The organism is Eubacterium sp. AB3007, from assembly GCF_000688015.1.
GTDB lineage: Bacteria > Bacillota > Clostridia > Peptostreptococcales > Anaerovoracaceae > Aminicella.
This window is the reverse complement of the sequence record NZ_JIAD01000001.1, coordinates 1,094,580-1,152,250: the sequence shown is the minus strand read 5'-3', so window position 1 is coordinate 1,152,250 and position 57,671 is coordinate 1,094,580. Positions and strand designations below refer to the sequence as shown.

Sequence of the window (57,671 nt, the reverse complement as noted above, 5' to 3'; positions counted from 1 at the left end):
ATGAGATCGGGTTCGGTAACATAAGGATTCTGCAGGATCCTTGTGGATTCTGCTACGGTGCGGATGCGGTGATGGTTGCATGGTTTGCGGCAGAGATTCTGGGAAGAACCAGAAATTGGCCGCGAAGGCTTTGCGATTTGGGCACGGGGAACGGGATCATCCCACTGATCCTCTCGCACAAAACCGGGATCGCAGAGTTCACAGGGCTGGATGTACAGGCACGGAGCATTGAACTCGCCAGGCGGAGCACCGAAATGAACGGGCTGGAGGACAAGCTGCGATTCCTGGAAGGGAATGTGGCGGAACTTACGAAAGACTCTCCGTTACTGGAAGCCATGGGAGGGGAGCACAGTTACGATGTGGTGATATCCAACCCACCGTACACCGAGAACCATGGGGGCATGAAGTGTGAGGACGATGCTCGCATGATCGCAAGGCATGAAGTACTTGGGAGTCTGGAGGATTTCTTGCGGGGAGCATCCTTGCTTTTGGCAGACAAGGGGGATCTTTTCCTGGTTCACCGTCCTTCCCGTATGGTGGATGTGATGTACACATGCAGAGCATTTCAGTTGGAGCCGAAAACATTGCAGCTGGTGAGCGGGAAACCGAAGGATGTTCCGAATATCATGCTTCTCCACTGTGTACGAAACGGAGGAAGGGAATTGCGAGTACTGCCTCAGCAGTATACCAGAGAAGAAGACACAGGGGAGTATTCTCCTTGGATGAAAAAAGTTTACGGAATTTTTTGAAAATTTCGTTTTAGAGGTTGCTATTTTTTGGAAATAATAATATAATGTACCAAAGGAGGTCCGTATGATTACGATTAGTGTGAAATATACTTTGATTTGTCTTGTTTTGCTTGCATTGCTTGTGCTGCTTGTTGTTCTTTGTATTGTTGCGGTGAATCTGATCAAGACAGTAAAGGAACTGAATAAGGTACTGGATGATGCCTCTGTTGTATCGGAGGTAGCTGCCAACACAGCGAATCAGGTGGATGGGATCGTTGCAGATGTGAGCGCAACGGCAGGACAGTTACGGTCCGGAACCTCTGATGTGGGCGTATTTGGTGCAGTCAGCAATGTGGCTAAGGCAGTGTCTTCAGTCGCAGGCGTAAGCCGTGGCAGCAAGAATAAGGAAGAAGGGCATAAGCAGAGAAGGAAAGAAAGGAAATAGGAGGTAGGTCATGAAGGCAACTGGGATAGTTAGACCCGTAGATGCCCTGGGAAGAGTGGTGATTCCGGTGGAACTCAGGAGAAATCTGTCGATCAATACAGATGACTCCTTGGAGATCTTTGTGGATGGTCAGTACATCATGCTGAAAAAGTATGAGCCTTCCTGCATATTCTGCGGAGAGATGGATGATATCAGACAGATTCACGGGAAGAACGTGTGTGGGAAATGCATTGAGGAAATGAAGAAACTATAGGTGAAGGGCATCAAGTCCAAATCTTAAGAATTATTAACCTGTCTTTGGGGCAGGTTTTTTTGTGTGGAACTTGCACGAACAGCAGATTACAGGTATAATACTATCAAGCGTAGAGCGCAATTTTTTGTTGTGCCCGTTTTTGAAGGGCATGGCCCTGGATACGAAGTCGAGATACTTTGCAGAGCGCGAAGCAGAAGATAGATGGAGGATATTGTGGCAAGATTTCTGGTACAGAAAAGCGAGCCGTTGAACGGTGAGGTGAAGATAAGCGGCGCCAAGAACGCTGTGCTTCCCCTGATGGCAGCGGCACTCCTGAGTGAGGGGACCTGTAGGATCATGGAGGTCCCTCAGCTGAAGGACGTGGAGGTCATGAAGGATATTCTGATCTCCCTGGGAGCAACGATCGAGGAAGTGGAAGAAGATATTCTGGATATCAGTTTTCCGGATGTGATAGAGAACGAGGCGGATTACGACCTGGTCAGCAAGATGCGGGCCTCCTTCCTGGTGATGGGACCTCTCCTGTCCCGCACGGGAAGAGCCAAGGTTCATATGCCGGGAGGATGCACCATCGGCGCCAGGCCTATCGACCTGCATCTGAAGGGCTTTCGAGCTCTGGGGGCGGAGATCATACAGAAGGATAACTATGTAGAGGCTATCGCTCCGGAAGGCGGTTTGGTAGGGGAGAGTGTCTACCTGGATTTCCCAAGTGTCGGAGCCACGGAGAACATCATGATGTGTGCGGCACTGGCGCAGGGCACGACCTACATCGTCAATGCAGCAGAGGAACCTGAGATCGTTGACCTGGCCAACTTCCTGAACAAGATGGGGGCCAGGATCAAGGGCGCAGGTACCGATACCATCAAGATCGAGGGAGTCACGTCCATGAAGGGCGCTTACCATACGGTGATTCCGGACAGGATCGAGGCCGGTACGTTTATGCTGGCAGGCGCGATCACACGAGGGCAGATTCTGATCCATAACATCGTGCCAGATCACGTCAAGCCCATCACCGCCAAGCTTCGGGAGTGTGGCGTAATCGTAGAGATGGGAGATGAAGGTATGTACGTGGTGGCCGACCAGAAGCCACTGCGGGCTACCGATATCAAGACGCTTCCCTATCCGGGATTCCCCACGGACATCCAGTCCCCGTTTATGGCTTTTCTGACCACCGTGGAAGGATCCAGCACTGTCATCGAGACCGTGTTCGAGAACCGGTTCATGCACGTAGCAGAACTGAACCGTATGGGTGCAAACATCAAGACATCCGGCAACAAGGCCATCATCCACGGCGGCAGGCATCTGGAGGGTGCTCAGGTCATCGCGACAGACCTGCGCGCAGGCGCGGCACTTGTGTTGGCCGGCCTGGTGGCAGATGGCACCACCGAGATCTCAGAGATCTACCACGTGGAGCGCGGATACGAGAAGTTTATCAACAAATTCAAAGCGCTGGGCGCAAGCATACTTAGAATCGACGATTGATCACAGTTAATGACGATTAATGGAGGGGAACTATGGCCGATATCAAGTATCTGGAGCTTCTTTCCAAGGAGTTTCCAAACATCGAGGCAGCATCTGCAGAGATCATCAACCTGAACGCGATCCTGAACCTGCCCAAGGGAACAGAGTACTTTCTAAGCGATCTGCACGGCGAGCACAAAGCATTCATCCACATGCTGAAGAGTGCTTCCGGCACCATCAAGAGTAAGATCGATGAACACTACGGGGGAGTGCTCAGTGAACAGGACAGGGATGATCTGGCCGCGCTGATCTACGACGCCAAGAACGAGATCAAGCGGCGCAAGAGGTCTGAGGCAGACTTTGACCAGTGGTGCACGACGGTGATCTATCGGCTGATCACCATCTGCCGGTCCGTATCCACCAAGTACACCAGATCCAAGGTCAGGAAACGCCTGCCCAAGTACCTGGCTTACGCCATGGACGAGCTACTGCACGCAGACGATGAGGCCAACAAGAACCACTACTACGAATCTATCATACGGTCGGTTGTGGACTGCGGCATCGCAGAGGAATTCATCATCAAGATGGCGGACACCATCGGTGCGCTGGCAGTGGATCAACTGCATATCATCGGAGATATCTTTGACAGAGGGGCACACCCGGATGACATTCTTGATTTTCTCCTCGATTACCCCAACAAGGTCGACTTCCAGTGGGGGAACCATGACATTGTGTGGATGGGAGCTGCCACCGGAAACTGGGCTTGTATTACCAATATCCTCCGACTGAACATGGGGTACAACAACTTCGACATGCTGGAAGTGGGCTATGGGATCAACCTGCGTCCGCTGGCAGTGTTTGCAGCGGACGTTTACGGTGATGATCCCTGCACTAAGTTCGTCCCCAAGGTATACGATGTGAACAAGGACGATCCCATCGAGCTGGAACTGGCAGCCAAGATGCACAAGGCTATCGCGATCATGCAGTTCAAGTGCGAGGGACAGAGGATCATGGCACATCCGGAATACGAGATGGAGCACCGTCTGCTGCTGGACAAGATCAACTGGGAGAAGGGGACGGTCACTATCGAAGGGACGGAATACGAGATGGCAGACATGAATCTGCCTACCGTAGATCCGGAGCATCCTTATGAACTGACTCCAGAGGAGGAGGCCGTGCTGGAGGCACTGGAGGCCTCGGTAGTCAAGTCAGACAAGCTCCAGAAGCATATCCGCTTCCTGCTCGACAACGGCGCGATGTATGCGAAGATCAACGGGAACCTGCTCTATCATGGCGCAGTTCCCATGGAACCGGACGGTTCCTTTACAGAGGTCAATCTGGACGGGAAGAGCTATAGCGGCAAGGCTTTGTTTGACTATCTGGACGAGCAGGTGCGCGCCGCCTACTTCTACCCCGATGAGGCGAAGGAGTCCGGCCGGTCGGGAGATCTGATGTGGTATCTCTGGGAAGGGAAGAAATCTCCCTTCTTCCTGAAAGACAAGATGACGACTTTTGAGCGTCTCTTTATCGCGGACAAGGCTGCCCACAAGGAGCATACAGGAGCCTACTATACGCTGATCAAGGAGAAGTGGCCCTGCGAGAAGATCCTGGTGGAATTCGGTCTGGATCCTCACCGCGGGAAGATCCTGAACGGTCACGTCCCCGTGAAGATCAAGGACGGTGAGAGTCCCATCAAGGGCGGAGGCCTGCTGTACGTCATTGACGGAGGCATCTCCAAGGCCTATCAGAAGCAGACGGGCATTGCCGGGTATACCTTCATCTTCAATTCCCGTTTCATGGCTCTGGCGGAGCATAAGCCGTATTCCCCACTGCAGCCGGACGGCACCCAGGAGTTCCATTCTCCGGTGATCAAGGTGGTGGAGACGCTGCCAGAACGAATGATGATCATCGATACCGATCAGGGTGCGGAACTGGTGGATCAGGTGGAACAGCTGAAGGATCTGGTGGCTGCCTACAGGCGCGGCCTCATCAAGGAAAGATACTAAGGAGCACGGGCGTCCTGAAGGCGCCCGTGAATTATTGAGGAGAACCATGTTACCGAGACTGATCAGAGAAATGACGATACGTGAGAAGACCGCCAGAGCACTGGAACTTCTCTCTGGAGAGGAGGCGACCTCAGGACAGGCCGCCCAGGTGGAGAGCCTGCTGGCCCGACTGGATGATGCGGATATGAACGTGACCGTGATTGGACAGTTCAAGCGCGGGAAGAGTGCTTTGTCTAACAGGATTCTGGGAGCCGACGTGCTGCCGGTGGGAATCGTGCCTATCACTTCTGCGGTGACCAAGGTGAAATACGGTGCTCCCATGGCGGAGGTTCACTTTCGCAATGGTGTGGTCACTGAGATCCCTTTTCAGGAACTCTCCGGATACATCAGTGAGCAGGAGAATCAAAACAATGCCAAGGGCGTTGCAGAAGTGGTGCTCCACACACCCTCCGAGTTCCTGGAAAGAGGATTGACCTTTGTCGATACACCGGGTGTAGGATCTTTCCACAAGAATAACACCGAGGTGGCGTATGACCACATGAAGGAGAGCGACGCAGTGATCTTCCTTCTGTCGGTGGACAGCCCCATCAACCAGATTGAGATCGATTTTCTGCGGAGCACAAAGGATTTTGCCGCCCGGTTCTATTTTGCGGTGAATAAGGTCGATACCGTCAGTGAGGAAGAATTGAAGGTATATATGGACTACTGCAGGATGCTCCTGCAGAAACTGATGGGTATGGAGGAGATCAGACTCTTTCCCGTTAGTGCCAGAACTGGCGCCGGCGTGGAGGTGTTGAAACAGCAGATCCTGGCTGACTGCAGTGCACACGCCAGGGAGATCATGGAGGACTCCTGTGCCAAGAAACTTGGGGATTTGATCCACAGCGCGGTCACCCAGCTGGATTTCTATTGGAAGGCAATGAATCTGGAATACAAGGAACTGGACGAACGGTTTGCTCAGGTGGATGAGAAGCTCTCCGAGGTGCGCCAGCGGGCGAGGGAGTGCGAGGGGGATTACATGCTCCACCTGAACGAATACAAGATGGAACTCTCAGATTGCGTGCGGGAGCAGTTTGGGATGGAGTACCACTACGATATCGATATGCTCAGGATCGGCCTGACGGAAATGGAGCAGGAGGATTTCCTGGCACAGGCAGAGTCTCTGTGCGGTGATCTGAAATCGACGTTAGACCGGATCCTTCTCTACCGGGAGGAGAACGCCTACAAGGTCTGCCACCGGATCAACGCCATCAATCGGTTGGCCAGAGAGCTCAGGCGGATCGCAGATACTCTCTAAAAACGGGACTGTCGTACACAACGGTGTATGACAGTCCCTGTTTTCTACGAGGTGAACTTGTGAGTTCTGTAGGTCAGTCCTCGATTCCAAGCAGAAGCTTGTCCAGTATGGTGACGGCATCCTCGATACAGCCATCGCAGCTGCGGAGCACCTTGCCTGTATCCACGCCCTTGATTTCCCGGCAGATGACAGAGCCGTTCATGGACAGAAACTCGTCGTGTGCCTGACGCATCAGCGCATAGCACTCCCGCTTGGTGCCGGGCTTGTCCATGTTGCCATCGGAGGTTTTCATGCCGATGACGGCAGCCATACCGGTGACGGCACCACAGGTATCCATACATCCCATCCCAAAACCAAAGGCTTCCATCATTCGAAAGACGGTCTCCGGATCGAATCCCAGAACATTGCAGTAGGAACAGGCGACCGCCTGTGCGCAATTAAACCCCTGGTGATGAAGTTTGTAAGCAAGTTCTTTTCTGTTCATAATTCCCTCCCGTAAGTTATTTGGACTATTATACCACTTTTTTTACTGGAAAGGTATAGATATTCCAAATTATCAATTGACAAAAAAGTACCTATTTGTTAGAATGATTCATGTGTATTAAAAAATATACAAAATGGTTGAGTTTTTTCTAACGATACGTCTGAATGTACTTGTTGACGGGAGAGTAGAGAAATGAAGAAATTACAGTTAGAATTGCTCGGGAACTGTACGATCCGCTACGGCGATCACGTAATTGGGGACGCCCCCAGAAAGGTATGGATCCTTTTTGAGTGCCTCTATGTGAATAGAGACAGATACGTGAGCATGGACGAGATCACACGAGTTCTTTGGAGCGGGAAGACGATGGCGAACCCAGCCAATTCCATCAAGGTCTTGGTGTTTGAGCTTCGCAACAGGCTGGATGAGTTTGAGAAGGATTTCGGGAAGGCGATCATCCAGAACATCAACGGTGCTTACCGATTGAGCGATGCCTTCCAATTCGAGTCGGACGCAGAGAATTTTGAAAAGGCTGCGTTGCGCGCTACCGGAAAACTGGATGAGGAGAGTCAGCGGGAGGACCTGCTGGACGAGGCAATTGACCTCTACAAGGGAAATGTAATCCTGATGGACGAAGATTGCTACTGGCAGAAGGTGATCCGGCAGCATTATGCAGAGCTGTTTGAGAGAGTCGTTCTCCTGAAGATGGACATTCTCAGTCAGAGTGGCAGGGAGAAGGAAGCGAAGGCTTTGTGCGAGAAAGCATACATTACTAATCCGTTGAGCGATGTGCTCAGGGAACGAGTAGAGAAGTTATCTGAAGCGGAGTAAGGGTGTATAGTTATTCTTGTGAGGGGGGGATACTCCCCCCTTTTTCTTTGCATGGAAACATGTTATAATCATAAGCGGGAGTGATGATTATGGAATGTAAGATCTATCGCAGTGAAGATCAGAAGACATCCCGCTGGACCGGGGGGAAAACCACACAGCTTGCGATCTACCCGCAGGACGGGGACTATCTGGAGCGTCGGTTCGTGTGGCGGCTCAGCTCCGCGACTTGTGAACTTGATGAGTCAGCGTTCTCCAAACTTCCGGATTTTGATCGGACGCTGATCGTTCTCAAGGGGAGCGTTGTACTCGCCCACGAGGGAGTCCGGGTTGCCAGGCTGGCAGAACTGGAGCAGGATTCTTTCGATGGTGGTTACAGGACCAAGAGTTTCGGCAAGATCACAGATTACAACCTGATGGTTCGCAAGGGGAACAAGGGGAGTGCCAGGGTGATCCCTCTTGTTTCGGAGAGTACCAAGTTAGAATATGACGATTGCGGCAGATACCAGATGGGGACCCAGGCGATCTTTGTGCGGGAAGGATTTGCCACCGTGAGCATCGACAAGGAAACCCTCATGGTACAGGCCGGGGAACAGCTGGTGATCAATTACGATCGCAGAGAGCGTCCCTATATCCGCATTATGGGAGAGGGAACTGCGGTACACTGCAGCATTTACTACAACTATGAACAGGGGCAGATGGGTCCGACAGTGATCGAGTCCAAGCCGGCTACGCTGGCGGATTTCCGGGAGTGCGTGTTCATAGCGAACACCCAGTATCGGTTCTCCAAGTATACCAACAAGAAGCTTAAGAGGCTGTGGTATGATGAGGAACTGCAGGATGGGATCAGGAAGATCAATCGATTCTATCTGGCGGATTTGGCCTACTGTCTGGAGGTGTTGCTCCTCATCGCACTGTGCGCCGCTGTGCACCTGCGAGGTGTTGAGTGGGTCATTGCCCTTTGTCTGGTGACCTTGTTGCATCTTCTGTTGATCAGCCCGCTGATGTATTTCCTGGTGGTGCCCAAGCCGGTAGCCGCCCACATGAAAGACATCGACAAGCTGACCCCTTATGAGCAGGAACGCCGGGCTTATGAACTGGGACGCAATGAGCGAGTGGAGAAGATTCTGGGGAGATATAAGTTCTCCGGAACGGACACCTATGACGAGGATGGAAACCGTACCGATGATTACCGTGCGAAGAAATGGTAACTACAGAGGTAATTGTTGGATGAAAAAAGAGGCTGTGAAAGCCTCTTTTTTGACAGAATTGATTACGCCTCGGCAACCTCCGGCTGCTCGGATGTGCAGTGTGGGCATCTGGTAGCCTCGATGTCGATCTCGCTCTTGCAGAAGGGGCAGACCTTGGTGGTAGGAGCTTCCTCTTCCTCCTGCTTCTTGACGTTGTTCATGGCCTTGTTGATTGCCTTCAGCATCAGGAACAGGACGAAAGCTACAATCAGGAAATCGATGACTGCCTGGATGAATGCACCGTAGCCGATCTTGGCTTCACCGATGGTGATGGCCAGCTTGGCGAAGTTCTGACCGCCGCAGATGGCGCCGATGATCGGTGTGATGATTTTGTCTACCAATGCAGTGATGATGGCTCCGAACGCTCCTCCGATGATGACACCGATGGCCATGTCCATCACGTTGCCGCGCATTGCAAATTCCTTGAATTCATTGATAAAACTCTTCATAATTAACGCCTCCATATAATAAATATTTAATCATTGCTGCCCTCTATTATATATGGAAATCTCACTTGTAGCAAGGGGAGGATCGGAAAAAGGTAGCAAAAAATAGAGAAAGAGAGTAGAATAATTAAAAACTGAAAGGACGATGGTATGAAAAGGGAATTGATGGCGACAGCGACATTTGGTCTGGAGGCCTGCGTCAAGCGGGAGATCCAGGCATTGGGGTATGAGATCATCGGCACGGAGAACGGACACGTGGCCTTCCTGGGGGACGAGCGGGCGATTGCTCGTTGCAATCTGTGGCTTCGGTGTGCGGACCGGGTGCTGCTGGTGATGGGACAATTCCCGGCGGAGACGTTCGAGGATCTGTTCCAGCAGACCAAGGGGATCGCATGGGAGGAACTGATCCCACCGGATGGAAAGTTTACGGTGATCGGCTCCTCGGTGAAATCCCGGCTCCATAGCGTCCCTGCCTGCCAGAGCATCGTGAAAAAGGCGGTGGCGGAACGCCTGGGCGAATGCTATGGCATGGACGTGCTCCCGGAAACAGGCGCGGAGCACCGCATCAAGGTATCCCTTCTGAAGGACAAAGCCTTGCTCACCGTGGATACAAGTGGTACCGCGCTGCACAAGCGAGGATACCGGGAAGCTGACGTGGCCGCCCCTATCAAGGAAACCATGGCGGCCGCCCTAATCCAGTTGTCTTTCTGGAAACCGGGCCGTGTCCTTTTGGACCCCTGCTGCGGCAGCGGCACGATTCCGATCGAGGCAGCACTGATAGGGCGTAACATCGCTCCGGGATTGTCTCGGCATTTTGCGGCAGAGGACTGGGACTTGATGGATTCGTCCATCTGGAAGGAGGAGAGGCGAGCAGCCTACGCCGCCATCCAAACGGAAACGCCGCTGGAGATCTACGCCTCCGACATCGACCCAAGGGCGGCGGCGGCCACACGCACCAATGCCGCCGCCGCTGGTGTGGAGGACTGCATCCGCTTCTCCCGTGCTGACCTGTCTCTCAGGGAGAATCTGCCGGAAGAGGGCGGGATTATGATCAGCAACCTGCCCTATGGAAAGCGCATCGGGTCAGAAACGGGGATCCAGAAAGTCTACAAGATCCTGAGCAGACTGATGAAGGAATCGCCGCGATGGTCTTTCTTCCTCCTAACCTCGGACAAGGGGCTGGAGAAGGCCCTCCGCCGAAAGGCAGACCGGCGCCGCAAGCTCTTCAACGGCAACATCGAGACCACCTATTACCAGTACCATGGAAAGAGGTAGTGTGTCTGAGTGTGTCAAAGGGGACGGTTCTTATTGACACACCTTCACACCCCATTGGCCTGCTCGTTGAGATCTCGGACAAAAAGCGTCAGGCTGTCCCGTAGATCCTTTCCCTCTGTCTTCAATACGATGATCTCCAGGCGAGAGCCTTTTCGCAGGTAGAGGTACTGCTCGGCATCCTCATATTCCTGATAGTAGCCGGCGTAGTCGACTCCGGCACATGGGATGCGGATAGAATCTGGGTCTGTGGTCTCATTCAGCCAGTCGTTTTGCCTGATCTCCTCTTCCATATACTTACGGGCGATGGTCTTCGAGCGAGCTTCGTAGTATTGAGCGGCATAGTAGTATTTGGTGGATAACCTTGTATCGTCGAAGGGGAGGTGTTCGACCGATCTGCCCGCATAATAAATGCGGCGAGCATCGTGAAACAAGATCGACCGGCGCGTATCGCCCCAATAATCAGTAAACTGGGTGTAGACAGCGTCATCCTTGCGCTTGCGATATTCCTCGTGCAGGGGTTTGTTGAACTCTGCAAGGGTCACCGGGTGGGGGGATTGCCAGTTAAGAGGATCTTTGTGCCACAGGCTGGAGTTGTCCAGTGCCACGACTGCCAGCGACAGCAACAGCATCAGTACCAGAGAAATCATGAGAACATTGCCGGCGTGCAGTGTTTTCCTGTAGGGCACATCGTGACGATAGTGTCTTCGCCGAAGCAGGTACAAAGCCCTGATTATCTGATAACTGGTAAACAGCCAGAAAACCGCCACGATGACCAGTGACAGAAGAAACAGTGGGAATAAAGGCTCATTCAACAGGTGAAGAGGGCCGGTGGTTATATCTTTGCCGATTCCATAAATGAAAGTGTTCCAGAGGTAGGAAAGATAAAGGACCAGCCAGAATACCAGGTTGAGAAAGAATCCTCGCGAGCGCTTTCGAAAACTGACATCGTCGGAGAAAAACTCCGGAGCGTTCGAATCATCGCTACAAAACATGTTGACGCCATTCCAATGGCTGACGAAATGCCAGCCGCACTCTTCGTAAATACTCTTCTCTTCCTCTTCTATCTCCCCGTCAAACTGAAGGGCAGCACGATAACGGCGTGCTGGTATGGGTTGCTCCGTGGGCTCAGCGCGTCGAAACCTGGCTCTGAAGGGACCAAAGTCCTCCAGATACCAGCCCTTGGAGGCCATATCGGTGAACCAGGACTCCAGCCGATCGAAGCTCCAGGAACCCAGCAGTTTCAGCTTCCATAGTGTGTTGCTGTCTCGTTTTCTCATTCCATATCCTTTCTGACCTAAGTGTGTCAAAGGGGACGGTTCTTTTCGACACATTCGGGTGTGTCAAAAAGAACCGTCCCCTTTGACACACCTTGCATCCCGGAGGCACTGCTCCAGACGAAAGATCTCATTCAGATAGATCTGTCTGCCTTTCTCTGTTATCGCATAGGTGATCCGCCGGCCCGTTCGTCCGGTCTCATGGATCAGATCGTTCTTCTGAAAACTGCCCAGAAGGGTGTAGAGTGTACCAGGTCCGATGCGGACGCGGCCCGCGGTCAGTTCTGTGACGCGAGCCGCGATCTCCGCTCCGCACATGTCCTGCTGGTAGAAACAGAGAAGCACATAGAACATAGGCTCCGTCAGATTGTCAAAAGTCTTCTTGGGCATGATGGTATCCCCTTATAATATCGATGGTCGATATTTTCTGCTATCATTATAATATCGATGGTCGATATTGTCAAGTGGAACAAGAAAGGATGGTTTTGTGTTTAGGAAATGTGTCAAAAAGAACCGTCCCCTTTGACACACTTTGACACTTTGGGGCTGGGAAGTGGTATAATAACGATATGAGGATCAAGATTGACAGAAAAAGCAGACAGCCGATGTACTGGCAGATCGCGGACGCTATCAAGCGGGCGATCCTGAACGGAGAACTGGCAGACGGTGTAGTGCTCCCATCGGAGCGAGGACTGGCAGGGCAGCTTGAGGTGCATCGAAACACAGTGATCAGGGCGTACCACTGCCTGGAGGAGATGGAATTGGTCGTGGCCCGGCAGGGGGTCGGTTACATGGTGGCGCGAGGGACGGAGCATCACTGGGGAGACGCCGCCCACCAGGCGGTAGCACCGCGGAGGGGATGGAAGCAGGTACATTTCTCGGGAGAGGAGCCCGCAGAAGAGCACGATCGATCTAGCGAAGAAGTGAGCCGCAGCAATGTGCGTGCAGCAGGAAGCGGGAGACATAGGTCACGTCCCCGTCCAGTGAACTGGCGCCACATGATCAAGGATGACTACCTGGACATGAAGGAAGAATTTGATGCCATCTTCAGCAAGTTCTATGAAGGAGAGGGGATCTCCTTCTCTGCAGGGATGCCGCCTTTTGTGTACACCGAGGAGGAACTGGCTACGGATATTGCGGACCTGCTGAAGGAGAGTGAGATGCTCCCTGCGTACGCAGCGCCGTATCAGGGAGATCCGGACCTCCGTAAGCAGTGCAGAGAATTTCTTCGCACCAAGGGGATACGTTGCAAGGCCTCCGAGATCCAGGTGCTGTCGGAGACCAACCAGGTACTGGATTTCATCGTGACAACGCTGCTGGAACCAGGCGACTGCGTGATCATCGAGGAGCCGTGCTCCCCGGATGTGTACCGGGGGATCGAGCTTGCCGGGTGCTTCCCCATCACCATGCCGGTAGACGGGGACGGCATGATGACAGAGGGACTGGCGGATATCGTAGAGAAGAGGCGTCCCAAGTTTATCTACGTCAACTCCAGTTATCAGGATCCCACCGGGAATGTCATGACGGTGGAGCGGCGTCGAAACCTGCTGGATGTTTCCGCGCGTTTTGGGGTGCCCATCATCGAGGAGGATGGGGCATCCGAGCTCTACTACGAAGACAGCGAGTTTCCCACGCTCAAGTCCATGGATGAACATAATAACGTGGTCTATATTTATTCTTTCGCGCTCACGTTTGTGCCGGGGATATCTGTGGCGGTGGTGGTGGGAGACCCGGTGCTCATACATGCCATGCAGTATCTGGTGTCCGTTCGGGTCATCTCCATCGGCTGGCTCACCCAGCGACTGGTGGCCAGATATCTGAAGAATGGGAAGTACCGGGCGAAGATCGATGAGATGGTGGTCCACAACCGGCAGAACAGGGATATCATGTGCGCGGCACTGGACGAGCTTAGGGATATCGGTGTAGAGTATACCAAACCTCGTGGTGGTGTTTATATCTGGGTGAAACTCCCGGACGGATTGGATGCGGAGCAGGTCGTACGCCGAGCGGCGAAGGAAAAGCTTGCGGTGGTCCCAGGGAATGTATTCTATCCCCTTCGCAATGCGGGACGGGATCATGTCCGCCTCAACTACTCCTATGAGTCCACGGAGTGGCTCCTCGAGGGAGTGCACCGATTCACAAAGCTCCTTCGGACGATGTATATGGAATCGGTGAATCTTTTTGAATATATCTGATAAATCGAGTACTGGTACCTTGAATTAATAGAGTACTGGTACTTTTTATTTCTGCCTAAATGATATAGAATAAAAGTGTCAATAACGATAGCAATACAGGTACGTTACAACCATTCTGTAATGAGAAAAGGAGAGATTCATTATGGCAGTTAATCTGAAGGGTAGACATTTTCTGACACTCATGGACTTTACACCGGCTGAGATCCGCTACATGCTGGACCTGGCTCACGACCTGAAGGCAAAGAAAAGAGCCGGTATCGTGAACCACGTGCTGAAGGGCAAGAACATCGTTCTGCTGTTTGAGAAGACTTCCACCAGAACCAGATGCGCGTTCGAGGTAGCCGCTATGGATGAGGGTGCCGGTGTCACCTTCCTGGACAGCAAGAGCTCCCAGATGGGCAAGAAGGAAACCATCGCAGATACCGCCAAGGTTCTGGGTAGATTCTACGATGGAATCGAGTACAGAGGCTTCAAGCAGAGCGTTGTTGAAGAGCTGGCTGAGAACGCTGGTGTTCCTGTCTGGAACGGCCTGACCGACGTTGACCACCCGACCCAGATCCTGGCTGACATGCTCACCATCGAGGAGCACTGCGCGAAGCCGCTGAACAAGGTGAAGATCGTCTTCTCCGGAGACGTCAGAAACAACATGTCCTATGCATGGATGTACGGTGCTGCCAAGATGGGCATGCACTACGTGGCTTATGGTCCGAAGGAACTGGCTGCAGAGATCGACATGGAGAAGGTGGAGGCTGCTCGTGCCATCGCTGAGGAGAACGGCGGATGCATCGAGATTAGCAGCGATCCTGAGTGCCTGAAGGGCGCAGATGCTATCTACGCAGACGTTTGGGCTTCCATGGGCGAAGAGGCTGAGATTCCTGAGAGAGTCAGACTGCTGACCCCGTTCAAGGTCACCAGAGAGATGATCGAGGCGACCGGCAACCCGGATTGCCTGTTCCTGCACTGCCTGCCTTCCTTCCATGATTTCGACACCACCATGGCATCAGAGCAGAAAGAGCAGGGCTATGACATCCGCGAGGTCACCGATGAGGTATTCCTGAGCAGAAACAGTGTGGTATTCGACGAGGCTGAGAACAGAATGCACACCATCAAGGCTGTGATCGTAGCCACCATCGGCTAATCGAATCGAAACGCAAGTTGCGCAGAAGGTTTTCTGCAGGCAAGCAAGGAGGATTATTATGTATCCCGGAATCCATAACTATTCAGAAATCGGCAAACTGAACAAGGTTTTGCTGCATCGCATTGGCAAGGAAGTGGAAGGTCTGGTACCTGACAACTTCGAGAGACTTCTGTTCGACGACATCCCGTTCCTGGAGGTTGCGCAGAAGGAGCACGACCGCTTCGCGGAAGTGCTGAGAGAGAATGGCGTAGAGGTCGTCTACTATGTAGAAGAGACCGCAAAGGCCATCGCAGACCCGCAGGTCAAGAAAGCATTCCTGAACGACATTCTGGATGAGAGCAATCTGAACTCCCAGGCGGTCAGAGAGGCCATCTTTAACTATCTGTTCGAGATGCCGGCCGAGGAAATGGTCGCCAAGATCATCGCCGGTGTCCGCAAGACAGATATTGAGAACGTGGCTTCCACCAACCTGGCAGACATGATCTCTTCGGCATATCCGTTCTACATGGATCCTATGCCGAACCTGTACTTCACCAGAGATCCCGGTGCCTGTGTAGGCAACGGTCTGAATGTACACCATATGAGCACCGCTACCAGGAGACGCGAGTGCCTGCTGCTTCAGTACATGCTGAAATACAACAAGGACTTCGCTCCAGAAGGAACCCAGCAGTGGTACGACTACAACGATCCCGCTTCCATCGAGGGCGGAGACGTTCTGGTCCTGAACGCTGAGACCGTGGCCATCGGCCTGTCCCAGAGAACCACCGCCATCGGCATCGAGAAGCTGGCGGAGAACCTGCTGCACAAGTCCACCTTCAAGAGAGTGCTGGTGTTCGATATTCCCAAGAGCAGAGCATTCATGCACCTGGATACCGTATTTACCATGGTTGACTTTGACAAGTTCACCATCCACCCGGAGATCGAAGGACCGCTTCAGCTGTTCGAGATCACACTGGGACCGGACGGGAAACCGAGATTTGAGTCTGTTACTGACCAGCTTGATCGTCTGCTGGCAAGGGTATTGAACGTACCTGCTGTAGATCTGATCCGCTGCGGAGGCGATGACTTTATGGCTGCACAGAGAGAGCAGTGGAACGATGGTTCCAACACCCTTTGCATCGCACCAGCCACTGTCATCACCTACGAGCGTAACTACGTGACCAACGATCTGCTGGACAAGAAGGGCATCAAGGTCCTGACCATCCCCAGCGCAGAACTCTCCAGAGGAAGAGGCGGCCCGCGCTGCATGAGCTGTCCGGTCAACAGAGACGACCTGTAATACGTGCACAAAGCCTTCCCCTCGCTGTCTTTTGCAGCGAGGGATACTTACGGAAATCCCTACTATTAGATGAGAAATGGAGAAGAAACAATGGCAGAGAAAATCGTAATCGCACTGGGCGGAAATGCGCTGCAGTCCGGTAAGGGCGAGGCTACCGCAGAAGCCCAGCTTAACGTAGTAAAGAAAACCTGTGAACATCTGGCTGACATCAGCGAGAAGGGCTATGAGATCGGTATCGTTCACGGCAACGGTCCTCAGGTTGGCCGCATCCTGCTGGCTTCCGAGACCGCCAAGGACGTGACTCCGGCGATGCCTTTCGACGTCTGCGGTGCTATGTCTCAGGGCTACATCGGCTATCACATTCAGGAGGCCCTGAAATACGCCCTGTCCAAGCGCAACAGAAACGTCCCGGTGGCCACCATCGTGACCCAGGTCGTGGTCGAGAAGCAGGACCCTGCTTTCCAGAACCCCACCAAGCCCATCGGTCCTTTCTATACCGAGGAAGAAGCTAAGGTTCTGCAGGAGGAGAAGGGCTACACCATGAAGGAAGATGCCGGAAGAGGCTGGAGAAGAGTGGTTCCTTCCCCCATGCCGCGTAAGATCGTTGAAATCGATGCGATCCGCAAGCTGTGGCCTTCCACCATCACCGTTTCCGTCGGCGGAGGCGGCATCCCGGTCGTTGAGAACCCGGATGGTACCCTGGAGGGCATCGCAGCCGTGATCGACAAGGACTTCGGTGCTGAGCTGCTGGCCGAGAAGGTCGAAGCAGATGTTCTCATGATCCTCACTGAGGTGGAGAAGGTCGCCATCAACTTCAACAAGCCCAACCAGGAGAACCTGTCCAACCTGACACTGGAGGACGCTGCCCGCTACATCGAGGAGGGACAGTTCGCCCCGGGAAGCATGCTGCCGAAGGTAGAGGCTGCCATGAAGTTCGTCAGAAAGTACCCGAACAAGAAGGCGATCATCACCTCTCTTGACAAAGCTGTAGAAGCTCTGGAAGGGAAGACCGGTACTACGATCACCTTCGCATAACTGAATACTCTTATAATGACAACGGCGGCAACAAGGCATACAGTGTTGCCGCCATTTCTTTACTGCGAAGAGGGGTTGGTGATGATGCTTTTTTCGTGTTTCCTTATAGATATTCCCTTGACGGGCTTTTAAATATATTATATATTATATACAAATATTAGTGAAAAATGACCGGTTCACCGGCAAGCACATAACGAGGATACAAGGAGGTATCGAGCATGTTTACAAGAGCGATTACCAGAAAACCCTGCAGGGCTTTGATCGATGGGATTTCTACTGCCATGTTTGGTGAGGGTAAGCCGGATTACGAGGCAGCCATCGCCCAGCACGCAGCGTACGTGGAGACGCTGAAGGGTCTGGGCCTGGATGTGACCGTACTGGAAGGGGACGAACGTTTTCCGGATTCCTGCTTTGTGGAGGATCCTGCGGTCGTTATGGAAGAGTGTGCCATCGTTACCAACCCTGCCACCGACTCCAGAAGAGATGAAAAGATCGAGATGGAGGAGGTCCTGAAGAGATTCTATGAGGAGGACAGAGTTTTCCACATCGAGGCACCGGGCACCATGGAGGGTGGCGATGTTATGCTGGTGGACAGGCACTTCTACGTCGGGATGTCCGACAGGACCAACGAAGAGGCTTTCCGTCAGTTCGCAGAGATCGTTGGCCAGTTCGGATACGAAGCTACAGCGGTTCCTGTGACCGAGGGACTGCATCTGAAGGATTTTGTGATTTACCTGGACAATGGACAGATGCTGGTTTCCGCCGCCATGAACGAGCAGCCGGCCTTTGCGGAGTATGAGCGCTACGTCATCGATCAGGATGAGCTGTACGCTATCAACAGCATGAACATCAATGGTACGGTGCTGGTTCCCAAAGGGTTCCCCAAGACCGCAGCCCTGATCGAGAAACTGGGCTATCCCATCAAACTGATGGATACCAATGAATTTCGTCTGATCGACGGCAGTCTCACCTGCCTGTCTCTTAGATTCTAATGCAACTAGGGAGGTTTTTATCATGAAAAAATTCAACAATGTCATCGTCAGAAGACCGTGCAAGGCAGTTTGTGACGGGATCACTTCCGCACCGGAGCTGGGACAGCCTATCTATGAGAAGGCTCTGGAGCAGCACGACGCGTACATCGAGGCTCTGAAGAAGTGCGGTGTGGACGTCACCGTCCTTCCGGCTGACGAGAGATATCCGGACTCTTGCTTTGTGGAGGATCCTGCGCTGATCACCAGAGCTTGCGCCATCATCACCAACCCGGGCGCAGAGTCCAGAAACGGTGAGAAGAACGAGATCATCGATGCCGTGAAGAAGTTCTTCCCGGAAGACAAGATCGAGTACATCAAGGACCCCGGCACCCTGGAGGGCGGCGATGTCATGATGGTAGATGACACTTTCTATGTAGGTCTGTCCGCAAGAACCAACAAGGAAGGTATCCGCCAGCTGACAGAGATCCTGAACAAGTACGGCATGGAATGCGTTGAGGTTCCTCTGGAGAAGGTGCTGCACCTGAAGACCGGTGTAAACTATCTGGAGCACAACAACATGCTGGTTGCCGGCGAGTTCGTCACCAAGCCGGTGTTCGAGAAATACAACAGAGTCGAGGTTCCGGAAGAGGAAGCTTACGGCGCCAACTGCATCTGGGTCAACGAGACTGTCATCGTTCCGGAAGGCTATCCTTCTGTACTGAAGGCTGTACAGGATCTGGGTTATGAGACTCTGATCGTTGACACATCTGAATTCAGAAAGATCGATGGAGGACTTTCCTGCCTGTCCCTGCGTTTTTGGGCTGAGTAACGTATGTCCCATGTCTGCGCCGGTGGCCCTGGCTGCCGGCCGGACTGATCTTGATCGAAATTATTTGAGAGGTTGTAAAAAGAATGGAAAATAATACAAACGAAGCAAACCTGAATCAGGAACGTTCACTTGGCCTGATTCCGATGGTGGCCTTCTCGGTAGGCTGCTGTCTTGCCTCCGGTGTGTTCGCCATCCCTGGCGATTTTGCCAATTCCGGAGCGTACACCCTGGCATCCTTGCTGGGCTGGCTGGTAGCTGGCGTGGGTATGCTCTCTCTGATGATGAGCTACTTCAATCTGAGTATCGCCAAGCCGGAACTGACTTCCGGTCTGTATACTTACTCCAAAGCCGGATTCGGTGAGTATGTGGGATTCAATGCGGCATGGGGCTACTGGCTTTCTGCGATCCTGGCGTACGTTACCTTCCAGGTGGGTCTGTTTGGCTCCCTGAGCGAAGTTATTCCCTGGCTGGAGAGCGGTTCTTCTATCAAGTCCCTGATCCTGGGCTCCATCATCCTATGGTTGCTGGTGCTGCTGGTACTTCGGGGCGTCAACCAGGCGGTCGTCCTGAACGTGATCATCGTCATTGCCAAGGCGCTGCCGATCCTGTTCATGGTCATCGCCGCCATCGTTGGAAACGCGTTCAGCTTTGAGACCTTCATGGCGAACTGGAATGATCCCAGCGGCACACCGGTGCTGAAGCAGGTCGTATCTACCTGTTTCGTGACCGTATGGTGCTTCATCGGAATTGAGGGTGCTGTGGTTATCTCCCACCGCGCCAAAACCACAAGAACTGCCGGTGCCGGCGCAACGATCTCTTTCCTGTGCCTGCTTGGTCTGTACTTCCTGATCTCCTTCCTGTCTATGGGAGTGGCAGATCACGATACCCTGGCCTCCTACACAGAGAACTACACCTTCTCCATGGCAGGTGTCATGGAGCAGATCGTCGGCCACTGGGGTGCTGTCCTGGTCAACGTGGCAGCCATCATCTCCATCGGTCTGGCCCTGTTCACCTATGTCATCCTCTGCGTTGACTCACTGGCAGGTCCGGCGGAGAACGACTGCTTCCCGGCGAAGTTCAACGAGCGTAACAAGAACAATGCACCGACCATGTCCATCATCGGAAGTGCAGTGGTCATTCAGGTGTTCATCGTCATCGCAACCTTCGCGAACTCTTCGTTCCAGAACTGCTACTACCTGTCCACCGTGGCTATCGTTATCCCGTACATGCTGTCCATGTTCTTCGCAGTGAAGACAGCTGTCAGGGGAGAACTGACCGTTGGACAGAGCGGGATCACCAAGGTCTTCACCTGGGCCTTTGCCCTCCTGGGCGGCGCTTATGGCTGCTGGATGTTCTACGCAACCTGTATTTCTGATCCGTATGTACTGATCGCGGCACTGCTGTTCTTCCCTGGTATCATCGTGTATGTCATCAAGCGGAAGGGAGCGGGCGAGAAGATCTTCCCCAAGACCTACGATGCGGTCATTGCAGCGGCTATGGCTGTCCTGTTCGTCGTCGCGATCTATCTGGTCGCCAGTGGCAACGAGATGGTCACAGGTATCCTGGCATAAGCACAAAGCAATATTTACCGAGTATACTGGCGCGGCCGCAATGGCCGCGCCTTGGCTGTAGTAAGGAGGAGGCATGAGTAACTATCCGAGACTGACCATTGACCTGAGAAAACTGAGGGAAAATGCATATCAGCTCCGGCAACTCTGCGACACCCGCGGTATTCAACTGGCTGGCGTGATCAAGGGGGCGAACGGACTTGTTCCCTGCGCCCGGGCGATGGCGGAAGCGGGCGTACGGTTTCTGGCGAGTTCCCGGTTGGAGCAGCTTGCCCATGTATGGGACGCGGGTATCGAAACGGAGAGGATGATGCTCCGGGTGCCCATGCTGTCGGAGGTCGATGAGGTCGTGCGACTCTGCTCCATCAGCCTTCAAAGCGATCCAGTGGTACTGGAGGCGATGGAGCAGGCAGCGGCGGCGGCCAATGTGGAGCATTCTGTGATCCTGATGGCGGATCTGGGGGACCTGCGAGAAGGCTGGTGGGACAAGGAGAGCTTTGTACAGGCGGCTTTGTGGGTGGAGAAGGACCTTCCGCATCTGCATCTGGCGGGCATCGGAACCAACCTTGGCTGCTACGGATCCATCGTGGCAACGCCGAAAAAACTGGAGGAACTTGTGGTGTTGGCGGAGCAGATCGAAGCACAGATTGGCCGACCGTTGGAGTGGATTTCCGGTGGGGCGACGACCTCTCTGCCACGGGTGGTGGAGGGGAATATGCCTGCACGCGTCAATCTGCTTCGGGTCGGCGAGGGGATCCTGCTTGCGGAGTACATGCTGGATATGGAAGGGTATGGACCTGCCTTGGAAGAACTTGGAGTACACCTTCACCGGGATGTGTTCAGTCTGGAGGCTGAGGTGATTGAGGTGAGGGACAAGCCCACCTTTCCAGTAGGGGAGATCGGCTCGGTGGATGCGTTTGGGCATACCGTGCAGTATGAGGACCGGGGGATCAGACACCGGGCGTTACTGGCCTTGGGCAAGGTGGATTACGGCGATCCTGCGGACCTGCTTCCGCGAGTATCTGGTGTAGAAGTGTTGGGGGCGTCCAGCGACCACACCATTGCAGATGTGCAGGAGGCGATGGAAGCCGGCAGCGAGATTCACACCGGTGATGTGATCTCCTTCGATCTGACCTATTCCACACTGGTGTATGCTGCCAGTTCCGAGAACGTGAAGATCGTGTTTGAATAACGCTGTTTTTGTTTCCCGGTCCAAAGGTTTGGGGAAGTCCAATCCCTGCCGTTTATCTAAAAGCTTAACGAGAAAACCCCCACTTCTGCAAGTGGAGGGATGAATCGTTCGGGATGGGCCAAAGGATGCTATACGGCTATACCCTCGAGTGTCGCTCTGCAGGAGAGCCATTTCTGAGTAAAATGCCAGGAACTTCCTGTTTCGATATTGCATAAACGGATGACATGTGATACGATAAGAACATACGTTCGGAGGTGTATCATGAAGCGTATCAGAGGATACCGGTATCGCGCATATCCAGACCGGAAACAGCAGGCGTTCTTCGCACGGACCTTTGGGGCCTGTCGTTTTGTATATAACTACTATCTTGAACAGAAGAAAACGTTTTGGGAGGAGTGTCATGACACGCTGAAATACACAGAAGAAAGCAGAGATCTGTCCCATCACCTGAAAAAGGAGGCACCATGGCTGAAAGAAGCTGACAGCATCGCGCTGCAGCAAGCCCTGAGACACCTGGAACAAGCATATGAGAACTTTTTTCAGAAGCGAGGAGGGTATCCGAAGTTCAAAAGCAAACGGCATGCTCAGAGTTACCGAACGATGAATGTAAATGGCAGCATCCGGATCGGAGGAGACCGGATCCGGGTACCGAAAGCAGGAGAAGTTAAGATCCGAAATACAAGAGTCTTTGACGGAAGGATCCTGTCGGCCACGGTATCCATGACAGCCAGCGGGAGGTATTACATCACGCTGCAGGTAGAGGAGGAGGCAGAAGTGCTTCCGAACAAAGGAGGAGAAACGGGGCTGGATGCTGGGCTGACGGTCCTGTATACTGATTCATCCGGGAAGAGCGTTCCGAACCCAAGGACACAGAAGAAGCACGAGAAGAAGATCGCAAGACTTGCGAAGAAGCTGTCGAGAAAGAAGAGAGGATCGAAGAACCGGGAGAAGGCAAGGAAGAAACTTGCGAGAGAACAGGAGAAGGTAGCAGACATCAGAAGAGACTATTTGCATAAGGAGACCTGTCGGCTGGCGAACGAGAACCAAGTCGTCTGCGTAGAGGATCTGAATGTAAAAGGGATGATGAAAAACCACAGGCTCGCCAGGTCCATCGGAGACGCGTCGTGGGGGGAGTTCTACCGGATGCTGGAATACAAGCTGGCAGATCATGGCGGGGTACTGGTGAAGGTACCGCGGACATTCCCGTCAAGCCAGCAATGTTCGTGCTGTGGAAAGAGAAACACGGGGGTCAAGGATCTTTCGGTCAGGAGATGGAAGTGCCCGGTGTGTGGAGCGCTGCATGACAGAGATGTGAATGCAGCGATCAATATACTGAAGAAAGGGAAGGAGATCCTGGCGGCATAGAGCCTCTGGGACGAAATATCGTACCGTGGGTCGCACGGGAAGTAAAGCCTGTGGAGAGAGTGTAAGACGGAGTTTCCAAGGGAACCTGCAGTTCTCGATGAAGCAGGAATCCCCCACTTCAAATACGCGTCAGTGTATTAAGTGGTGGGAGCGTTCAAGGTATAATAAGGGCAAAAGACAATTGCAGGAAAGAGGGTGTTGTTATGAGTCGTTGGATCGATCGGGGTAAGCGAGCACTTGAGATCTACCGGGAAAACAATGTTTCGGTGTATGCAGGGAATGCGACTTTGTTCATGGTGACGGCGGCGGCACCTTTTCTCATGTTGATCATCGCCATCGTCAATCTGCTCCCGGGGTATTCCCCGAAGGATGTGACGGCGGTGTTTTTTCAGTTGCTGCCGAACCTGGACTCTATTCGGGGCCTGGTTGAGTCCATGGTCGCAAACCTGAAGAGTCAGTCCGGGGGTCTGCTGGCCTCTGTTTCCGCCCTGACCACTCTCTGGTCAGCCAGCAAGGGGGTTTCTGCGATCCAGAAGGGACTGAATCAGCTGAACCAGGTGGAGGAGACGAGCAAGATACGGGGCCTCCTGAAACAGTTGGTATTTACTTTGACCCTGGTCGTGCTGTTTCCGGCACTGCTGGTGTTCGAGATGTTGGGGGATTCTATCGAAGGAATCCTGTTTGGCGCACTGGAGAAACTGGATCCAAAGGGACTGGAAGCGATGGAAGAAGGCATCAGATCCTTCTTTCACATCAGTGCTCTGGTTGTTGCGCTGCTGGCGTTTCTGGTGATCCTGCAGATCTACGCAAAGCTGCCTGCTTCCCAAAAGTCTCTGAAAAGTCAAATCCCAGGTGCGTTGTTAACAGGTGTCGGCTGGTATGCTTTTACCAGGTTATTCGCCTTCTTCATCCCGCGTTTTTACCATGCTTCCAGTCTGTACGGGTCGCTGGCTTCGCTGTTTCTGGTGCTCTTGTGGTTGCGATTCGTGATCATGATCCTCTTCGCCGGCGAAGCGCTGAATCTGGCGGTGGAAGAGGACAAAGCAAATCAATGATGAAAAAACTTGCATCCTGTGAGGAATGGACGTATAATAGATGTGTATTTTTTTGCATACGTTATAGTCTTCCGGGGTATACTCGGAGGAGAAGTTAATGGAGGATATAGCAATGAGCGACAATGAGAGAAGAGTAGGCACTGTTTCCAGAGGAATCCGTTGCCCTATCATCAGAGAGGGCGATGACCTGGTGGAGATCGTAACAGACAGCGTGTTGGGAGCAGCGGAGGCCGAGGGATTTTCACTTCGGGACAGAGATGTCATCTCCATCACAGAATCCATTGTCGCAAGATCTCAGGGGAATTATTGCAGTGTGGACGACATCGCAGAGGATGTACGCGCCAAGTTGGGGGGAGATACCATCGGTGTTATCTTCCCGATCCTGTCCAGAAACCGTTTTGCCATCTGCCTGAGAGGCATTGCCAAGGGTGCCAGAAAGGTCGTCCTGATGCTGAGTTATCCTTCGGATGAGGTGGGGAACGAGCTGGTCAGCCTGGACAAAATCGATGCTGCAGGGATCAATCCCTACAGTGATGTGCTGACCCTGGAGAAATACAGAGAACTTTTCGGAGAGAATAAGCATGAGTTCACGGGCGTTGACTATGTGGACTACTATAAGAAACTGATCGAGGATTGCGGAGCGGAGGCGGAGATCATCTTTGCCAACCATGCTCAGTCGGTACTGCCTTATGCTGATCATGTGCTGACCTGTGATATCCATACCCGCAAGCGGACCAAGCGCATCCTGAAGGATGCAGGCGCCGCCGTGGTGATGGGACTGGATGACATCATGACTGCACCGGTAGGCGGCAGCGGCTGCAATGAACGTTACGGTTTGCTGGGCTCCAACAAGTCCACGGAAGACAAGGTCAAGCTTTTCCCGCGGGAGTGCAAGGATCTGGTGTTGGATATCCAGGCGAAGATCCTGGAGAAGACTGGCAAGCATGTCGAGGTGATGGTCTATGGTGACGGCGCCTTCAAGGATCCTCAGGGAAAGATCTGGGAACTGGCTGATCCCGTGGTATCCCCGGCCTTTACAGATGGTCTGATCGGAACACCCAACGAGTTGAAACTGAAGTATCTGGCCGATAACGACTTCAGTGAGCTGTCCGGTGAGGCTCTGAAACAGGCGATCTCCGACAGCATCCGCCAGAAGGACGACAACCTGGTAGGCAACATGGCCTCTGAAGGGACTACCCCCCGTCAGCTCACCGACCTGATCGGTTCGCTCTGCGACCTGACCTCTGGTTCCGGCGACAAGGGAACACCGGTGGTATTGGTACAGGGATACTTCGATAACTACACCAACTGATTTTGAAAATGCGAAGGCTGTCTGAAGAAGACAGCCTTTTTCATATGGTAGAGACCTTAAATTTCGGGGTTCCCCTAAAACAATTCGTCTGGTATACTATATATTAGGGATTTGTGACGAGCTTACAAGCACGTCAGGAGCTTTGCTCCATTTAAATCAAAAGGGGGATACATCGTGGCACATATGATAGAGATGCGCAAGGTGTCGAAGTTTTATTCACAGAATAATACTGTCAGCACCGGATTTTCCAGGGTGAGCCTCGATCTTGACGTGGGAGATTTTGTGGTGATCACCGGAGAGAGCGGCGGGGGGAAGTCTACCCTGCTGAACGTGATCTCCGGACTGGATACCTATGAAGAGGGTGAGATGTTCGTAAACGGCGAGGACATCAGCGCCTTCACTACAGAAGAATACGAGGACTACCGGAAGACCTATATCGGGAACATCTTCCAGGACTTCAACCTGATCAACAGCTACACGGTCTATCAGAACGTGGAGCTTGTTTTGCTTCTGAACGGACATAAGGGTGGGAATCTGAAAGGTGGGATCATGAAGATCCTGGACTGGGTAGGTCTGAAGAAATACGCCAGAACCAAAGTCTCCAAGCTGTCCGGCGGGCAGAAACAGCGAGTGGCCATCGCAAGAGCGTTTGCCAAGAACTCACCGATCATCGTCGCGGACGAACCGACGGGGAATCTCGACAGTGAATCTGCGGTGAAAGTGATGGAGATCCTGGCTGCTATGGCCAGGGATAGACTGGTGATCGTGGTTACCCATAATTATGAGCAGGCAGAGCCATATGCCACCCGCAAGATCATGATGCGGGATGGAAGGATTATCGAAGACAATCGGATCCGGCCACCTTTTGTCGAGCAGGAAGGCTCCGATGACCGAGAACAAGAAAAGTCTGAGGACGCGGAAGAGAAATCGACGGCAGAAGCCATCATCGCCGCTGACAAAGCCGAGAAAGAACGCCTCCGGGAGGAGGCGCGCCTGGAACGGGAGCGTCGGGAGGAACGGCGCAGGCGGAAGAGACTGACCAGGCTTCGGAAACGTTCTCAGCTCAGACTGGGGATACGCAATGCCTTCAATCTTCCGACCAAGTTCCTGCTCCTTCTGTTCATCTATCTGTTCGTCACAGCGGCCGTGGTAGGGGTGTTTACCTCTATGCAGACGGCGCAGCACGAGCAGAACAATGTGGGCGAGGCAGAGTACTTTTTCGACTCTTCTCCGGAGCGGATCGTGCTGCGGAAGGCGGACAGGAGTGTCATCACCGATGAAGACGTGGCCTCGATCCGCAGGATGGAGCAGGTAGATCATGTGGTGCTGAACGACCTGGCGCTAGATCGGATCGCCTCTCTGGAATCTGAGAAGGTCTATGTGGAAGGGCCTGTATACAGTGTGGATATGTTGGAGGAGAAGGACCTGGCCTATGGATCGTTGCCCAGGACAGACCGGGAGATTGTCATCGGTGTGGATGACACCTCGGATTCCTACGAGACACTGAAGGACATGGGGCAGAAGATCATCGGCAAGAAGTATTACGTTACTTCTTATGATAATCAGCAGGGTGAAAGCGGCAGGATCAGTGAGAAGAAATGCATCATATCCGGCATCACCTTCAAGAAGGCAGAAGCGCAGAAGATCAGAGATTATGGATACTCCAGGTTCTACGTCAGGGAGAATCTGGCCAACAAGATGCTGATCGCCAGTGTGGCGATCTCTTCCAAGACGGAACTGAAATTCGGAGACAAGATCATCTCTGCAGGCACCGGGCAGAAGGTCTACGTGACAGATAAGCTGAAGGCCGGACAGGCGATCATACTGGATGAGGACGCCCAGTCCTATTTTGTGGAAGGAAAGGCGGTGGGGAAACCCATGCAGATCCGGGTGACCAACCACTATTTCAAGTCCAGAGGCAAGTTCACCATCGCCAAGGTCGTCACTCCCAAGACCATCAAGGAAGACCTGGGCTACAAGAGAGATGCCTACGATACCTATGTGGGCTGTGTGTTCATCAGTGCTGCCGATTATGCCAAACTCTATGACCAGGGAAATTACCAGGTCAGTGCCTTTGTGAAGGACGACAGGGACGCGCAGGACGTGGCAGGCGCCCTGAGGAAGAGCGGATATGAGGCTTTGGCCATGAAGGATATACTGGAGAATGAGACAGGTGACCTGCAGTTTGCCAGCAGAATGATCAGTGCGTGTGTGCTGATCCTGATGTTCCTGGTACTGTTCTTCATTGCTTACACGGTGATCCGGTTGATCATGCGATCCCGTAACGAGTACTTCTCCATACTGAGGATCCTGGGAGCGACCCAGAGGAACACCCGTAACATCCTGCGGATCGAGCTGCTGGTGATCATGACCATCGCGGTAGGAATCAGTTCCGGCTTCCTGGTGTTGGTGGAGAGGGGAATGATCGATCTGCCGATGTTGAAGACATATCTGAACTACGTGGAGCCGGTCCATTACGCGGTCTTGTTCCTGGTGATGCTGTTCATGTCGCTTTTGATCGCCTCGCGCTACTCCAAGCGGATCTTTTCACAGAGCGCCATGCGCGTCTACAGAGGAGGTGAGCAGGCATGATCAGACTGGAGAAGGTTGACAAGTATTTCAACAAGGGAAAGGCCAACGAGATCCATGTGATCAACAACACCACCCTGGAGCTTCCGGAATCGGGAATTGTGACGCTTCTGGGGCCATCCGGGTCCGGTAAGACCACATTGCTGAACGTGGTGGGCGGGCTGGATCGGTTCAATCGGGGCAAGATGACCATCGAGGGAAAGAGAATCGGACGGCATCGCAGCGGACGGTTCGACCGTCTCCGCAACGCCAAGATCGGATATATATTCCAGAACTTCAACTTGCTGGACGACCGTACGGTGTTTGATAACGTGGCCCTGGCGCTGCGGATGATCGGCATCCGCAACAAGAGAGTGGTACAGGAGCGCGTCAACTACTGCCTGAAGGCAGTGGGGATCTATGCTTACCGAAACAGATTGGCGGGGAGCATCTCCGGTGGACAGCGTCAGCGGGTGGCCATCGCCAGAGCGATCGTGAAGAACCCCAGAATCATCATCGCCGATGAACCTACCGGGAATCTGGATTCTGCCAATACTCTGGAGGTCATGAACATCATCAAGAGGATCTCTGAGGAAAGGCTGGTTCTCCTGGTCACCCACGAGGAGGAACTGGCAGAGTTCTACTCTGACAGGACGATCCGGATAATGGACGGCAAGGTGGTCAGCGATGTGACCAACGATACGGAAGGAAAACTGGATTATCAGTTAGAGAACAAGATTTACCTGAAGGACATGCCTTATGCGGACTATCTGGGCGCAGGCGACGTGATCGTCGATCTTTATGCGGACAGACCACGAGAGGCAGACATCAAGTTGGTTCTGCGGGGAGGCAACCTGTTCATCGATACCGGCGGAAAGTACACGGTGGTGGACGAGAACAGCGATATAGAACTGGTGGATGAGCACTACACCGCCTATGACAAGAGCTTTTTTGAGGAAAACAAGTTCGACTATAACGCTTTTTTGCCACGGCGTTACAGGGTGCGGTACAAGTCCATCTACGGACTGATCGGATCCATAGTGCGGGGATTTGGACGGATTCGGAGTTTCCGGATGCTGAAGAAACTCCTGCTGCTGGGCTTTGTGCTGGCGGCGGCCTTCATGTTCTTTGCGGTCAGCCATATCGCGGGGGTGAGGGATATCCAACGGACGGATTTCATGCAGACCAACGATCACTACATTACGGTGCCGGATCCCGGAAAGAGTGAGAAACTCCTGAAGGACATCAGCAAGATGGAAGGGGTGGAGTATGTGATCCCCGGAACCTCGGAAGTGAATTTTGTGCTTCCGCTGGATGACTACTACCAGACCACGACGCTGAATGCAGACCTGCCCGGATCGCTGGTCTCAGCAGAGACTCTGAACGAGGCCAACATCTATATGGGCAAATTGCCGGAGAAGTCCGACGAAGTTGCGGTGGATCTCAGCATCCTCACGAGGTTTCTGAGGAACAAAGCCGGGGGCGCTGTGAATCTGCACTCCTACAGACAGTTCCTGGGGAGGAGCATACGGGTGCCGAACCTGGATCCTTATGTGATCACAGCGATCGTGGACACGCAGTCGCCGTCCATCTTTGCTCAACCGGATCAGTTCACCAACATTATCGCCAACGCACCGGAGGTGCTGGAGTCGGATCAGGCGATGGGAAACAACGTGTCAGAGGTTGGGGAGGAGCTTGCGCAGGCAGTAAGGCCCTGGTCTTTGGCACCTAAGTCCGTGAAACTCAAGCAGGGCAGACTCCCCAAGGATGATTACGAGACCATCGTGAACATCGAGTTCAAGGACGACATGCCTCTGAACAAGAAGGTGGAGAAGACCATGAACGGAAAGAAGCTTACGGTAGTGGGCTACTATACCACCAACCGTTACGGGGCAGACACTTATTATGTCACAGATCACATGATCGAGCTGGACAATCTGAGTCGAAACCGCAAACTTTCCGTCTACGCAGCCGATGTGGACATGACCAAGACGGACCTGGAGATGGCGGACATCGCTTCCACTATCAACTTCGACCGGGAGCGGGCGGCCTATGTGGAGTCCATCAAAGGAAAACTGCGCACCTCGCTGGTGCTTGCAGCGGTGATCCTCCTGATCTCTCTGATCGAGATCTATCTGATGCTGCGTTCCTCCTTCCTGTCCCGGATCCGGGAGATTGGTATCCTGCGGGCAATCGGTGTCAAGAAGGGGGACATCTACCGGATGTTCGCCGGGGAGATCGTGGCGATCACACTGGTTACCTCTGTGATCGGCATCGGAGTAATGTATTACATCATGTCCAACGTGGTGAAGCTCAGTTACTATTATCAGGATATGTACATGGTGAATCCGGCCATCGCCGGCATCACGCTGGGGGCAGAGCTCCTGTTCAACCTTGTGATCGGTCTGATTCCGGTGTTCCGCACCATGCGGAAGACACCGGCGGAGATATTGAGCAGAACAGATATATGAGAAAGGGAAAGTGAAAGATGAGCAACCTGTTGAAAAGAAAGGCGGCTTCGCTGATCCTGATCATCGCAGTGGCAGCAGCCATGCTTGCAATGACGGAGACGCCATCCAGTGCCGCTTCCGGCAAGTATTGGATCAAGGTCAACAAACAGAAGTGTGTTGCCACCGTCTACAAGCATTCCGGGGGGAAGTGGAAACCGTACCGCGCCATGCTTTGTTCCGTGGGGAAGCGGAGCACACCGACACCATCGGGGACCTTCCGCCTGGGTGGAAAGTTCCGCTGGATCCGCATGGTTACCGAGGGCGTGACGACCTATGAGCAGTATACCACCCGCTTCCACGGAGAGTATTACCTGCACTCTCCCTGCTACGCCAAGCCGAAGAAGAACCGCCAGAAAGCGCATACTTACTATACCATCGGCAAGCATGTCACCCACGGATGCATCCGTTTTGCGGTGATGGATGCCAAGTGGATCTATGAGAACTGTGCCCGCGGGACCAGAGTCACCATCTACAGCAGCAGCCACGCAGGGCCGCTTGGGAAACCGGCCCCGGTGAAGTACGTGAAGAAGCACGGCCGCGCCTGGGATCCTACCGACCCTGACAAGAAGAACCCGGTCTTCCGTATGCGCAAGCCTAAGTTCACCATCAACAAGGCAACCAACGTGCTTTACGGAAAGAACTACGCTCTGCGGGCAGGGGTCAAAGTGATGAACACCAACGCCATCCAGAACCTGACCGGAAACATGAAGATCACCAAACTGACCAGGAACGGCGCCTCCATGTCCATCAAAAAATTCTCTACCAGAAGCCTGGGAGAATACAGGGTCACTTACTACATCAAGGATAAGTACTGCATCAAGAAAGGCGGCAAAGGAACGAGCCAGACCTTCACCTTCCGGGTCATCGATCAGAGCACTATCAGCGGTGTGACGAACAAAGCTCTGAACCAGGATGATAGGGCGAACCTTCTGGCTGGTGTCAGCGCCAAGGCCCTGAGCCGCGACCTGACCAGTACCATCAAGGTGACGATCACAAAACCAGATGGGTCACAGAGAATCCTGTCTGCCACAGAGGCGAAGAATTTCCTGTTTGACCAGGCGGATGCCTACAAGGTGACGTATGCTGTCACCAATCCGTACCCGAAGAAGGTGGTCAGCAAGGTGGCGACCTATACGGTGAAGGCGAAGGAAGTGGCACCGGAACCGCAGCAGCCGGAACAGCCAGAGCAGAAAGCACAGCAGCCCTCAACACAGAAGGCTCTGAAGGCGGCACCGGAAGAAACAGCACAACCTGCGACCGACCAGGGTGCGGACCAGGTGCCTGCCGCTGCGGAATCTGAGGAAACAGAATAGATATGTGCGCAAGGGTCAGGCTGGCCTGCGCACACCCAGAGAAAAAGAGGTCGCTGCATTTGCAGCGACCTCTTGCTTTGTTGATGTCGGAAAACCTTACAGATCCTCTCTGTTCACTGGGCAGACCATGCAGCGTGTGCCGCCTCTTCCGCGGGATAGTTCGGATCCCGGGATGGTGATGACCTCTACTCCCACCTTGTCCAGAATATCATTGGTGATGGTGTTCCGTCTGTATGCAATGACCTTGCCCGGAGCGATGGCCAGCAGGTTGGCGGCATCGCCCCACTGTTCTCTCTGTGCGGCGAGGAAGTCGTCTCCTCCGCAGCGCAACAGCTGGATAGCAGGCAGATCCAGAGCTTTCCTGAGCATATCAGACAGAGAATCGGTAACGGTAGTGAGTTTCGGTTCACCGCCCTTGCCTCTGGTGACGATGAACTTGTTAGGAATGTCCTCTACATCGTGGTGGATAGCGAACTTGTCCTTATCGACCATGGTCATGATGGTATCCAGATGCATGTAAGCACGGGTCTTGGGGATATCGAAAATCAGGATCTTCTCGAAATCTGTCTTGTCCAGGATGTTCTTGGCCAAAGTCTCAACACCCTTGGCGCTGGTTCTTTGAGAAAGGCCGATGGCGATGACCTTGTCGCTGAGGACGTGGATGTCGCCACCCTCTACGGAATAAGGACCGTCATAATCGTACAAAAGCTCAGCGGTGTCCTTGTAGAGATACTTGAACATCAAGGCTTCTCTTCTTCTGGTCTCTGTGCTCATATGGTGGATGGAGAGTTTGTCACCGATGAACGCCAGTGGGTCTCTGGTGAAGTACATGTTGGGCAGAGGATCCAGATAGAACGGATAGGTAGAAGTGATGATGTCGGCCAGTGTCTTGGCAGGGATTTCCTTCACATCTTCCTTCTTCAGTCCGCCGATGAGGGTGTCGACCATAGTCTTGGCGTCCAGAGACATGAGGTGCTCGGTGATCGCCTCTTTCACTCCCTCGGAATAAATATTGCTCTCACTCAAATAGTCGGCTACGAACTGTTTCCTGACGGCGTTATCAGTCAGTGCCTCTGCCATCTGGTCAGCGAAGTAGATCACGTCTACACCATTCTCGCCGAGGATCTCCACGAAACGATCGTGCTCCTCCTGTGCCACCTTCAGATACGGGATATCGTCAAAGAGCAGACGCTCGAAATTTTCCGGAACGAGTCCCTCAACCTCATGCCCGATACGGTGCATGATGACGGTATTCAGCTTTCCGATTTCGGAAAAATTATGAGCTGCTAATTTCATCTTCCATTACCTTCCTTTCCAATTGATAACAGTGTCTATTACACTCTCATTATAATCCGAATAGGACGGATTGTCCACTTGTTTTGGATGTGCACCAAAGGGTGTCAAATGTGTCAAAGGTGTGTCAAAGGGGACGGTTCTTTTTGACACACCGAAAAGTGTGTCAAAAAGAACCGTCCCCTTTGACACACCTTTGACACACCTTTACACACCCATTGACATATATGGTAAGATAGACGGGAAGAAAGGAAGTGACTATGTTACATATTGAAGATGATACGATCAAGAAACTACTACTGAAGGGAAAGTTCGGATTTGAACTGGAGTCCCACAGGATCACCATGGATGGGCATCTGGCACATACCGCCCATCCTTTCCCTGGAGATCCTCATATTTCCAGAGATTTCAGTGAAGATCAGATAGAGATCAACACCTCTCCCTACGACACGGCAGAGGAAGCAATCGATGCGATGGAAGGGTATATGGCGCAGGTGCAGGAGGCTTTGTGCCGGAAAGACCGGCAGGAGTGTCTGTGGCCGTTTTCTAATCCACCGTACATCAAGAATGAGAGGGACATCCGCATCGCCCAGTACTATGGAGAGGAGCGAGAGAATACCACTTACCGGGAATTTCTCAGCGATCGGTACGGGCGGTATCTGATGACCTACTCGGGGATCCACGTCAACTATTCTTTTGCGGATGAGTTGCTGGCCCGAAACGCTGAGATCGATGGAGTCCCTTACGATCGTGCTTATAAGGACAGGTTCTATGTGGATCTTGCGGAAAAAGCGGCTGCCTATGGATGGGTGCTGGTGGCGCTGATGGCGGCCAGTCCGGTGATGGACAGTTCTTTCTTCCAGCAGGGCGTCTACGATGGAACAGACTTCTGCGGGATGGCCTCTCCACGCTGCAGCGAGCTTGGGTATTGGAATCAGTTTTCGCCCATGTTTGACTATACAGATCTGGATGCTTATGTGGACAAGATCCAATCCTACGTTGATGAGGAGATGCTGGTGGCAGCCAGAGAACTCTATTATCCGATCCGCATCAAGCCTGCCGGGAAATACAGCCTGGAGGCATTGCGGGAACAGGGAGTGGACCACATCGAGTTCCGGATGTATGACCTGCATCCCTTCTCGCCCCTTGGGTTGAATCTGCGGGATGTGAAGTTCGCCCAACTGTTTCTGGTATGGCTTGCTTCCTTCCGGATCGAGCGCATGAGCGGTGGCATGCAGGTTCAGGCGGTCCAGAATTTCAAAAACGCGGCGCATTATGATCTGGATGCGGCCAAGGTGACGGTACCGGGATGTATCTGTGAGAACGAGATCTGTGGCATGCCCAAGCGCTTCTCAGGATCTGTGCGGGAGACCGCCATCTGTATCCTGGAGAGCATGCGCGCGTTTTTTGGAGAGTTTTCCATAGAAGTGCGGGACAACGTGGAGTACCAGATGGACAAGATGACCGATGAGAGCAAGCGCTATGCGGTGCAGGTGCGGCGCGAGTACGGCGAAGGCTTTGTGCGGCGGGGACTCAGCCTCGCCCAGAAGCGGCAGAGGCAGCTCCTTCAGAAAGCCTCCAGGGAGGCAGAAGGGAAGGAGAGAGGATGAACCGAGGCGTCGCTTATCTGCTGACTGCGATGACAGCCCTTTTCTGGGGGCTGTCGTTTGTTGTGCTGAACAAAGCCCTGGATTATGTGGATGAGTTTCAGGTACTGGCCTTGCGCTGGACACTGGCGTCTCTGCTCTTTGGCGGACTGATTGTTTTTCGGGTGATTCGGATCGACCTCCGCCAGCCGGAGTGGAAGTACCTGCTCCTCACAGGAATCCTGGAGCCTGGGATCTACTCTGTGTTTGAGATCTTTGGACTGAGCCATACGTCCCCGTCTGTGAGTTCGATCTTCATTGCGACGATCCCTACCATGACGCTGCTGATGGAGGCGGTGATCTGGCGTGCCAGGTTGAGCAGGCGGAGTGTGGGGAGCATTCTTCTGGCTTTTTTTGGCGTGATGGTGTTTACCGTGTTTTCGCCGGCGTTTCAACTGGGCGGGAGTATGAGAGGCTATGCTTATATGATGGGGGCAGTGGTAGCCGGTGCTGTCTACACGTTTGCCAGCAAGGCGGCCAGCCGAGCCTATGGCCCGCTGGAGATCACAGCGGTGATGGCGTTCGTAGGGACGATCGTGTTCAACCTGGTGTGTTTGCTGCGGGGCCACGGCATGGATACCTATACCATCTGCCTGAGCAATGGGAAGCTGCTGGCGGCGATCCTTTTTCTGGGGATCTGTTGCTCCAGTCTGTGCTACATCGCTTTCAACAAGATCATTGCCCACATCGACGCTGCAATGGCCAACAACCTGGTAGGGAATCTGACCACTGCAGTGGGGGTGGCAGGGGGAATCCTGTTCAACCGGGATCCGGCCGGCTGGTTCACCGTGGTGGGCATGCTTCTGACGCTGGTAGGCGTGTGGATGTCCTCCCGTGAGGTAGAAGACTGACAATTACCATATATGGAAAATATACCCAATTATTTGTGTGCTCTCGGTTGCCACGGAGAGGGCTTTGTGGTACAATGATGTGGAGTTATCTTTACAGGAATTGAGGCGAAACGAGTGAAGGAAATATTTGTAAATGAACTGGAAACCGGGCTGGAGTTCATGAGTTTTTTCATGGTGAAGAGCATCGCTGTCCGCATGGGGGCGAACCACAAGCTATACCTGGATCTGACTCTGGGCGACAGGACCGGAGAGGTTAACGGAAAGAAATGGGACGTGTCTGAGGCGGAAGCGGAGAGCCTGAAGAAGATCAAGGAAGGCGATGTGATCAAGGTAAAGGCACAGGTTACGGAGTGGCAGAACCAGAAGCAGCTGCGCATCAGCCGGATCCGCCTGTCTGCTCCCTCGGATGGCATCGTCATCGGGGAATATATCAAGGCGGCGCCTGAGAAGCCGAAGGATATGTACGATTACATCCACGGTGTCGCAGAGAACATGGAGGATCAGGATCTGCGGGCGATCTGTCTGCGGGTGCTGGAGGATAACAGAGAGAAACTCATGTACTACCCGGCTGCATCCAAGAACCACCATGCCGAGTATGCCGGTCTTCTCTATCACATGAAGAGAATGCTCATGGCCGGGCTGGCTCTGTGCGAGGTCTATACGGATCTGAAGAGGGATCTGGTCTGTGCCGGTGTTATCGTCCATGATATGCAGAAGATCTTTGAGATCCAGTCGGATGAGAACGGGATCTCCCCGGGCTACTCCTTCGAGGGGCAACTGCTTGGGCATATCGTTATGGGAGTGAAATACATGGACAGACTCAGCGAGGAACTTGGATTCCCTCGGGAGAAGGCGATCATGCTGGAGCATATGATCCTTTCCCATCACTATGAGCCAGAGTTCGGCAGCCCCAAGAAGCCACTGTTTCCTGAGGCGGAAGTGTTGCACTATCTGGACATCCTGGATGCTCGGATGTATGATATGTTCAGCGCGTTGGAGACGACCGATCCGGGGATGTTCTCCGATCGGATCTGGACACTGGATAACCGCAGACTATATAGACCCATGGAGGATGAGTAATTGATCAAGTTTGAGAAGGACGTACTTGCGATGCTCCAGGCGTTGGAGCAAGAGGGGTTTGAGACATACGCTACAGGGGAATGCATCATGGACTATGCGGCTGGGATCACACCAGAGGCGTGGACGCTTGTAACGAAGGCTGCACGGGAGGATGTGCTGCGAATCTTACCTGAGGTAGAAGCTGCAGAGGGTGAGGAAGGCGCTTTGCGGGTGGACCGCACCTATGAGGAAGAGGACGATAAGGGCGTCCTGCACACCAAAGGTTACATCTGTGATATCTATCACCTTGGAGGTACCATCGAGGAGGAAATCTCCCAGTACGGTTACACCGCTTGCGCCGTCGCAGACAACCCCGCCAGACAACTGGTGGATCCCTATGATGGCATGGAAGCCAACAAGAAGAAACTACTGAAGACCATCGGCGATGCGGACGAGTTGTTCGAGAAGGAGCCTATCCGGATGATGCAGGCCATGCGATATGTGTCCGCTTACGGTATGGATCTGTCTGTCAACCTGCACGATGCTATCCTGAGAAACTGGCGAAGACTCCTGGATCACGATATCGCGCCGATTCGTGCGGATCTGGAGGATATCCTCACTGGACCCAACGCCGGAAAGGCACTGAACATGATGTTCGACACTGGTTTGATGGCGGTTATCTTTGGAGAAGAGGTGGCTCGGAAGATCTCTGCGCAGGAGGGGAAACAGTTCGTAGAACTGTGCGAGGGAATCGACAAGGTCAAGCCCTTCCGGCTGCGGAGACTTGGTCTGCTTTACACAGTGTTGAATGAGAAGCGTGGACTGGCGGCCATCGATCGCATGCAGTTCGACGAGAAGACTGCGATGCATCTCCACGATGCCATGACAGAGATGATCAAGATCCAGTTCATCCGGAATGCCCCGGAACTGAAGCAATACGTGTTCTCCATGGGCATGGATCGCTATAACTATGTCCACAACCTGAGCAAGGCCCAGAGGATCGTCTATGACCAGCCGGAACTGCGAATCGAGGCCAGGAATCACATGATGCGTGAAATCCGAAGGAACGGAGAGCCGCTGTTCGTCGAAGATCTGGTGATCGACGCCAATGACATTATGGAGGCAGGGATCACAGATGATCCCGCCAGAGCGGAGGAACTTCTCACTTACGTGATCGCCAAGGTTCATCAGGATCCACGCAACAATGACAGGAAATATCTCCTGAAGATGGCAAAGAAATTCAACAAGAGTAAGTTCAAGGTCAGAACGAGATATGTGCACTGGCTCAGATAGTGTCGGCGGGGTTACATCAGAGGGGGACAGATGGAAACAAAGACCGGGATTTTGACCGAGATCATATTTTATAACGAGGAAAACGGGTACACCATCGCAGATATGGAAACCGACGAAGAATTGCTCACGGTAGTGGGCAATCTTCCATCTGCGAACAAGGGGGCCTGTTTTCAGTTAACGGGGAATTTCAGAAATCACCCAAAGTACGGAGAGCAGTTCGTCTTCACAGAGGCTGAGGAAAAACTACCGGAAACAACGGCAGGGATCGAGGGATTTCTGGCCTCCGGCGCCATCAAGGGGATTGGGCCCAAGATGGCCGGCGTCATTGTCCGGACCTTTGGGGAGGATACATTCCGCATCTTTGAGGAAGAACCGGCGCGGCTACTTGAGGTACCCGGCATCGGCGAGAAGAAGATGCAGACGATCGTAGAGGCATATAAGGCGCATCGGGAGTTTGCGGATGTGTCCGTGTACTTTCAAAAATACGGCGTGTCGGCTGCGCAGGCACTCAGACTATACAAAGCCTATGGGCGTGATGCCGTGAATCTGATGACGGAAAATCCGTACAGGCTGGTGGATGAGTTGTACGGATTCGGGTTCCGCCGGGCGGACGAAATCGCCATGAAACTGGGGCTGGCAGCGGACAGTCCCTACCGCATCGACAGCGGGATCCGCTATGCGCTGTCCTATATTGCATCGGACGGGAGTACCTACCTGCCGGAGCAGGAACTGCTGGAGCAGGTCTGTGAACTGCTCGATCTGACCCGGGAGCAGGTGGCTGAACGGATCACAGAACTGGCACTTTCCGGGGATCTGCAGATCGATCGTATCGAAGGTGAGGTGGTGGTCTACGATTATCTCTACTTCTATGCCGAGCAGAAGGTCTGCGCCGGGCTGGCGGCTCTCCGGAACGCGGAGATCAAGGCTTTGTCCGTGGACATCGACCGCACGATCCGGTTTACCGAGGAGAGCGCGGGGATCCCCTTCTCTGAGAAACAGAAACTGGCGATCCGAAGCTGCCTGACCCATGGTGTGTCGGTGATCACGGGAGGACCGGGCACCGGCAAGACCACCATCATCAATGCGGTGATCAATATTCTGGAGGAAAGCGATCTGTCGGTGGCTATTGCAGCCCCCACGGGCCGGGCGTCCAAGCGGATCACGGAGACCTCCGGGCACTATGCCCAGACAATCCACCGGCTGCTGGAGTATTACTATTCCGAGGATACCAAGGAGATGATCTTCGGGAAGAACCGGGAGGAACCGTTGGATTACGACGCGGTCATCATCGACGAGGCGTCCATGATCGATCTTCTGCTGATGAAGGCGCTGACGGATGCTCTCAGGCCGGGTACCAGATTGATCCTGGTGGGCGACAGCGACCAGCTGCCCTCTGTGGGGGCAGGGAATGTGCTCCGGGATCTGATCGAAAGCGACTACGTGCCGGTGGCGCGTCTCACGGAGATCTACCGGCAGGGGCAGGAGAGCATGATCGTGATGAATGCGCATCGGATCAACCATGGGGAGTATCCATCGGTCAACGGAAAGGAGACGGATTTCTTTTTCATGGATCGGAGCAATGAGGAGGATATGCAGGCGCTGATCGTGGATTTGGTGACCAGGCGATTACCGGCGTATTACAGGGATCTGGATCCGCTTGCAGAGATCCAGGTGCTCTCGCCAACCAAGAAAGGAAAGACCGGGACCAGAGAGCTGAACGCTGTGCTGCAGGCAAAGATCAACCCGAAGATGCCTGGGACACCGGAAAAGGCGCATCGAGGGCGGGTTTTCCGGGCCGGAGACAAGGTCATGCAGGTCCGGAACAACTACCAGCTCGAGTGGAGGATCCCCGGAAATCCGGAACCGGGGCAGGGAGTGTTCAACGGCGATGTGGGCTTCATCCAGGATATCTCGCCGGAGGATGGTACCATGACGGTGTTGTTCGACGAAGAGAAGTTCGTCCAGTATGATTTCGGTATGCTGGATGAGCTGGAACTGGCCTATGCGGTCACGGTTCACAAGAGCCAGGGCTCTGAGTTTCCGGTGATGGTGATGCCCATCTCCTGGCTGCCACCAATGCTGGCCACGAGGAACCTGCTCTATACGGCGGTCACGAGGGGAAAACAGGCTGTGGTCCTGGTGGGCGTTCGCGAACGCATGCACGCCATGATCGACAACGACCGCATCCGCCTGCGGTACTCCGGTCTTCGGTATCGCCTGGAGAAACTGTTGGAGTTCGAATAAAGAGTGTGTCAAAGGGTGTGTCAAAGGGGACGGTTCTTTTTGACACATTGTAATAGTTTGGAGGTTATTCTATAAACTGGGAGAATGGATCGGGGCCTTTTTCTGATAGGGGTGTCAGGGAAAGGAGCGTGAAATGCCAAGAACTGCGAGAGAACACAGCCAATTTGGGTATATTCATGTGATATGCCGTGGGATCAACAAACAGGTTTTGTTTGAAGAGGACAGGGATTATTCGTTTTATCTTTACCTCTTGGAGAAGTATAGCCGGGAAACGGGTGTGGCGGTCAACGCCTATTGCCTGATGGACAATCATATCCACCTGCTGCTCTGCGACCTGAATCGGTGCGTTGCAACGATGATGAAAAAGATAGGGGTCGCTTACGCCGGATATTTCAACAGGAAGTACGAGCGAACGGGACACTTGTTTCAGGGGAGGTTTCACAGTGTCCCGATCGAGAACGAAATTGCTCTCAAAACCGTGTTCAGGTACATCCTCCAGAATCCAAAGAAAGCAGGGATCTGCAATGTGGACGAGTATCGCTGGAGCAGCTATGATCAATATGGCGACGATTCATCTTTTGTCGACACCTCTGCGCTGGTCCACATGATTGGCGACAAAGCAGTATATAGGGAGTTGGTCGGAGCGGAGGTGGAGGATGAACCTCGCGCTCTCGAAATGAAGAAGAGGGATGACGAATGGGCAAAGGCTGTCCTTATGAGATGTTTGCATGTTTCAAATGGTATGGTCCTTCAAACGTATGACAAGACATCCCGGGACAAAGCCCTTCATGAACTAAAAAAGATCGGTTTGACGATCCGGCAGATCGAACGATTGACAGGAATCAATCGAGGGGTGGTGCAAAGGGCATGAAACGTAAGAATATGGCAAAGGGTGTGTCAAATGTGTCAAAGGGGACGGTTCTTTTTGACACATTGAAAAGTGTGTCAAAAAGAACCGTCCCCTTTGACACATTCGACACATTCATGGATCTGCTCTTCCCGCCATCGCTTTACTGCCATTGCTGCGGCAACCTGATCGACCAGACCCGCACTTATGGGCTGTGCGATCACTGCATCCGGCACATCCGTTGGGACAGGGGAGCGCCGCTGGTCAGGGACGGCATGGTGATGGTGCGGTGCGCCGAGTACGGAATCTATGAGAGAAGTCTGATCTTTGCCCTAAAGTACAACGGGCATCGTTACATCGCCCGGAGCATCGCGGAGATGATGGCGGATCGTCTGGCGCTGACAAGCCTGGAGTTCGATGTGATCGTTCCCATCCCTATGCACAAAACAAAACAGCGAAAGCGTGGTTTCAACCACGCTGCGCTGATCGGGAAGTACCTGGCGGACCGCACAGGCACGGTATGCCTGCCGGAGGCACTGGTCAGGACGCAGGATACAAGACCGATGAGAGGACTTTCTCCGACCGAACGAGAAAACAACATACGCGGGCATATTTCGCTTGGGCCCCAGGCCAGGGAACTTGTGGGGAAACGTGTTCTCCTTTTGGACGATTTCTTCACCACCGGCGCCACCGCCAGAGAGTGCCGGAGGGCATTGGACCAGGCGGAACCAAGTGACGTGATGCTTCTGGCGTTTGCGGCGAAATACTGAAATCAATTGATTTCAGTATTTCGAATCAGACAATTATCTAAAACAAGTATGTAATGAGGTGCCCCCCAAAAGTTAGACTTTTGCTCCAGCGAGAGATCGCTGGAGTTTTTCTATGCAGCTAATATCTCTTCCCAGTACTCAACTGGACTCCGGTATCCAAGAGATGCTTTGCTGCGCTTTTGGTTGTAGTAACGTATGTATTTGTCTATCGCATCTTTGAGTTCATCGAAGCTTCTGTATTGCTTTTAAAAGCGCAGTGATTGCTTTGGCAATAATCATAGTATTATGTACATGAGCAACAACTTCGTTTGCTGGAACCTATAGCAAAACCGTGAAGGGAAAGTTCTCAAAGCAATGGCCGAAACCGAAATCAGCTGGAAAGTATGTCACGGATAAAGGAACAAAGCATTATGTCAAAATAATATACAACTACAACACAACACTAATCAATGAAGATACTGTACAAGCTTATGATGACGGAGCCAAACACCAAGCGAGAATAAAAAACGGAAATGGTCTCCATAAAGGAAAGACAGTTGGAGCAAATGCCTATTCACTGGTACAGTTTCTTCCCTAAAGGTCTGATTACGATGGTTTCAGATGATAAAGGTGATGTAAATAATGGAGAACAGAAAAAAGTTATAAAGGTCATCGGACTGGGGGCATTGATAGTAACTTTGTTTATGGTAGGGGTCTCGCATTTTTCTTCTATGCTTGAGGGACCCCCAGATGGGAAAAGGATAATCACGGAGGCAGATCTTAGGATGGTAGTTGATTTACCTGGAGTTGACAGCACCCCTTCAAGAGCGATAACAGAGACGTATTATGAAAAGAGTACAATTCATTAACGAATCAAAAAAGAACAAGCTGAGGATGAGAACCAGTGGTAGCGTAGAGGGAGACATCCCTTGTGTCTATACAGACAGCAGGGAAAGATCAATAATTGAGATCGTATTTCAGGAGTAAGGGGAATGCGTACAAGCACCCTGCGGACGGGTGTGGAACCGGTACTAACACGAAACTAACGAAATTAATAAAACAAAAAGCGTGCAAAGATATGTTTTGCACGCTTTTTGTTAGTATAACGTTAGTGTTGAAAGTATATAATCATGTATATTTTGGGGGCGTGTACAAACTCCCTCCTTAGTTTGTTATGTCATGAGCAAAAGGAGAATGAGTCCATGCAAGAAAAAGGATGTCAAGGAAGGTTTTTGTGATCATGGTCAGCGTTCTTCTGTGTTGGTCTCTTCTGATAGGTAATCAGGCAGTGTTCGCTGAAGAAGGGGATGCGGGCCAGGATGCAGCACAGAAAGAAGAGATCACAAAGGAAGTACAGAAGACAGACGATAATACTGCGGCTGCTGCCGCCAAAGAGTCGAAGGACGAGGACACGGTAGCCGAAGTATCAGACACATCTGATACAATAGAACCGAAAACTGAAAAGGAAGAATCCGCACCTGCCGCTTCTGAAGAACAGGCCGCCGAAGAGCCGGCTGCCGTACAGGAATCAAACGAGCAACCGAAGAAAAGCGCAAAGCGAGCGGTGCAGAATGATGTCATCACCAAGATCGAGGCACTGCTGAGTGACGGAAGCGGCCCTGTGGGGGACATCAGCCAGTGGCAGGTGTTCCGGCTGAACGCCAAGTTCGCCTTGCCCAACGGACAGGTGCACGCGGGGGATACCACAACGATCACCCTTCCTGAGAAATTGAGATTCGATCAGACGGCGGGGTTTGACATCACCGACGAAGATGGAAACGTAGTGGCGAGAGCCACCATCAACGGGCCGAACAAAACCATCAACATCGTCTATACGGACTTCGTAGAGAATCACTCTGACATCACCGGGAAGTTCCATGTGTACGTGAAGGTCGATAGAGATAAGGTGGACGAAGCAGAGGATATCCCTCTGAATATCGACGTGAACGGGAATGTCGTATATGGGGGAGATGTTCATTTCATCGGCATCCCGACGCCTACTGCGCATATGATCACCAAGGGCGGCTGGCAGCTGGCCTCGGATGACCACAGGACCATCACATTCAACATCAACGTCAACACGAGCGGGAACGAGATCAAGGACGCTAAGATTGAAGATTTTATGAAGAACGAGGGTGTCAGCATCGTTCCGAGTTCTCTACAGATCCTGAAGGGCACCTGGGCAGCGGTGCACGGCGACTGGGAAATCACGAATTCGACAGATATCACGAGCCAGTGTGAAGTGACCTGGGGAGAGGGGAACAAGTCTTACGTCATTTCGTTGGGAGATATCGCTGCCGATGAGGGCATCCGGATCCGATATAACGCTGTCACAGAGTACGATATGGTGGACGGAGAAGTCATCCGCAACGATGCAACCCTGACCGGCACCGAAATCAGGAATTACAACGCATCTGCAAACGCTACCTTCTACGAAGCAGGTGGTTCAGCGGAGGGCTATGTGTATTCCATCCGGCTGCACAAGGAAGACGAGGATGGGAACTCCCTTGCAGGCGCAGTGTTCGAAGTGACCCGTCAGGCCAGTGGCCAGGTTGTGGGAAGGATCACCACCGGAAGCGACGGATACGCAGAAGTGAAGGGTCTGCTGAAAGACACCTACGAGATCCGGGAGATCACAGCCCCAACAGGCTTTGTGCCTCTGCAGGAACCGTTGGTGGTGGGGCCGAGCGATTTCGGTTCGGATCGAGTGGCACCGGTCACTGCGGTCAATAAGATGGACAAAATCTCTATCCCGGTGGAGAAGACCTGGGTGGGAACACCTGCAGACAGTGTGAAGATCACGTTGACGGCCGATGGAAATAAGAAGGAGGAAGTTGAGCTTACCGCAAACGGCGACTGGAAGCACACCTTCCGTGATCTCCCCAAGTACGATCCTGCTGACGGACACGAGATCACCTACGATGTCCAGGAGGAGGATTTAGAAGGTTATACTTCCGGACGGAGTGGAACCGCAGAGGATGGCTTTACCTTCACCAATACCATCTCCGGCAAGGTGTCTGTCCCGGTGACCAAGGTGTGGGAAGGTCCCAGCCAGAGCAGTGTCACCATCGATCTTCTCGCGGACGGGAACAAAGTCGACAGTGTCGAGCTCAGCAGTGACAACAACTGGCAGCACACCTTCCGGGATCTCGAGAAATACGATAACGGCAAAGAGATCGAATACACGATCAGCGAGCCGGAAGTGAATAACTATAAGACAGAAATCACAGGAAATGCCCAAGACGGATATACGGTCACGAATGTGAATACAGAGACGACATCTGTAGATGTCACAAAGAAATGGGTCGGTAACCAGGCAGATGCGATCGTGGTCAGGCTCTTTGCAGATGGCGAGGAAGTCGACAGTGCGACGATCACAGATGGAACTGACTGGAAGCACTCATTCAGGGATCTGCCGGTCTACAACAAGGACGGAAGCAAGATCGAATATACAATAACAGAGGACGGTCTTGACGGATACGATACCGAGATCACAGGAGATGCGGAAAAGGGTTACGTGGTAACGAATACAGAGCAGACAACGCCTGAAGAACCAACTCCCCCCGAGGAGTCTTTGAACAAGAAGACATCGAAGACATCCAAAGCATCCAAGAACTCTTCCAACCCGGACACAGGAGACACTAACAATCTCCTCGCCTCCATGGCAGCATTGCTGGTTTCGGTGGGATTGCTCACAGCACTTCTTCTTCACAGAAGGAAGATGAGCAAGACTGAATGAGTTAAACAGAAGATGGATTAAATAAGTGTGGGCATTTTGCATTGGATGCAGAATGCCCTTTTGTTTTCTTCCCTTGCGAATGAACCTCGTGGATGCTACAATAAAAGGTAAAGTATCTGGCTTTTGATTCTGCGACAGGGGAGGATGTGCTGACTTGGATAAGGGTATTTACATGGATTATGAACTGATCGCAAAGGCTTTGTTTGAAAGTTTTGAGACAATCTATGATATCGATCTTGAGACCTCAGCATACAAATGCTTTCATGAGAGCGAAGACTACAAGAAGCTTAAGTTAGAGAAATCCGGAGACAACTTTTTCGAAGCTCTTCCATCGGGAGTTGAAGAAATCATAGCAGAGGACGATCGAGAGTACGTCCTGGAGATGCTTTCCCGCGATAATCTTGTCAGGGGTCTGCAGGATGACAAGTACTACACTTTCATATACCGCATCAAGAGAAACGGGAAAGAGGTCTATCATCAGATCACAGCGACGCTGCAGCCCACTGAAGAGGGGACACACGTCTACATGGGGGTCAAGAACATCGATAACCTGATGCAGCGGGAGATCAGGCACAGGGCGGAGCTTTCTTCCCTACAGCAGAAAGAAGCGAATCACATGAAAGCCGTGCTGGCCAGCTCTGCGGCGTATATGGAGATCAATCTCAGCAAAGATCTGGTTCTTGAGAAATCGGATGACATCACGGCGGTGGAGAAGCGTTTCATCAAGAGAATTCCCTCCCTGGAGGAGATCCCCCGGTATAGCGATCTTCACGATTGGATCTGTGAAAACCTCGTCGTAGAGAATGAGAAGCAATACAGAGAGGTCGGCTCTCCGGAGGCTCTGCTGAATCACTTTTACGGTGGAACCCTCAGGGCTTCTGTGCTGTTTTCCATCAGCACAAAAGAAGGCGGGATCCTGCCCTGCCGTGAAGTGTTTTACCTATATAAAGATCAGGAGACAGACGATGTTCACATGTTTTGTGTGATCTACGACCTGACCGAGCAGCAGAAAAGAGAGCAGGAGAAGAAGCAGCTCGAACAGGCACTCCGCATGAGCAGGATCCGGAATTTCACAAGCCAGATGCAACCGCATTTCCTGTATAATGCCCTGGGATCCATACAGGAGGTGATTCTGATGGATCCGGAATACGCCTCGGAATTGCTGGGGTATTTCACGGTCCACCTCAGAAGCTGCATCAGGGCCATGACAAAGGACGAACCGCTTGCCTTCTCGCAGGAACTGGAGAATGTGAAAGCGTATGTCAGTATAGAGAAGATGCGGTTTGGAAACAAACTTCGCATGGAATACGATACGAGGGTCACCCGGTTCTCGATCCTGCCGTTGACCATTCAGCCCCTCGTAGAGAATGCCATCCGCCACGGCATCTATGGAAGAGGACCGGAAGGCGGCGTTGTATACGTTCGGACTAGAGAAAGGGCGGACAGGTGGATCGTTGAGATCGAGGACACAGGGGTAGGTTTCGATGTGGAGGAATACTACAGGAGGCAAAGGATCGGAGAAGGGGACTCGACCGGCCTGAGAAATATCCAGTTTCGACTGGAGAAGGTCATGGGGGCGAGTCTGAAAGTGGAGAGTAAGATTGGGATCGGGACGAAAGTGACGGTATCTATACCGAAAACAGAGGAGAGAGATGAAAGCGATTATCGTTGATGACGAACTGCTGATGATGCGGAAGTTTGAAAGACTGACAGAGGGGATCGATGATCTCAACCTGGTCGGGAAATTCGAAGATGCCAGAGCGGCGCTTGCCTACATGGAGAAGGATCCGGTAAGCGTAGCGTTTCTGGATATTGAGATGCCGATCATGGATGGGATCACCCTCGCTCAGAAATTGAGAGAGATAAGGCGTAATGTTATTATTGTATTCATAACGGCTTACGATGAGTACATCCGGGATTCCAACGAGATCGGCGGGGACTACTATCTCATAAAGCCGTACACCAGGGAGACCCTGAAGCTGATGATGGAGAAGATCAGGATCCTCGCCACCAGACAAAACAAAGACGTCTATATCCAGACGTTTGGAAGGTTCACCGTCAGGAAGAACAACATTCCGATCAACCTTACAGGAAAGGCAAAGGAGATCCTGGCGCTGATCGTTACCAGGCAGGGGAAAGAGATCAGTAATGAGGAGATCTACAGCATCATATGGGAGAACAGGCCGTATAGCAATGAGAACATGACCGTCTACTACAATGCCCTGCGCAGGCTCCGGTCCTCTCTAAGAAGTGCCGGATTGGGTGGTTTGCTGATCTCCACCGCACGAGGACAGATGGTCAACACGGATATGTTCGATTGCGATTACTATTCCTGGAAACTGAAGAACATGGAACTTAGAGATCAGTTTGCCGGGGAGTTCCTTTCGGAATACTCGTGGGGCGAGACGATCCTGTCCAACATCCTTCAGGAGGAATACGATATTGTTTAATCGGCTTATAATTTAAGGGTGTTAGAATAGTATTTATGGGAAGAATGTCAGAAAACAGAAAGTATATGGTTTTGGCAGTGCTGATCGCAGGGGTATTTCTGCTCCCTGGAGCATGTTGGGCGGAAGAGGCACAGCCGCAGGCGCCTTTGGGGGAGACTGCTGCAGAGCAGATACAGGATACGGAGGAGCCGGTAGTAGAGGCCTCCGAAGAGATAGTTCCTGAAGAGGCGGAAGAAGAGATCCCAGTGGAGGAAGAGATCCCATCTGTACTGGCTGGCGTGAAACTCACCAGGGTGCAGCGAACAGGGAAGGACCTCTTCCTGCAGTGGGAGGAGGTACCTTTTGCCGAAGAATACCAGGTGCAGTATGCCAGGAGTGCGCTCTGGAGGGGTGCCAGGACCATCAATGTTAAGGCTGGTGCCGGAGGCATCCATCTCCAGGTTCAGGAGCCTGCCACCTGGTGTGTTCGGGTGCGTGCGGTCTGCCGGACGGAGAAGGGGCCTGTTTATTCTGGGCATTGGACCACTTCGTGGATGCAGCGATCGGCCAAAGGCAGGGTCAGCTTTCTGAAAAAGGGAGGCAAGCTGCTGGATATCCGAAAGGAAGCCGGGAAGAAGTTGCTGAACCATGATATCGGCGAGGGGAGTTGCTCTGATGGCAAGTATCTCTATATGTGCTTTGAGTACAGGTGCAGAGATAAGCAGGGGAACAAGACCGTTGAGATCCGTATCGCCAAAATACGGCTGGCAGACAAAAAACTCCTGAAGGTGTCGAAATCTCTGCGGATCGGTCATGCGAACAGCATCGTCTACAACAAGCGCATCAGAAAGCTCATCGCTACCGGAGACAAGAAGAAAGATCCAAACCTCCGGATCATCGACCCGGGGTCCCTGAAAGTGCTGAGGACGGTGCACGTGAATACCGCCCGGTTCCGGGACACACCAGAGGGATTCAACGCCCTGGGGTATGACAGCAAGAACGACCTCTACTATATCCGGGCCAGAGATTACAACGGGTATATGTATGTGCTGAACAACCGGTTCGTGGCCACCAAACGTTTTGTTCTGAACCATAATCCGGCGACCTACATCCAGGGGATCGAGATGGAGGGCGACTATATTCTCCTGTCTCAGTCTAGATATCAGACCTCCACCAAGAACACGGTTACCTTATTCGACCGGGAGGGGCATAGATTGCAGGATATTCAGCTGGGACTGACCGGAGAACTGGAGTCCGTCTTTCATGTAGGGAACAAGCTCTACGGGACCGTCCACGTCAAGTCAGAGCTCAGCAAAAAGGATCGCAAGAAGATCAAGAAGATCCAGAAGGCCAACAAGAAGAGAAAGAAAACCAAACGAAAATCCGTGCAACCCATCTACAGTAAGTATCGGAAAACATATGTATTTCAGGTGACGTTGCCATGAGAAAGGAGCATATGGAGAAACAAGTCAGGAAAAACATCGCCATCGTCATCGCTGTTGTGATGGTTGTCAGTATGTTTGGCTTCCTGGAGGGAGGCTTTGTGCACGGAGCGTCGGCGGCGCCGGTCTTTCGCACAAAGCAAGGGGCCAGGCTCAGCTATCGCAGCGTCACTGCCACCAGGGATCTTAGCTTCCAGATCGCCCTGAAAGGGAAGGCCGGAAAGCTCATAGCCTCCAGGAAGGGAATCGTCCGGATCGGCAAGATCGGAAAGAACCGGTGGCAGGTCACCTGTCTGAAGCCCGGAAAGACCACCCTGCGTGTAAAAAAACACAAGGGAAAGAAATACCGGTGCAAGGTGCAGGTGCTGCCGTACAGGATCGGAAAACGCAGCCAGGTGTTTATCGGACACAGAGGATACGCAGAGAAGTATCCGGAGAACTCAGCCATCGCGCTGAAGAAGGCGATGAAGGTCGGGTTCAGAGGTGTCGCTTTTGATCTGATCCCCACCAGGCCAGACAGCAGCGGCCGATTTGACTTTGCGGTGTCTCACGATGATTCTCTAAAGAAGATGACGTCTCGGAAAGGGCTCATCAGAGAGACACTGGCGCAGGACATTCGCAGGACGAAGATCACGAAGGGGCGCGGTGCCAGGAAATCCAGGCAGAAGATGATTCTGCTGGCTGACGCAGTAGACCTCACAAAGAAATACGGCGGGATCGCTCAAATCGAGATGAAAGGGAACTGGACCTCTGTTCAGACGGACAGACTGGCCGCAGCGCTGAAATCCCGCAAGGTTCCTGCCACCTGGCAGATCGAAGCTGTGGACGAGGGAACGCTGACACGGTTCGCAGAGAGCCAGGCGAAGGTGGGGTTGGATCTGGAGTTGAATCTGGTGGTCCAGAAGGCCATGGATGCCATGGGAAAGATCGAGAGGGCCAAAACCAGCGGGTTCGATAACATCCATATCAACAGCAGAATCGTCAACCAGCAGGTAGTGGACCGTTGCCGGGAGGAGAATATCGGCATCGGCGCGTACGCTGGAATGCACAGCGACGCAAACAAGACGGCAAAGGACCTAGAAATGTTCCGACTGGATTGGATCTGTGTGTCGGACATTCCATGGGCATAACGAGTGGAGAAGCAGAATGATGAGAAGCATGATAATGAAAAGAGTACTTGTGGCGATCATGGCCCTTGCGCTGGTGATCGCATTGTGGCCGATGGAGGCAGGCTTTGCGTTTGGAGAGGAGACCGCGGCAACCCCGCCGGAAACAGTAGGGGGGCAGGAGGATGCAAACGATCCTCAAGAGGAACCTTCTGGGATTGAACAGGAGCCGCAGCAGGAGACACCGAAGGAGTCCGATACACCGGAGGCGCCGGTCACCATGCAGGGGAAAGTGCAGGATGTGCCGACCGTGCTTCCGAACGTGCTCCACAGGAGCAGGACCAGCGTGGTGATCCGAGCAGAGGCTGGCATCGAGTACACCATCGATGGAGGAAAGACCATACGGAAGGCCGGAAATGGGGCAACCACCATCGCGTTTCTGGATTTGAAGCCGGGAACCACCTATACGGTACAGAGCAGGACTCCGAGATCTGCAGAGGCAGACCCATCTCCCTGGAACGCCGGTACCAGAGTCACTACACTGAGTGCACCGGGTAAGCTGGTGGTGAACGCTACCAAGAAGGGACCGAAACTCAACTACAGCAGTATCCGCGCTACCAGAGGACAGAGTTTTCAACTGGTGCTGACCGGAAGCAAGAAGGGGAAGCTGGTCAAGCTAAAGAAGGCGAAGAAGAAGATCATCGCTGTGAAGAAGACCGGAAAAAACAAATGGAAGGTGACCCTGCTCGCGCCAGGGAGCGCCACCATCAAGATCAAGGTCAAGGGAAAGAAATACAAGTGTGCCGTCAAGGTTCTTCCGTATAAGATCGGCAAGCACGACAACCAGTTCTTTGCGCACCGAGGGCTTGCCAACAACTTCCCGGAGAACTCCAGGGTAGCGCTGACCAAGGGGATGCAGGCAGGGTTCGTCGGAACCAATTTCGACTTGTGGCCCAGCAAGCCAGACAGCAAGGGGAATTTTGAGTTCATCGTCAGCCATGACAACCAGCTGAAGGATATGACCTCCACCAAGGGTTTGATCACTGGGACTACGGCGGCCAAGATCCTGAAGTTGAAGGTAACCAAGGGAAAGAATGCCAAGAAATACAACCAGAGGATGATGCGAATGGAGGATGCTATCGCCATTACGGATAAGTACAAGGGCAAAGGGCAGATCGAGATGAAGTCCAACCCTGGGAAACCCTGGACCAGAAAGCAAACGGACGAGCTGGCGAAGCGGCTGAATAAGGTGGCGCATCCAGAACGCTATGAGGTGGAAGCCATGGACCCCGCTTCCCTCCGCAACTTCCGGGACAGCAAGAAGAACTATTCACGCCTGTCCAGGGTGAAACTGAACCTGGTCTGTGCGGAGCTTTCCGGGAACACCACCTCCTACGCCAAGGCGTGTGTCAAGTTGAGATTCGACAACATGCCCACATACTACGGAAAGATCACAAAGAACGTGGTGAAGGACTGCCGCAGCAAAGGCATCGGCATTTCCGGGTACGCACATATCAACGAGGATTCCAATCTGGTGGCCAAGAAGACCGAGTCTCTGGATCTGGATGCTCTGATCGTTCCCTCCATCCCCTGGTCTTCCGGACAGTAAGCGGTTGATTTTCCGGCCCCGCCTTGCTATAATAACCAGTGACGGCCGGGGTCTGTGGTTGAAAATCCAGGCCAGGCGCGGGCAAAGGGATCCACGTAAGCCGTGAGCAAGAGGCCGCGGTGATCATGGCGCGCTCTAGATGTAAGTCCTCGGGAAAATCCCGGTCAAGGCAAGTGTGGGGGCAAAGACCAGGTCAGCCCGGCCGTCGATGTACTCCATCGATCATCGATGGGGCAACATAATACAGATGAGGAATCTTATGAGAAGAATCAGAATGCTTCTGTTATTGATCATGATCGCTGTGCTCGTATCTATGGATGTGGGCGCAGTTTTTGCGGTGTCCAATCCCGTTCGCCTGTCTGATCATGAGGTGAAGATGGATCGCGTGTTCAATTTTCGCGATATGGGAGGATACCGGACCAGCAGTGGGAAGAGGGTCCGCAGTGGCGTGCTGTATCGAAGCGGGGAACTGACCTACGCCTCGGATACGGATATCAGACGCATGTCGGAACAGATGGGGATACGCAAGATCCTGGATCTGCGGTATGTGGCGGATCGGAAGTATTGTCCGGATCGGAAGGTCCCTGGGGCAGTCTTTGTGCATATACCTATCAAGCAGGAGCGGAAGCTTGCGGATCAGAAGGCCATCAAGCGGAATGCCCGGTTCACCACTCTGGGGAAGAGCGCGGAATCTGCCAGGTTCTACGGGACTTTTGCCGGGAGCCGCCGCAAGGTGGTCAGGAAGAACACCACCAACCTTGTTAACAGCAAGGCCTCCAGGAAGGCTTATCGTGCCTATTTCCGGCACTTGCTGAAAAACAGGCAGGGGGACCCTTTACTGGTGCACTGTATCGCAGGCAAAGACAGAACAGGCATTGCCTCCTGCATGACCCTGATCGCCCTCGGTGTGGATGAGAAGACGGCAATCAGAGATTACTGCCTGACCAACAACGTCTACACGAAATACGGGGCAGGCACATATGGCAAATACAGCCGGGGCGTTTCAGAGGCGGATCTTCGTTACGCACTCCGCAAGATGAAGAAGAAATACGGTTCCTACCGGAAGTTTTTCCGGAAAGCCTATGGCCTGAATGATAAGGATCTGAAGCAGTTGAAGGCGATCTATCTGGAATAGACCGAAACCAGATTTTTCTTGTGGCTTTCATGAAGTCAATTGTAAATATCTGCATGATATGGTACAATGATAAAAAGCGATCCCGGATTGGCCGGGACCGGAAATGGAGGTCACATTATGAAGGTTAACATCACAGGAAAGAATTTCAACACCTATCAGAAGCTGCAGGACACCGTTGAGAAGAAGTTCGACAAACTCAGCAAGTTCTTTTCCGATGAGATCGTTGCCAATATCGTCCTCTCCAAGGAAAGAGGCAAGGACAAGATCGAGGCCACGATCAATGCCAAGGGTGCTGTGTTCAGAGCTGAAGAGGTGACGCAGGATATTCATGAGGGAATCGATATCGTTATCGACAAACTTTCCAGTCAGATGTCTAAGTTCAAGGGCAAGCTGCGCAAACGTTACAATGATAACAAGGCTCTCAAGTTCGAATACCTGCCAGAGATGGACGAGGAAGTGGAGGAGGTCAGAGTCGTCCGGAGCAAGAAGTTCCAGCTCACTCCTATGAGCGTAGATGAGGCGATTTTGGAGATGGAGATGCTTTCCCATGACTTCTTCGTATTCCTGGATATGGAGACAGATAGTGTCAATGTGGTATATAAGAGAAAGGACGGCAATTACGGCCTCCTGGAGACCACTTATTGATGTCCCAAAGATACAGAATTCCGCGGCGGTTCACTCTGAACCGCCTTTTGATTGTGCTGGAGCAGATGCACAGTTTACAAAGCTTTTTTCCGGGACATTGTCTTGAAAAAACAGTGCGTATCCTGTAGAATGATACTGGACTTGAAAAAGGGGTAAACGCATGAACATAGAATCAATGATAACCAATCTCATATCGGACATTCGGATCAACGATATTCTGGATATCCTGATCACCACCTTTGTGATCTACAAGATCCTGGAGTTTATCAAGGAAACCAGGGCGCAGCAGCTTCTGAAAGGGCTTCTTGTATTGGTGGCAACCTATTTTATCTCGGATTTTCTGGATCTGCAGGTGATCCACTGGTTCCTCGGTGCGACCTTTACGGTAGGTCTGTTCGCTCTGGTCGTGATCTTTCAACCGGAGCTGCGCAGGGGCCTGGAGGTCATCGGCCGCAGCAAACTGACCAAGGGCATGATCAGGCAAGTCGAGGAGGACGATGCAAGGAGTATTATCCAGGAGATCGTAGAGGCGGTAGGACAATTTTCTGCCACCAAGACCGGTGCGCTGATCATCTTTGAGAGGGAGATCTCCTTGCAGGATATCATAGAGAAAGGCACCCTGATCAATGGAAGAATCTCCGCGCAGCTTCTTGGGAACCTTTTCTATGAAGGGTCACCGCTACACGATGGTGCCGTCATCATCCGGGGATCCAAGGTCTGTGCTGCAGGTTGTGTCCTGCCTTTGTCAGAGAATCCGGAATTGAACAAGAGCCTTGGAACAAGACACCGAGCGGGCATAGGGATCACGGAAAATTCCGATGCGGTCGCGTTGATCGTCAGCGAGGAGACCGGCATTATTTCTGTTGCGCGGGATGCCCGTATCACCCGTTTTATGGAGCGGCGTAACGTAGAGAAGATGTTGACTGAACTCTACATGAACGATCTGCCACGTCTTTCCGGTCCATTCGGCAGGATAGGAAAGCGTTTGGGAAAGAGAGGCAAACATGCTACAAAGTAAAAAAGGCAATCTCATCCTTGCCCTGATCCTTGCCATCGCGTTATGGGCCTACGTGGTGGGAGAGAAGAACCCGGATGTGTCCAAGGAATATAAGTCGATACCGATCACCATCACCAACAGCGATATCCTGGAGGATGAGGACATGGCAGTTGCCAGTGTCAGTACCTCCAAACTGAATGTTAAGCTCTCTGGTAACCGGTCTGTGATCTCCAAGGTAAATGCTGAGGACATCGATGCTACGGTAGATGTTTCGAAAGCATCGCTGGGAGAGAACAACCTGAAGATCCATCTCAAAGTACCGGGGAACACCTACGTGGTGCAACAGAGCATCACGGAAGTTACCGTACGAGTGGAACAACGAGTGAGAGATAACAAGTCGGTAGAGGTGAAATACCGTGGGAAGACCGAGGAAGGCGTGGAGCCTTCCCTGCTGGGAGTTGATCCCGAAGAGGTGGAAGTCGCCGGCGTAGAGGGGAGAGTGAGCCGTGTAGATCATGTGCAGGCCACTGTGAAGGTTTCCAAGGTAGGAGACAGCGAAAGCTCCGTGAAGAGTACCCTGACCCCGGTAGACAAGAATGGCAAGAAGGTAGAGAACGTGAGTCTTTCGCAGAAACAGGCCATCGTCAGTTCCATCCTATATTATACAAAGGAAGTTCCACTGGATGTGCCTGTGAACGGAGATTCGGACGCGAAATATGAACGGACGGTGGAAGCACCGGAAACCATCGTAGTAAAAGGAGACAGCGCTGTTCTGGAGACTATGGACTCCATCACCGCGGAGCCTGTGGATATATCCAACATTACCGAAGATAAGAAAATCAAGATCATCCCGGTGCTCCCGGAGGGGATCACGGTGGCAAGAGAGTCGGAGAAGCTGTATCTTACTGTCAGCGTGAAGTCTCTGTTGAGGGACAAGACTGTAACACTGGATCCTGCGGCGATCGGGATCAGTGGCGTGGGAGAAGGGCTGTCGGCAGAGGTCATTTCTACGGATATCACCGTTAAACTCACGGGGACCAGTGAAGCACTGGAGAGTGTTGATGCTGCAAGTGTATCTGCATCCTGCGATGTCAGCGGCCTTGCGGAGGGCACCCATAAGGTCGCTCTGAAGGTGAGCAGTTCTGTCAAGAACGTTCAGGTCGATGATCACACAGGAAAGGTGCAGGTGAAGCTTACAGCAGACCCTGGACAAGAGGAAGGACAAGAAAAGAAAGGAAGATAGAATGGAACGATACGAGATCAGAGATATTGCGCTGGCACCCTCCGGTCATACCAAGATCGAGTGGGTCCGTCATAATATGCCGTTGCTGGCAGGGTTGGAGGAGGAATTCCGCATAGAAAAGCCCTTTCAGGGGCTGCGGATCTCCCTGTCAGTCCATCTGGAAGCGAAGACTGCCTACCTGTGCCTGGTGTTGGCCGCGGGCGGCGCACAGATGGCTGTTACCGGAAGTAATTCCTTGTCCACACAGGACGATGTAGCTGCCGCCCTGGTGGAGGATGGGCTCTCTGTTTTTGCCATCCATGGGGCAACTCCGGAAGAGTATGCGCACCATATCGAGATGTGTCTGTCCCATAAGCCGCACATCATCATAGATGATGGCGGAGATCTGGTGTCCATGCTGCACAAGGAACGGCCGGACCTGGCGGAGAACGTGCTGGGGGGATGCGAAGAGACGACCACCGGCGTCATTCGCCTGAAAGCCATGGAGAAGGAAGGTGTACTGAAGTTCCCCATGGTGGCGGTGAACGATGCGGACTGTAAGCACCTGTTCGACAACCGGTATGGTACCGGTCAGTCTGTCTGGGACAGCATCATGCGCAACACCAACCTGATCGTGGCTTCCAAGACTGTCGTGGTGGTGGGTTACGGATGGTGCAGCCGTGGCATCGCCATGCGGGCTGCAGCTCTGGGGGCGCGGGTCATCGTAACTGAGATCGATCCGGTGAAGGCCATCGAGGCGCGGATGGATGGCTATGAGGTGATGCCTATGGCAGAAGCAGCACCGCGCGGTGACCTGTTCGTCAGTGCCACCGGCTGCTGCAAGACCATCACTGTACCGCATATGCTGACCATGAAAGACCGGGCAATCTTGTGCAATGCAGGCCACTTCGACTGCGAAGTGGATATGGCAGGTCTGGAAGCCGCTGCCCTTGAGAAGAAGGAGACAAGAGCCAATATCACCGGGTATCGTCTGGAGAACGGCAAGTGGATCAACGTGATCGGTGAAGGAAAACTGGTGAACATCGCTGCAGCGGATGGTCATCCGGCAGAGATTATGGATATGAGTTTTGCGGTACAGGCGCTTTCGGCTTTGTACATCAAGGAGCACTACGGAGAGCTGGGCAAGCGCGTAGTGGATGTCAGCAGCGAGATCGATGACCTGGTGGCGCGGCGCAAACTGGCTGCCTGGGGAATCAGCATCGATACGCTGACCGAGGAACAGGAAGACTACCTGAACAGTTGGAATCTGGAATAACGGAGAGGAAGAACATGG

General features: G+C 52.8%; 48 protein-coding genes and 1 pseudogene (2 of these 49 cut by a window edge). 43 read left to right on the top strand and 6 right to left on the bottom strand.

All coding sequences use genetic code 11. The features are described 5' to 3' along the window. From P156_RS0105690 to P156_RS12775, 6 genes are all read left to right on the top strand, one after another. Window positions 1-749, top strand: the 3' portion of a protein-coding gene (locus tag P156_RS0105690) for a tRNA1(Val) (adenine(37)-N6)-methyltransferase (RefSeq protein ID WP_051600696.1). Its footprint begins 61 nt before the window's first position; 749 of the gene's 810 nt are visible here — the last part of the coding sequence; its start codon lies off the left edge, out of view; the stop codon is at window positions 747-749. Between the two features lie 64 nt (window positions 750-813). Beyond that, window positions 814-1,173 carry a hypothetical protein gene (locus P156_RS0105685; RefSeq protein WP_027869306.1) on the top strand — a complete coding sequence of 120 codons (360 nt, stop codon included), beginning with the start codon at window positions 814-816 and terminating at the stop codon, window positions 1,171-1,173. A 10-nt stretch (window positions 1,174-1,183) separates the two neighbouring features. Then, window positions 1,184-1,426 carry an AbrB/MazE/SpoVT family DNA-binding domain-containing protein gene (locus P156_RS0105680; RefSeq protein WP_027869305.1) on the top strand — a complete coding sequence of 81 codons (243 nt, stop codon included), beginning with the start codon at window positions 1,184-1,186 and terminating at the stop codon, window positions 1,424-1,426. Between the two features lie 213 nt (window positions 1,427-1,639). Beyond that, window positions 1,640-2,905 carry a UDP-N-acetylglucosamine 1-carboxyvinyltransferase gene (murA, locus tag P156_RS0105675; protein ID WP_027869304.1) on the top strand — a complete coding sequence of 422 codons (1,266 nt, stop codon included), beginning with the start codon at window positions 1,640-1,642 and terminating at the stop codon, window positions 2,903-2,905. A 32-nt stretch (window positions 2,906-2,937) separates the two neighbouring features. Beyond that, complete coding sequence (locus P156_RS0105670) at window positions 2,938-4,890, top strand: fructose-bisphosphatase class III (RefSeq protein WP_027869303.1); 1,953 nt, start codon at window positions 2,938-2,940, stop codon at window positions 4,888-4,890. A gap of 46 nt (window positions 4,891-4,936) precedes the next feature. Beyond that, the gene (locus tag P156_RS12775; protein ID WP_027869302.1) at window positions 4,937-6,187 is read left to right on the top strand and encodes a dynamin family protein; all 1,251 of its coding nucleotides are present in this window, start codon (window positions 4,937-4,939) and stop codon (window positions 6,185-6,187) included. A 73-nt stretch (window positions 6,188-6,260) separates the two neighbouring features. Here P156_RS12775 and P156_RS0105660 read toward each other — a convergent pair whose 3' ends face one another. After that, the gene (locus P156_RS0105660) at window positions 6,261-6,671 is read right to left on the bottom strand and encodes a C-GCAxxG-C-C family protein (protein ID WP_027869301.1); all 411 of its coding nucleotides are present in this window, start codon (window positions 6,669-6,671) and stop codon (window positions 6,261-6,263) included. Between the two features lie 192 nt (window positions 6,672-6,863). Here P156_RS0105660 and P156_RS0105655 point away from each other — a divergent pair, with 192 nt between their 5' ends. After that, entirely contained in the window at window positions 6,864-7,499 is a 636-nt protein-coding gene (locus tag P156_RS0105655) for a helix-turn-helix domain-containing protein (RefSeq protein WP_027869300.1), read from the top strand. A gap of 89 nt (window positions 7,500-7,588) precedes the next feature. After that, a complete protein-coding gene (locus tag P156_RS12770; RefSeq protein WP_051600694.1) occupies window positions 7,589-8,707 on the top strand; it encodes a HutD family protein in 1,119 nt (372 codons plus the stop codon). 62 nt (window positions 8,708-8,769) lie between these two features. Here P156_RS12770 and mscL read toward each other — a convergent pair whose 3' ends face one another. Further along, entirely contained in the window at window positions 8,770-9,195 is a 426-nt protein-coding gene (gene mscL, locus P156_RS0105645) for a large conductance mechanosensitive channel protein MscL (protein ID WP_027869299.1), read from the bottom strand. Between the two features lie 147 nt (window positions 9,196-9,342). Here mscL and P156_RS0105640 point away from each other — a divergent pair, with 147 nt between their 5' ends. Further along, window positions 9,343-10,467 carry a class I SAM-dependent RNA methyltransferase gene (locus P156_RS0105640; protein WP_027869298.1) on the top strand — a complete coding sequence of 375 codons (1,125 nt, stop codon included), beginning with the start codon at window positions 9,343-9,345 and terminating at the stop codon, window positions 10,465-10,467. A gap of 44 nt (window positions 10,468-10,511) precedes the next feature. On the opposite strand, the gene P156_RS0105635 is transcribed toward P156_RS0105640, so the two are convergent. Continuing rightward, window positions 10,512-11,744: a DUF2812 domain-containing protein gene (locus P156_RS0105635; RefSeq protein WP_027869297.1), complete on the bottom strand. Its 1,233-nt coding sequence runs from the start codon at window positions 11,742-11,744 to the stop codon at window positions 10,512-10,514. Between the two features lie 63 nt (window positions 11,745-11,807). Beyond that, a complete protein-coding gene (locus P156_RS0105630; protein ID WP_027869296.1) occupies window positions 11,808-12,131 on the bottom strand; it encodes a PadR family transcriptional regulator in 324 nt (107 codons plus the stop codon). A gap of 179 nt (window positions 12,132-12,310) precedes the next feature. Between P156_RS0105630 and P156_RS0105625 the strand changes: the two genes are divergently transcribed. The 14 genes from P156_RS0105625 (at window position 12,311) to P156_RS12760 (ending at window position 32,071) form a co-directional block, all read left to right on the top strand. Beyond that, complete coding sequence (locus P156_RS0105625; RefSeq protein ID WP_027869295.1) at window positions 12,311-13,936, top strand: PLP-dependent aminotransferase family protein; 1,626 nt, start codon at window positions 12,311-12,313, stop codon at window positions 13,934-13,936. A 142-nt stretch (window positions 13,937-14,078) separates the two neighbouring features. Further along, window positions 14,079-15,074, top strand: a complete 996-nt coding sequence (gene argF, locus P156_RS0105620) for an ornithine carbamoyltransferase (RefSeq protein WP_027869294.1) — start codon at window positions 14,079-14,081, stop codon at window positions 15,072-15,074. A 58-nt stretch (window positions 15,075-15,132) separates the two neighbouring features. Beyond that, on the top strand, window positions 15,133-16,353 hold the full coding sequence (gene arcA / locus P156_RS0105615) for an arginine deiminase (RefSeq protein WP_027869293.1): 1,221 nt from the start codon (window positions 15,133-15,135) through the stop codon (window positions 16,351-16,353). A 90-nt stretch (window positions 16,354-16,443) separates the two neighbouring features. Beyond that, entirely contained in the window at window positions 16,444-17,388 is a 945-nt protein-coding gene (gene arcC, locus P156_RS0105610) for a carbamate kinase (RefSeq protein ID WP_027869292.1), read from the top strand. Between the two features lie 218 nt (window positions 17,389-17,606). After that, window positions 17,607-18,380, top strand: a complete 774-nt coding sequence (locus P156_RS0105605) for a dimethylarginine dimethylaminohydrolase family protein (protein WP_027869291.1) — start codon at window positions 17,607-17,609, stop codon at window positions 18,378-18,380. A gap of 22 nt (window positions 18,381-18,402) precedes the next feature. Continuing rightward, window positions 18,403-19,188: a dimethylarginine dimethylaminohydrolase family protein gene (locus P156_RS0105600; protein ID WP_027869290.1), complete on the top strand. Its 786-nt coding sequence runs from the start codon at window positions 18,403-18,405 to the stop codon at window positions 19,186-19,188. An 83-nt stretch (window positions 19,189-19,271) separates the two neighbouring features. Continuing rightward, on the top strand, window positions 19,272-20,759 hold the full coding sequence (locus P156_RS11705) for an amino acid permease (RefSeq protein WP_051600692.1): 1,488 nt from the start codon (window positions 19,272-19,274) through the stop codon (window positions 20,757-20,759). Between the two features lie 73 nt (window positions 20,760-20,832). Next, a complete protein-coding gene (locus tag P156_RS0105590; protein WP_027869289.1) occupies window positions 20,833-21,948 on the top strand; it encodes an alanine racemase in 1,116 nt (371 codons plus the stop codon). 261 nt (window positions 21,949-22,209) lie between these two features. After that, the gene (gene tnpB / locus P156_RS0105585; protein ID WP_034802034.1) at window positions 22,210-23,313 is read left to right on the top strand and encodes an IS200/IS605 family element RNA-guided endonuclease TnpB; all 1,104 of its coding nucleotides are present in this window, start codon (window positions 22,210-22,212) and stop codon (window positions 23,311-23,313) included. Window positions 23,314-23,516: 203 nt separating this feature from the next. Next, complete coding sequence (locus P156_RS0105580) at window positions 23,517-24,368, top strand: YihY/virulence factor BrkB family protein (protein WP_027869288.1); 852 nt, start codon at window positions 23,517-23,519, stop codon at window positions 24,366-24,368. Between the two features lie 97 nt (window positions 24,369-24,465). Next, window positions 24,466-25,680 (top strand): coenzyme F420-0:L-glutamate ligase, encoded by a 1,215-nt coding sequence (locus P156_RS0105575; RefSeq protein WP_027869287.1) that lies wholly within the window; start codon window positions 24,466-24,468, stop codon window positions 25,678-25,680. 183 nt (window positions 25,681-25,863) lie between these two features. Next, window positions 25,864-28,272, top strand: a complete 2,409-nt coding sequence (locus P156_RS0105570) for an ATP-binding cassette domain-containing protein (protein WP_027869286.1) — start codon at window positions 25,864-25,866, stop codon at window positions 28,270-28,272. Then, the gene (locus P156_RS12765) at window positions 28,269-30,719 is read left to right on the top strand and encodes an ABC transporter ATP-binding protein/permease (protein ID WP_051600690.1); all 2,451 of its coding nucleotides are present in this window, start codon (window positions 28,269-28,271) and stop codon (window positions 30,717-30,719) included. Before P156_RS0105570 ends, P156_RS12765 begins: the two co-directional genes overlap by 4 nt. A 17-nt stretch (window positions 30,720-30,736) precedes the next feature. After that, entirely contained in the window at window positions 30,737-32,071 is a 1,335-nt protein-coding gene (locus P156_RS12760) for a L,D-transpeptidase (RefSeq protein ID WP_051600688.1), read from the top strand. A 96-nt stretch (window positions 32,072-32,167) separates the two neighbouring features. Here the strand turns inward: P156_RS12760 and P156_RS0105555 are convergent, their stop codons facing one another. Next, window positions 32,168-33,367 (bottom strand): arginine deiminase, encoded by a 1,200-nt coding sequence (locus tag P156_RS0105555; protein ID WP_027869285.1) that lies wholly within the window; start codon window positions 33,365-33,367, stop codon window positions 32,168-32,170. Between the two features lie 257 nt (window positions 33,368-33,624). Between P156_RS0105555 and P156_RS11690 the strand changes: the two genes are divergently transcribed. The 7 genes from P156_RS11690 (at window position 33,625) to P156_RS12755 (ending at window position 42,074) form a co-directional block, all read left to right on the top strand. Then, window positions 33,625-34,974, top strand: coding sequence for a hypothetical protein (locus P156_RS11690; RefSeq protein ID WP_051600686.1), 1,350 nt, complete (start codon window positions 33,625-33,627; stop codon window positions 34,972-34,974). Then, window positions 34,971-35,861 carry a DMT family transporter gene (locus tag P156_RS0105545; RefSeq protein WP_027869284.1) on the top strand — a complete coding sequence of 297 codons (891 nt, stop codon included), beginning with the start codon at window positions 34,971-34,973 and terminating at the stop codon, window positions 35,859-35,861. Before P156_RS11690 ends, P156_RS0105545 begins: the two co-directional genes overlap by 4 nt. 114 nt (window positions 35,862-35,975) lie before the next feature. After that, on the top strand, window positions 35,976-36,941 hold the full coding sequence (locus tag P156_RS0105540; protein WP_034802286.1) for a 3'-5' exoribonuclease YhaM family protein: 966 nt from the start codon (window positions 35,976-35,978) through the stop codon (window positions 36,939-36,941). Then, window positions 36,942-38,213, top strand: a complete 1,272-nt coding sequence (locus P156_RS0105535) for a hypothetical protein (protein WP_027869282.1) — start codon at window positions 36,942-36,944, stop codon at window positions 38,211-38,213. Window positions 38,214-38,243: 30 nt separating this feature from the next. After that, window positions 38,244-40,457: an ATP-dependent RecD-like DNA helicase gene (locus P156_RS0105530; protein ID WP_027869281.1), complete on the top strand. Its 2,214-nt coding sequence runs from the start codon at window positions 38,244-38,246 to the stop codon at window positions 40,455-40,457. Window positions 40,458-40,590: 133 nt separating this feature from the next. After that, complete coding sequence (locus P156_RS0105525; RefSeq protein ID WP_027869280.1) at window positions 40,591-41,328, top strand: transposase; 738 nt, start codon at window positions 40,591-40,593, stop codon at window positions 41,326-41,328. Window positions 41,329-41,399: 71 nt separating this feature from the next. Continuing rightward, window positions 41,400-42,074: a ComF family protein gene (locus P156_RS12755; RefSeq protein WP_185752148.1), complete on the top strand. Its 675-nt coding sequence runs from the start codon at window positions 41,400-41,402 to the stop codon at window positions 42,072-42,074. A 110-nt stretch (window positions 42,075-42,184) separates the two neighbouring features. Here the strand turns inward: P156_RS12755 and P156_RS13730 are convergent. After that, a pseudogene (locus P156_RS13730) lies at window positions 42,185-42,304 on the bottom strand (IS3 family transposase); the annotation flags it as partial. Window positions 42,305-42,619: 315 nt separating this feature from the next. Between P156_RS13730 and P156_RS0105515 the strand changes: the two are divergent. From P156_RS0105515 to P156_RS0105455, 13 genes are all read left to right on the top strand, one after another. Beyond that, a complete protein-coding gene (locus P156_RS0105515) occupies window positions 42,620-42,922 on the top strand; it encodes a hypothetical protein (RefSeq protein WP_185752147.1) in 303 nt (100 codons plus the stop codon). Window positions 42,923-43,269: 347 nt separating this feature from the next. Continuing rightward, complete coding sequence (locus P156_RS0105510; RefSeq protein WP_027869278.1) at window positions 43,270-45,792, top strand: Cna B-type domain-containing protein; 2,523 nt, start codon at window positions 43,270-43,272, stop codon at window positions 45,790-45,792. Window positions 45,793-45,946: 154 nt separating this feature from the next. Continuing rightward, window positions 45,947-47,464 carry a sensor histidine kinase gene (locus P156_RS0105505; RefSeq protein WP_034802282.1) on the top strand — a complete coding sequence of 506 codons (1,518 nt, stop codon included), beginning with the start codon at window positions 45,947-45,949 and terminating at the stop codon, window positions 47,462-47,464. After that, a complete protein-coding gene (locus tag P156_RS0105500) occupies window positions 47,445-48,242 on the top strand; it encodes a response regulator (RefSeq protein ID WP_027869276.1) in 798 nt (265 codons plus the stop codon). The genes P156_RS0105505 and P156_RS0105500 overlap by 20 nt, the downstream gene beginning before the upstream one ends. Before the next feature lie 44 nt (window positions 48,243-48,286). Beyond that, entirely contained in the window at window positions 48,287-49,666 is a 1,380-nt protein-coding gene (locus P156_RS0105495; protein ID WP_027869275.1) for a hypothetical protein, read from the top strand. Then, window positions 49,663-50,793, top strand: a complete 1,131-nt coding sequence (locus P156_RS0105490) for a glycerophosphodiester phosphodiesterase family protein (protein ID WP_027869274.1) — start codon at window positions 49,663-49,665, stop codon at window positions 50,791-50,793. The genes P156_RS0105495 and P156_RS0105490 overlap by 4 nt, the downstream gene beginning before the upstream one ends. 34 nt (window positions 50,794-50,827) lie before the next feature. After that, entirely contained in the window at window positions 50,828-52,378 is a 1,551-nt protein-coding gene (locus tag P156_RS0105485) for a glycerophosphodiester phosphodiesterase family protein (RefSeq protein WP_185752146.1), read from the top strand. Between the two features lie 259 nt (window positions 52,379-52,637). Then, a complete protein-coding gene (locus P156_RS0105480; protein WP_027869272.1) occupies window positions 52,638-53,513 on the top strand; it encodes a tyrosine-protein phosphatase in 876 nt (291 codons plus the stop codon). Window positions 53,514-53,630: 117 nt separating this feature from the next. Continuing rightward, entirely contained in the window at window positions 53,631-54,158 is a 528-nt protein-coding gene (hpf, locus tag P156_RS0105475; protein ID WP_027869271.1) for a ribosome hibernation-promoting factor, HPF/YfiA family, read from the top strand. A 160-nt stretch (window positions 54,159-54,318) separates the two neighbouring features. Then, window positions 54,319-55,176, top strand: a complete 858-nt coding sequence (gene cdaA / locus P156_RS0105470) for a diadenylate cyclase CdaA (protein WP_034802277.1) — start codon at window positions 54,319-54,321, stop codon at window positions 55,174-55,176. Further along, on the top strand, window positions 55,163-56,398 hold the full coding sequence (locus P156_RS0105465) for a YbbR-like domain-containing protein (protein WP_027869269.1): 1,236 nt from the start codon (window positions 55,163-55,165) through the stop codon (window positions 56,396-56,398). The genes cdaA and P156_RS0105465 overlap by 14 nt, the downstream gene beginning before the upstream one ends. A gap of 1 nt (window position 56,399) precedes the next feature. Further along, entirely contained in the window at window positions 56,400-57,653 is a 1,254-nt protein-coding gene (locus tag P156_RS0105460) for an adenosylhomocysteinase (RefSeq protein ID WP_027869268.1), read from the top strand. Window positions 57,654-57,667: 14 nt separating this feature from the next. Beyond that, window positions 57,668-57,671, top strand: the 5' end (the start) of a protein-coding gene (locus P156_RS0105455; RefSeq protein WP_027869267.1) for a glutamate--tRNA ligase. 1,667 nt of this gene lie beyond the right edge of the window; the window shows 4 of its 1,671 coding nt (coding positions 1-4); its start codon is at window positions 57,668-57,670; the stop codon falls past the right edge of the window.

Coding starts and splice junctions, on each gene's coding strand:
- P156_RS0105685 (WP_027869306.1), top strand. CDS start 814: ATGATTACGATTAGTGTGAAATATACTTTGATTTGTCTTGTTTTGCTT.
- P156_RS0105680 (WP_027869305.1), top strand. CDS start 1,184: ATGAAGGCAACTGGGATAGTTAGACCCGTAGATGCCCTGGGAAGAGTG.
- P156_RS0105670 (WP_027869303.1), top strand. CDS start 2,938: ATGGCCGATATCAAGTATCTGGAGCTTCTTTCCAAGGAGTTTCCAAAC.
- P156_RS12775 (WP_027869302.1), top strand. CDS start 4,937: ATGTTACCGAGACTGATCAGAGAAATGACGATACGTGAGAAGACCGCC.
- P156_RS0105660 (WP_027869301.1), bottom strand. CDS start 6,671: ATGAACAGAAAAGAACTTGCTTACAAACTTCATCACCAGGGGTTTAAT.
- P156_RS0105655 (WP_027869300.1), top strand. CDS start 6,864: ATGAAGAAATTACAGTTAGAATTGCTCGGGAACTGTACGATCCGCTAC.
- P156_RS12770 (WP_051600694.1), top strand. CDS start 7,589: ATGGAATGTAAGATCTATCGCAGTGAAGATCAGAAGACATCCCGCTGG.
- mscL (WP_027869299.1), bottom strand. CDS start 9,195: ATGAAGAGTTTTATCAATGAATTCAAGGAATTTGCAATGCGCGGCAAC.
- P156_RS0105640 (WP_027869298.1), top strand. CDS start 9,343: ATGAAAAGGGAATTGATGGCGACAGCGACATTTGGTCTGGAGGCCTGC.
- P156_RS0105635 (WP_027869297.1), bottom strand. CDS start 11,744: ATGAGAAAACGAGACAGCAACACACTATGGAAGCTGAAACTGCTGGGT.
- P156_RS0105630 (WP_027869296.1), bottom strand. CDS start 12,131: ATGCCCAAGAAGACTTTTGACAATCTGACGGAGCCTATGTTCTATGTG.
- P156_RS0105625 (WP_027869295.1), top strand. CDS start 12,311: ATGAGGATCAAGATTGACAGAAAAAGCAGACAGCCGATGTACTGGCAG.
- argF (WP_027869294.1), top strand. CDS start 14,079: ATGGCAGTTAATCTGAAGGGTAGACATTTTCTGACACTCATGGACTTT.
- arcA (WP_027869293.1), top strand. CDS start 15,133: ATGTATCCCGGAATCCATAACTATTCAGAAATCGGCAAACTGAACAAG.
- arcC (WP_027869292.1), top strand. CDS start 16,444: ATGGCAGAGAAAATCGTAATCGCACTGGGCGGAAATGCGCTGCAGTCC.
- P156_RS0105605 (WP_027869291.1), top strand. CDS start 17,607: ATGTTTACAAGAGCGATTACCAGAAAACCCTGCAGGGCTTTGATCGAT.
- P156_RS0105600 (WP_027869290.1), top strand. CDS start 18,403: ATGAAAAAATTCAACAATGTCATCGTCAGAAGACCGTGCAAGGCAGTT.
- P156_RS11705 (WP_051600692.1), top strand. CDS start 19,272: ATGGAAAATAATACAAACGAAGCAAACCTGAATCAGGAACGTTCACTT.
- P156_RS0105590 (WP_027869289.1), top strand. CDS start 20,833: ATGAGTAACTATCCGAGACTGACCATTGACCTGAGAAAACTGAGGGAA.
- tnpB (WP_034802034.1), top strand. CDS start 22,210: ATGAAGCGTATCAGAGGATACCGGTATCGCGCATATCCAGACCGGAAA.
- P156_RS0105580 (WP_027869288.1), top strand. CDS start 23,517: ATGAGTCGTTGGATCGATCGGGGTAAGCGAGCACTTGAGATCTACCGG.
- P156_RS0105575 (WP_027869287.1), top strand. CDS start 24,466: ATGGAGGATATAGCAATGAGCGACAATGAGAGAAGAGTAGGCACTGTT.
- P156_RS0105570 (WP_027869286.1), top strand. CDS start 25,864: ATGATAGAGATGCGCAAGGTGTCGAAGTTTTATTCACAGAATAATACT.
- P156_RS12765 (WP_051600690.1), top strand. CDS start 28,269: ATGATCAGACTGGAGAAGGTTGACAAGTATTTCAACAAGGGAAAGGCC.
- P156_RS12760 (WP_051600688.1), top strand. CDS start 30,737: ATGAGCAACCTGTTGAAAAGAAAGGCGGCTTCGCTGATCCTGATCATC.
- P156_RS0105555 (WP_027869285.1), bottom strand. CDS start 33,367: ATGAAATTAGCAGCTCATAATTTTTCCGAAATCGGAAAGCTGAATACC.
- P156_RS11690 (WP_051600686.1), top strand. CDS start 33,625: ATGTTACATATTGAAGATGATACGATCAAGAAACTACTACTGAAGGGA.
- P156_RS0105545 (WP_027869284.1), top strand. CDS start 34,971: ATGAACCGAGGCGTCGCTTATCTGCTGACTGCGATGACAGCCCTTTTC.
- P156_RS0105530 (WP_027869281.1), top strand. CDS start 38,244: ATGGAAACAAAGACCGGGATTTTGACCGAGATCATATTTTATAACGAG.
- P156_RS0105525 (WP_027869280.1), top strand. CDS start 40,591: ATGCCAAGAACTGCGAGAGAACACAGCCAATTTGGGTATATTCATGTG.
- P156_RS0105515 (WP_185752147.1), top strand. CDS start 42,620: ATGCCTATTCACTGGTACAGTTTCTTCCCTAAAGGTCTGATTACGATG.
- P156_RS0105510 (WP_027869278.1), top strand. CDS start 43,270: ATGTCAAGGAAGGTTTTTGTGATCATGGTCAGCGTTCTTCTGTGTTGG.
- P156_RS0105500 (WP_027869276.1), top strand. CDS start 47,445: ATGAAAGCGATTATCGTTGATGACGAACTGCTGATGATGCGGAAGTTT.
- P156_RS0105495 (WP_027869275.1), top strand. CDS start 48,287: ATGTCAGAAAACAGAAAGTATATGGTTTTGGCAGTGCTGATCGCAGGG.
- P156_RS0105490 (WP_027869274.1), top strand. CDS start 49,663: ATGAGAAAGGAGCATATGGAGAAACAAGTCAGGAAAAACATCGCCATC.
- P156_RS0105485 (WP_185752146.1), top strand. CDS start 50,828: ATGAAAAGAGTACTTGTGGCGATCATGGCCCTTGCGCTGGTGATCGCA.
- P156_RS0105480 (WP_027869272.1), top strand. CDS start 52,638: ATGAGAAGAATCAGAATGCTTCTGTTATTGATCATGATCGCTGTGCTC.
- hpf (WP_027869271.1), top strand. CDS start 53,631: ATGAAGGTTAACATCACAGGAAAGAATTTCAACACCTATCAGAAGCTG.
- cdaA (WP_034802277.1), top strand. CDS start 54,319: ATGAACATAGAATCAATGATAACCAATCTCATATCGGACATTCGGATC.
- P156_RS0105465 (WP_027869269.1), top strand. CDS start 55,163: ATGCTACAAAGTAAAAAAGGCAATCTCATCCTTGCCCTGATCCTTGCC.
- P156_RS0105460 (WP_027869268.1), top strand. CDS start 56,400: ATGGAACGATACGAGATCAGAGATATTGCGCTGGCACCCTCCGGTCAT.